The 41,815-nt window shown below is 67.6% G+C and carries 24 protein-coding genes and 1 pseudogene; 16 read left to right on the forward strand and 9 right to left on the reverse strand.

Going from position 1 to position 41,815, the window contains the following annotated elements:
* Positions 1-342 precede the first annotated feature (342 nt).
* Both BST40_RS15255 and BST40_RS15260 read right to left on the reverse strand, forming a co-directional pair.
* Entirely contained in the window at positions 343-1,146 is an 804-nt protein-coding gene (locus tag BST40_RS15255; RefSeq protein ID WP_075547416.1) for a thioesterase family protein, read from the reverse strand.
* Positions 1,143-2,012 carry a RecB family exonuclease gene (locus tag BST40_RS15260; RefSeq protein ID WP_083154626.1) on the reverse strand — a complete coding sequence of 290 codons (870 nt, stop codon included), beginning with the start codon at positions 2,010-2,012 and terminating at the stop codon, positions 1,143-1,145. The genes BST40_RS15255 and BST40_RS15260 overlap by 4 nt, the downstream gene beginning before the upstream one ends.
* A gap of 73 nt (positions 2,013-2,085) precedes the next feature.
* On the opposite strand from BST40_RS15260, the gene trmI reads away from it, so the two are divergent.
* Positions 2,086-2,928, forward strand: a complete 843-nt coding sequence (gene trmI, locus BST40_RS15265; protein WP_075547418.1) for a tRNA (adenine(58)-N(1))-methyltransferase TrmI — start codon at positions 2,086-2,088, stop codon at positions 2,926-2,928.
* Positions 2,929-2,933: 5 nt separating this feature from the next.
* Here the strand turns inward: trmI and BST40_RS15270 are convergent, their stop codons facing one another.
* Positions 2,934-3,227 (reverse strand): DUF503 domain-containing protein, encoded by a 294-nt coding sequence (locus BST40_RS15270; RefSeq protein ID WP_083154627.1) that lies wholly within the window; start codon positions 3,225-3,227, stop codon positions 2,934-2,936.
* A gap of 8 nt (positions 3,228-3,235) precedes the next feature.
* The gene (gene lppK, locus BST40_RS15275; RefSeq protein WP_083154628.1) at positions 3,236-3,841 is read right to left on the reverse strand and encodes a lipoprotein LppK; all 606 of its coding nucleotides are present in this window, start codon (positions 3,839-3,841) and stop codon (positions 3,236-3,238) included.
* A 294-nt stretch (positions 3,842-4,135) separates the two neighbouring features.
* Here lppK and arc point away from each other — a divergent pair, with 294 nt between their 5' ends.
* Entirely contained in the window at positions 4,136-5,974 is a 1,839-nt protein-coding gene (gene arc, locus BST40_RS15280) for a proteasome ATPase (protein WP_083154629.1), read from the forward strand.
* 4 nt (positions 5,975-5,978) lie between these two features.
* On the opposite strand, the gene BST40_RS15285 is transcribed toward arc, so the two are convergent.
* The 3 genes from BST40_RS15285 to BST40_RS15295 form a co-directional block, all read right to left on the reverse strand.
* Entirely contained in the window at positions 5,979-6,623 is a 645-nt protein-coding gene (locus tag BST40_RS15285; RefSeq protein ID WP_075547422.1) for a hypothetical protein, read from the reverse strand.
* A gap of 9 nt (positions 6,624-6,632) precedes the next feature.
* Complete coding sequence (locus BST40_RS15290) at positions 6,633-7,823, reverse strand: hypothetical protein (RefSeq protein ID WP_208618906.1); 1,191 nt, start codon at positions 7,821-7,823, stop codon at positions 6,633-6,635.
* An 81-nt stretch (positions 7,824-7,904) separates the two neighbouring features.
* Positions 7,905-9,179, reverse strand: a complete 1,275-nt coding sequence (locus BST40_RS15295) for a DUF2314 domain-containing protein (RefSeq protein WP_083154644.1) — start codon at positions 9,177-9,179, stop codon at positions 7,905-7,907.
* A gap of 199 nt (positions 9,180-9,378) precedes the next feature.
* On the opposite strand from BST40_RS15295, the gene BST40_RS15300 reads away from it, so the two are divergent.
* From BST40_RS15300 to prcA, 5 genes are all read left to right on the forward strand, one after another.
* Positions 9,379-9,666 carry a hypothetical protein gene (locus tag BST40_RS15300; protein WP_158084016.1) on the forward strand — a complete coding sequence of 96 codons (288 nt, stop codon included), beginning with the start codon at positions 9,379-9,381 and terminating at the stop codon, positions 9,664-9,666.
* Positions 9,667-9,669: 3 nt separating this feature from the next.
* The gene (gene dop, locus BST40_RS15305) at positions 9,670-11,166 is read left to right on the forward strand and encodes a pup deamidase/depupylase (protein WP_083154632.1); all 1,497 of its coding nucleotides are present in this window, start codon (positions 9,670-9,672) and stop codon (positions 11,164-11,166) included.
* Positions 11,167-11,299: 133 nt separating this feature from the next.
* Positions 11,300-11,494 (forward strand): ubiquitin-like protein Pup, encoded by a 195-nt coding sequence (locus tag BST40_RS15310; protein WP_023364687.1) that lies wholly within the window; start codon positions 11,300-11,302, stop codon positions 11,492-11,494.
* A complete protein-coding gene (gene prcB / locus BST40_RS15315; RefSeq protein ID WP_075547424.1) occupies positions 11,491-12,366 on the forward strand; it encodes a proteasome subunit beta in 876 nt (291 codons plus the stop codon). Before BST40_RS15310 ends, prcB begins: the two co-directional genes overlap by 4 nt.
* Complete coding sequence (gene prcA / locus BST40_RS15320; protein ID WP_075547425.1) at positions 12,363-13,178, forward strand: proteasome subunit alpha; 816 nt, start codon at positions 12,363-12,365, stop codon at positions 13,176-13,178. The genes prcB and prcA overlap by 4 nt, the downstream gene beginning before the upstream one ends.
* A 10-nt stretch (positions 13,179-13,188) precedes the next feature.
* Here the strand turns inward: prcA and BST40_RS15325 are convergent, their stop codons facing one another.
* Positions 13,189-14,472 (reverse strand): cation:proton antiporter domain-containing protein, encoded by a 1,284-nt coding sequence (locus tag BST40_RS15325; RefSeq protein WP_075547426.1) that lies wholly within the window; start codon positions 14,470-14,472, stop codon positions 13,189-13,191.
* Positions 14,473-14,837: 365 nt separating this feature from the next.
* On the opposite strand from BST40_RS15325, the gene BST40_RS15330 reads away from it, so the two are divergent.
* The 8 genes from BST40_RS15330 to BST40_RS15365 are packed head-to-tail and all read left to right on the forward strand — an operon-like array spanning position 14,838 to position 37,670.
* On the forward strand, positions 14,838-23,147 hold the full coding sequence (locus BST40_RS15330) for a MupA/Atu3671 family FMN-dependent luciferase-like monooxygenase (protein WP_083154634.1): 8,310 nt from the start codon (positions 14,838-14,840) through the stop codon (positions 23,145-23,147).
* Between the two features lie 21 nt (positions 23,148-23,168).
* Positions 23,169-24,227, forward strand: a complete 1,059-nt coding sequence (locus BST40_RS15335) for a phytanoyl-CoA dioxygenase family protein (RefSeq protein ID WP_075547428.1) — start codon at positions 23,169-23,171, stop codon at positions 24,225-24,227.
* Positions 24,220-25,503, forward strand: a complete 1,284-nt coding sequence (locus tag BST40_RS15340; RefSeq protein ID WP_131808301.1) for a hypothetical protein — start codon at positions 24,220-24,222, stop codon at positions 25,501-25,503. Before BST40_RS15335 ends, BST40_RS15340 begins: the two co-directional genes overlap by 8 nt.
* Positions 25,500-29,333 (forward strand): SDR family NAD(P)-dependent oxidoreductase, encoded by a 3,834-nt coding sequence (locus BST40_RS15345; RefSeq protein ID WP_083154635.1) that lies wholly within the window; start codon positions 25,500-25,502, stop codon positions 29,331-29,333. Before BST40_RS15340 ends, BST40_RS15345 begins: the two co-directional genes overlap by 4 nt.
* On the forward strand, positions 29,333-33,715 hold the full coding sequence (locus BST40_RS15350) for a type I polyketide synthase (protein ID WP_083154637.1): 4,383 nt from the start codon (positions 29,333-29,335) through the stop codon (positions 33,713-33,715). The genes BST40_RS15345 and BST40_RS15350 overlap by 1 nt, the downstream gene beginning before the upstream one ends.
* 20 nt (positions 33,716-33,735) lie before the next feature.
* Positions 33,736-34,668 (forward strand): chlorinating enzyme, encoded by a 933-nt coding sequence (locus BST40_RS15355; RefSeq protein WP_082275437.1) that lies wholly within the window; start codon positions 33,736-33,738, stop codon positions 34,666-34,668.
* 3 nt (positions 34,669-34,671) lie between these two features.
* Positions 34,672-36,456, forward strand: a complete 1,785-nt coding sequence (locus BST40_RS15360) for an alpha/beta fold hydrolase (protein ID WP_083154638.1) — start codon at positions 34,672-34,674, stop codon at positions 36,454-36,456.
* Positions 36,453-37,670 carry a condensation domain-containing protein gene (locus tag BST40_RS15365; protein ID WP_142276737.1) on the forward strand — a complete coding sequence of 406 codons (1,218 nt, stop codon included), beginning with the start codon at positions 36,453-36,455 and terminating at the stop codon, positions 37,668-37,670. Before BST40_RS15360 ends, BST40_RS15365 begins: the two co-directional genes overlap by 4 nt.
* Positions 37,671-37,680: 10 nt before the next feature.
* On the opposite strand, the gene BST40_RS15370 is transcribed toward BST40_RS15365, so the two are convergent.
* Positions 37,681-39,045: an MFS transporter gene (locus tag BST40_RS15370; protein ID WP_082275435.1), complete on the reverse strand. Its 1,365-nt coding sequence runs from the start codon at positions 39,043-39,045 to the stop codon at positions 37,681-37,683.
* Positions 39,046-39,305: 260 nt separating this feature from the next.
* Here BST40_RS15370 and BST40_RS15375 point away from each other — a divergent pair.
* A pseudogene (locus tag BST40_RS15375) lies at positions 39,306-41,815 on the forward strand (non-ribosomal peptide synthetase); the annotation flags it as partial.

Raw genomic sequence — 41,815 nt, forward strand, 5'->3', positions numbered from 1 at the left:
GCGCCGACTACGCCCACTGGCTCCAACCCGAGCATTCACCAAACATCACCATCCACCGTCTTAACTGAACGGTATTGCGCTTAAACCAGCTTGTGCTGGAAGGTGTTCGGGGGATTTCTCCGGTGTTCACCGAGTCGGATGTCCTGCCGCCGTATCGAGTGTGCAGTGACGGCTCTGAGAGTGTATGGAGGGCGGTGACCGCCGCGATGGGCCGCCCTGACGGCACACTCGGCGCCATCAGCGCACACTCGGCGCCGATCGCCTTGAGCACCAATTCCGTTGCGCCTCTTGCTTGATGCTGAAAGTACTCCGCCGAAAACAGCGTGGACTGCCACCATCGGACTAGCTGGGCGCCCGGCGCTGGACGAGGAGCGTCTGGGCTGAGGTGCCGATGAAGCCGGTCTTGTCGTAGACCTCCGCGGTGGTGACTCCCACGCCGTCCGGCCCGACCGATGCCCGCGCGCGCAGCGCGAAATCGTCGCCGGTCGGCAGCCGATGCAGGTGGACCACGGTGTCGGTGTTCATGAAAACGAACTGGTTGGGGTCCAGGACTGCACCGACACCGTTGGCGCAGTCCACCACGACCGCCAGCCGTTGCAGCGCCGTGGTGGGGTCGTTGTCGACGATGTGGGCGATCGGGGTGAACCAGGACACGGCGCCCGATTGGCCGTCGGATTGTTGTGGGCGCCAGTTGATCGCATCGAAATAGCCACCGGCGTCCGCGAAGACGGCCGGAAGGGGCTCGGCGGGTCCTTCCACCACCGCCGGGTACCGCGCCGATTCGACGTCGGCGGTGTCACTGACCGCCAACAGCCAGGCCGTCACCCGGGCCACCACCCGCGCGGGTCCGCCCTCGCGATCGGCGTGCAGTTCGGCGACCATCAAGCAGACCCGCGAGCCCGGGCGTTCCACCCAGGCTCTGGCCCGCACCGGGGCCACCGGGATCGCCCCGAGGATGTCGAGGTTGAGCCTGCCGATCCGCAGCCCCGAGCCCGCCGACAGCTCTTCGATCAGCCTGGTCAGCAGGGCCAACGGCGGTGAGCCATGCTGGATTTCGGGATTCCAGTTGCTTCGCGTGTAATCGGTGGAGTCAAAGGCCTGGTAGTCACCGTCGTCGCCGAGTCGACGGTAGAAGCAACCGTTCATGCCGCCGGTTCGGTTGGCCGCGAAACCGTATCGGCGCCGGCGTAATTGGGCCACCCGGGGTACGGCGGCGGCGTCCCGCCAAATGCCGGGCAATGCGCTTGGTGCGGGCACCAATCGCACAGCCGCGACGGGTTCGGACGGAAATCTCCTGAGCGGCCCGCGGCTTGGATCGCACGCCAGATCGCCATCAACGTCTTTTCGAAACGTAGCAGTTCGTCACGGTCCGGCGAGTAATCCAGCACCTGGCCGTCGGCCAGGTAGATGAGTCGCAACCGGGCGGGCAGCACGCCACGCGACCGAAACAGCGCCACCCCGTAGAACTTCATTTGGAACAAGGCTTTGAACTCGGCCAGGGCCCGCGCCGCCGGCGGCGCCTTACCCGTCTTGTAGTCGACCACCCGCAACTCGCCGGTCGCGGCGACGTCGATCCGGTCGATGTAGCCGCGCAACAGCGTGCCGTCGGCCAGCTCCACCTCCACCCGGTGCTCGCAGCACTGCGGGTCGAACCGCGTCGGGTCTTCCAGCCGGTAATACCCCGACAGCAAGGCGCGCGCCTCGTCGAGCAGTTCTTGTGGTTGCAGTTCATCGGCCAGCCCGGGCTCACCGGCGATCACCTGCTGCCAGGCGGACTCCACGAGCGACCTCGCGGTCTCCGGGCCGCGCTCTAGCGCGGGCAGGGCATAGAGCTGCTCGAGTGCGGCGTGCACCACGGATCCGCGCAACTGCGGCGCCGATGGTGCCTCGGGCAACCGGTCGATCGCCCGGAACCGGTACAGCAGCGGGCACTGCTTGAAATCGGCGGCCCGCGACGGTGACAGCGCCGGCCGGACCCGCGGATCCGCCCCCGGTGTCAGCTGGTCCGTCATGCCCGCAGCCTAAGACGGGGCGCCGACAACCCCGAACATCGGCTGCGGCGAGTCGGCTGGCACCCTGGACGGCGTGTCGGCAACCGGTCCCTTCGCGGCGGGCGAACGCGTGCAGCTGACCGACGCCAAGGGCCGCCACTACACGATGGTGCTCACCCCGGGCAACGAGTTCCACACCCACCGAGGTTCGATCGCCCACGATGCGGTGATCGGGCTGCAGCAGGGCAGCGTGGTCAAATCCAGTAACGGTGCGCCGTTTCTGGTGCTGCGCCCGTTGCTGGTCGACTACGTGATGTCAATGCCGCGTGGGCCACAGGTGATCTACCCGAAAGATGCCGCTCAGATCGTGCATGAGGGCGACATCTTTCCGGGCGCCCGGGTGCTTGAAGCCGGAGCCGGGTCCGGCGCGCTGACCCTGTCGCTGTTGCGGGCGGTCGGGCCCGAGGGCCGGGTGATCTCCTACGAGCAGCGCGCCGACCATGCCGAGCATGCCTGTCGCAACGTGACGAACTTCTATGGTGCGGCTCCGCAGAACTGGCGGCTGATCGTGGGCGACGTCGCCGACTCCGACCTGCCCGACGGCTCGGTCGACCGGGCCGTGCTGGACATGCTGGCTCCCTGGGAAGTTCTGGACTCGGTGTCGCGGCTGGTGTCGGCGGGCGGGGTGTTGGTGATCTACGTCGCCACCGTCACCCAACTTTCCACGGTCGTGGAGGCGCTGCGGGCCCAACAGCTTTGGACCGAGCCGCGGTCGTGGGAGACGTTGCAGCGCGGCTGGAATGTCGTCGGGCTGGCCGTGCGGCCGCAGCATTCGATGCGCGGCCACACCGCATTCCTGGTGGCCGCGCGCCGGCTGGCGCCCGGAGCCGTCGCTCCCGCGCCGCTCGGCCGCAAGCGCCCCGGGCGTGACGGTTAGTTTTGCTAATCGTCACTGCGGTGCAGACCCCGGCGCACCGACAACAACTCGAACTCGGGGTGCGCGGCGACCAGCCGTTCGGCCGCGTCGAGGACGTCGACGGCGTGACTGCGGTCACCTGAAACCGTGGCCACTCCGATGCCGGCGCGGCGGTAGAGATCTCGCGAGCCGGTCTCGGCGGCCGACACGCTGAACTTGCGCTGCAGTTCGGCGACAACGGGACGCACCACCGACCGCTTTTGTTTCAGTGACCGCACGTCGCCCAGCAGCACGTCGAATTCGAGCCAGCCGATCCACATCTGCGCGCTCAGCCAGACGGCGTCGGAGACGGCGGGTTGGGTTCCGGTGCCGGGGCGGGGCTTGGTTCCGGTGCCGGCGCGGGGCCGGGAGCCGGCGACGAGACTCGAGAATTGCTGAGGGCCAACAGCATCTCCGCGGTTCGCCGCGATAGCTGCCAACCACTCTGGGTGGGTTTGAACTCCATCGGGAAGGTGAATTCGTGATCGTCGGGTTTGGCTGTGGTGACAACGATGGTGGCCGTCACGGCGGCCGGGTCCACGCCCGACCACGTGATGTTGCTCGCCGCGAAACTCAGTGGCAGGTAGCCGCCGTCTCGGGCAGCGGTGGTGAACCGGTCCAGGGCGGCGACCGTCTCCGGGGTGGCGTCCTCGACGAGGCTGGTCTTGTCGGCTCCGGCGACCGCCGGGTCGGCCAGCCGGGACAACACCTCGACCAACGCGTCGGGGGAAGGCAGCGAGGCGGCCGGCCTCGGCGCCACCGGGGTGGACGTGGCGGGGGGTACCGATGGGACAGCAGACGTCGCGGACTCGGGCCGCGAACATCCCGAGAGCGCCGCCGCCACGATGGCGACGACGCTCACGGCGATGCAGGCTTTGCGGAGGTGGCGATGCATCCAGCGGCAGGCCCGGCTAACGGCGGTACACGGCGGGTCGCGACGAGGAGGCCGACACTGCAACCGATGTCACACTGTCGGCTCCGCCACCGATGCGGGCGCCGGCAGCACTGGCTGTGGCGAGGGATTTCACCGTCGCGGCGCTCCTTTCGATCGGGCCGAGTGGAAGCCGAGATTACCAGCGCGAAACAACTTGTTATTTCCGGCGGCATTTGGTTCCGCACATGAACTCGCGATGGCCGGTAGCGTTGAGGTATCCGCCGCACCGCTCCCGGTGCGGGAAAGGAGGGCAACATGGCTGAATCAGAGCGTTCTGAAGCATTCGGGACACCCCGCGATATGCCCCTGCCCAGCACCGATGCTGCCGAATTGGAACAGCTGCGGCGTGAAGCCGCGCTACTGCGCGAGCAACTGGAGAACGCGCTGGCACACCAGAGCCCGTCGCGCCCCGCGCGCGATGTGCATCAGCTCGAAGCCCGTATCGACTCTCTTGCCGCGCGCAATTCGAAATTAATGGAAACTCTTAAAGAAGCCCGTCAGCAATTGCTGGCGCTGCGTGAAGAGGTCGATCGGCTGGGGCAGCCGCCCAGCGGCTATGGCGTGCTGCTGGCCACCCACGACGACGACACCGTCGACGTCTTCACCTCGGGTCGCAAGATGCGCCTGACATGCTCTCCGAACATCGACGCCAAGTCCCTCAAGAAGGGCCAAACGGTCCGGCTCAACGAGGCGTTGACCGTCGTCGAGGCCGGCAGGTTCGAATCGGTGGGCGAGATCTCCACGTTGCGTGAGATTCTCGCCGATGGTCACCGCGCTCTGGTGGTCGGCCACGCCGACGAGGAACGCATCGTGTGGCTGGCCGAACCGTTGGTCGCCGAGGACCTGCCCGACGGCATTCCCCCTAACGATGGGGCCCTCAACGACGACACCCGGCCGCGCAAGCTGCGCCCCGGCGACTCGCTGCTGGTCGACACCAAAGCCGGGTATGCCTTCGAGCGCATCCCCAAGGCCGAGGTCGAGGACCTGGTGCTGGAAGAGGTGCCCGACGTCAGTTACGAGGACATCGGTGGCCTGACTCGCCAGATCGAGCAGATCCGCGATGCGGTGGAGCTGCCGTTCTTGCACAAGGAGTTGTACCGCGAGTACGCGCTGCGCCCGCCCAAGGGTGTGTTGCTCTACGGCCCGCCCGGCTGCGGTAAGACCTTGATCGCCAAGGCGGTGGCCAACTCGCTGGCAAAGAAGATGGCCGAGGTCCGCGGCGACGACGCCCGTGAGGCCAAGTCCTACTTCCTCAACATCAAGGGCCCGGAGCTGCTGAACAAGTTCGTCGGCGAGACCGAACGCCACATCCGGCTGATCTTCCAGCGGGCCCGGGAGAAGGCCTCCGAAGGCACGCCGGTGATCGTGTTCTTCGACGAGATGGACTCGATCTTCCGCACCCGCGGCACCGGGGTTTCCTCCGATGTCGAGACGACGGTGGTCCCGCAGCTGCTCAGCGAGATCGACGGGGTGGAGGGGCTGGAGAACGTCATCGTGATCGGCGCCTCCAACCGGGAGGACATGATCGACCCGGCGATCCTGCGGCCCGGACGCCTGGACGTGAAGATCAAGATCGAACGCCCGGATGCCGAAGCGGCGCAAGACATCTTCTCGAAGTACCTGACCGAGGCGCTGCCGCTGCACGCCGACGACCTCGCCGAGTTCGGCGACGACCGCACCGTCTGCATCAAGGCGATGATCGAGAAAGTCGTCGAGCGGATGTACGCCGAGATCGACGACAACCGGTTCCTGGAGGTCACCTACGCCAACGGTGACAAGGAAGTCATGTACTTCAAGGACTTCAACTCCGGGGCGATGATCCAAAACGTCGTCGACCGGGCCAAGAAGAACGCGATCAAGTCGGTGCTCGAGACGGGCCAACCGGGGCTGCGGATCCAGCATCTGCTCGATTCGATCGTCGACGAGTTCGCCGAGAACGAGGACCTGCCCAACACCACCAACCCCGATGACTGGGCGCGGATTTCGGGCAAGAAGGGCGAGCGGATCGTCTACATCCGCACCCTGGTCACCGGCAAGTCGTCGAGCGCCAGCCGGGCTATCGACACCGAGTCGAACCTGGGCCAGTACCTGTAGGGGCTCAGGCCATCACCAGGGAATAGCTGTTGGCGAGGTCGTCCTGCAGAACGCGGGCGGCGCGGGCGGTGGTGTCGATCCGCAGCTCGTTGCTGAGCCTGCGTGGCTGATAGGCCCACCCGCTGGGCAGGTTCAGCCGGTCCGCCAGCTTGGCCAGGTCGGCTCGGGACAGGTTGGGGTCGACCACCTGGCTCCAGGTCTGCATGACCCAGCGCTGTCCTTCGGGGTCGCGCAGTTCGTAGATCTCTTCGCCGGCGTTGAAGATGAAGACGGTATTGCGTCTGACCTGGTTGACGGTGTATGGCGCGGGATTCATCGACGACAACAGGACCGTGGCTTGCTGGAGCATCTCGATTCCGCCGAAGTTCTTGATCACCGGCGGGCCCTGGGGCGTCTTTTCGATGGCGTTCATCAGCCAATAACGGGGGCCGTTGAGCAAGGCGCCCGCGGCACCATGTTCGGTGGCAATGGCCTTGGGATCCAGTGCCGACCACAGCTCGGCGGGACAGTCGTTGAGCGGGAAGCTGTTGTAGACGGTCGCCTGCGGACCCGCCTCGCCGGGGGTTACCAGAAGTACTTCGCCATAACGCTTCCCGGACAAGTCGCCTGGTGGTTCCAAAACGACTGCTCCGTCTTCGGTGGTGGACATCAGGCGAAATTAATCAGTGTGGTCAGCGGCGTCAACACGGGGGGAGTAGCCGGTGATGCTGGCGTGATACCGGTTGCGGGCGATCAGGGTGGCATGCAGATCGTCGATCAGTGGGTCGACGAACGTGGTGCGGTATTCGGCGTCGTCGACCGCGCGAGCGCTGATGTACATGAAGGTCAGCGCGCCCAGGAACAGGCACATGTGGATCAGCGAATCCGGCACCGGAAACGTCAGGCCCAACACGGTCGAGCTGCTGGGCGCGCCGCGGGTCCATTCGTCGAGCAGTGCCGAACTGAGCACGATCAGCCCGAGCATCACGTAGATCACCGCGGTCAGCAGTGCCACCACCATGATCTGCACCAGCTGCGAGACGGCCAGCACGAAGACCATGTTGACGCGTTCAGCCCTGGTCAGCGGGGGGCTGCCGGCAGAATCGGGAAGCTCCGCAAACGGTGTGTGGATCAGCCGTTCACAATCTCTGGGCAGCGCCGCGGCTGACTGCAGCATGGGCCGGACCCGCTCCCTGGTGGCGGAGACGACGAAGGCGGCGGCGATGCTGAGCAGAAACGCAATCGCGAGCCCCAGTCGCTCGGCGCCGATCGTCGCGGCCATCAGCCAGACGTTGCCGTTGAAGAACACCAACGTCGTCAGCAGGACGACCGGCAGCGCCCGTACCGCCAGTGCGCCGATCGTCGCAAATTGCGAGACGGTGATGCGCAGCGCCCATCCGACCACCGACCCGATACCGCTGGCGGTCAGGAGCAGCACCAGCGCCGTGAAGATGGCTGCGCCGGGTAGATGGGACGGGTCGGTTTCGACGACGATCACGACGCCCACCATGCTGACCGCTGCGGTGGCTGCCATCGCACGTTTGCGCCTGTCCGACATTCGCGACACCAGCCAGCCGACCCCCACAATCAGAACTGGGGCCAGCGCGACGATCGTCAGAACGACCCAATCTCTCGGGGTGGGGTCCTCGCCGATGTTGACATCTTCGCCCTTGGTGATCAGGAACAACGGGAAGGTCCAGCAGTGAAACGCGGCATAGGCGGCCAGCGCGGGCGCTGACCTGGACCACAGTCGCCGCCATCGGGACCGCTTGGTCAGCACAGACGGCAAGCCATGCTGCAAGAACCAGCTTTCAGCCGCGACAGTCGCAGGTGCCAGGCGTGACGGCATGCGGCGCGGGGAGAGCTTCATGCCGGCTCACCCTAGTCCCCGAATAAGCGAGCCGGACCCGTCATACCGGGCGTGGTGGCGATGAAGCATCGCCCGGAGGCCTTAATTGAGCTGGCTGCGGATCAGTCTCTCGGTCTCGTTGCCGTCGATGACGCCGTCGCGCCGCTTGTGCATGTAGTCAAAGACCGTGGATTCGGCGATTTGGACGGTCTGGCCCGCATGCAGGCCCAGGCTGCTGGCCGGCTCGTTGACCAGGAACCCGGTGATCGCGTCATCGGTCCAGCTCGCGACCTCCACCCAGATCCACTCCCGGATACCACCCGCACCTTCGAACGGGGCCTTCAGTTGCAGGGATTCACCTGGTTCCAGCCCCTCGTTGAACAGGCCGCGCAGCGCCGGCAGCTTGCTTCTGGCCTGTTCGCTGGCGGCGTTGAGCGCATCGTCATGCATTGTCGGGACGACCGGTGACCCGGAGCCGAACACCGGCGCCAACACCGCGTGTCGCCGAGCGTGAACATCCTCGCCGGCCCCGCGGTCAAAGGTGAGTTCGAGGATCCGGTTGTCGGGATCACCGGCTTCGGGCGTCCCCACTTTCAGGGTGAGTGGCGCCGTCTCGGTGCCCGCGGAACCAATGCGGCGGACGTCGAGATCGAACTCTCCGCGACGATCGACGACGGATCCGTCGGTGATCGCCTGACAGAACGCACTGACTAGATCCCCGACCTGATGGCTGACCGACCGCGGCAGTTGGTTCACCACGACGTCGGGCAGCCCGAACTTCGCCATGCCAAGCGTGATCAGCCGCATATGGCCGTCGGTCTGGTAGACGTGAATGACCGTGTGGTCGCTGATATCCGGCGTCGGACCCGTCCATTGGTCGATGCGCATTTCGGTCCATGCGGCCGGGGTGAAGACTTCCCGCGTCTCGTCGTCCCAAATCAGGCCGCCGGTGCACGAGGCCAGTTCACTGGTCAACCGCAGCGCCGTACGCATGCGGCTCAGACCCTGGCCCTTCGGGTAGACGAAGTTGAGGACCAGCGCCGCCTCGGTGGCTGGTAGCGCCGCCGTCTGCTGCGGGCTGACTCCGCGACCGAACAACTGGACAAACTCGGGGCTCGGGGGCGGACAGTCGTGGTGCGGATCGACGGTGATCCAGGCGTTCACGGTGGGCTCTGTTTCATCTCCGCTGAGATAGTCGGCGTGGTGGAATTCCCTGAATTCGCTGGCCAGCAGCGCATCCAAGGTGGCGAACGGGTCCGCCGACGGCATGGGTAGGTAGTAGATCGCGAACGCATAGCTGATCTGTTCGGCTTGGAGCGGTCCCGCGGGAACCAGGTCAGCGCCGGACTGTGCGTGCTGAAATGGGTCGGGGTTCACCGCCGGTCCCCGCACGTCTTGCGGCGACGGCGGCTCAGCGCTGCGGAAATGAGCAAAGGCCACAGCCCTTTTGGCGTCAACGCGGAAACTCCGAAGTCTGGGGTGCAAATGGTCGGGGCGAGTCGGGGGCGACCGTACCAATCGGCAGCTGAATGCGCCAGTCGATCCATGCGAGCGCTCCCGATCCTGGCCGGCCCGATTGCCCGCCTTCTCAGCGGCCCGCTACGCGGGCCGCATCGTCGCCGGGCCGGCCCGATTGCCCGCCTTCTCAGCGGCCCGCTACGCGGGCCGCATCGTCGCCGGGCCGGCCCGATTGCCCGCCTTCTCCGCGGCCCGCTACGCGGGCCGCATCGGCGCCGGGCCGGCCCGATTGCCCGCCTTCGCAGCGGCCCGCTACGCGGGCCGCATCGTCGCCGGGCCGGCCCGATTGCCCGCCTTCTCAGCGGCCCGCTACGCGGGCCGCATCGTCGCCGGGCCTAGGCTCTAAAGCATGCAACGGATTATCGGCACGGAGGTCGAGTACGGCATCTCATCGCCGTCGGACCCGACCGCCAACCCGATCCTCACCTCGACGCAGGCGGTGCTGGCCTATGCCGCTGCCGCGGGTATTCAGCGCGCCAAACGGACCCGTTGGGACTACGAGGTGGAATCGCCGCTGCGGGACGCCCGGGGCTTCGACCTGAGCCGCTCGGCCGGGCCGCCGCCCGTGGTCGACGCGGACGAGGTGGGGGCGGCCAACATGATCTTGACCAATGGCGCGCGGCTCTACGTCGACCACGCGCACCCCGAATACTCCGCGCCCGAGTGCACCGACCCGCTCGACGCGGTGATCTGGGACAAAGCTGGTGAACGGGTGATGGAGGCGGCGGCGCGGCACGTCGCGAGCGTCCCCGGCGCCGCGAAACTGCAGCTCTACAAGAACAACGTCGACGGCAAAGGCGCGTCCTACGGGGCGCACGAGAACTATCTGATGTCTCGCCAGACACCGTTCTCGGCCATTATCGCCGGGCTCACCCCGTTTCTGGTGTCGCGCCAGGTGGTAACCGGCTCGGGGCGGGTTGGTATCGGGCCCTCCGGCGACGAGCCGGGATTCCAGCTGTCGCAGCGCGCCGACTATATCGAGGTCGAGGTCGGCCTGGAGACCACGCTGAAACGCGGCATCATCAACACCCGCGACGAACCGCATGCCGACGCCGACCGGTACCGCCGGCTGCACGTCATCATCGGCGACGCCAATCTTGCCGAAACGTCGAGCTACCTCAAGCTCGGTACCACGGCGCTGGTGCTCGACCTGATCGAAGAGGGAATCGATCTGGCTGATCTGGCGTTGGCCCGCCCGGTGCACGCGGTCCATGCGATCAGCCGTGATCCCACCCTGCGGGCCACGGTGGCCCTGGCAGATGGCCGCGAAATGACCGGTCTGGCGCTGCAACGGGCGTATCTGGACCGGGTGGCCAAGCTGGTCGACAGCCGCGACCCGGACCCGCGGGCGTCCGACATCGTGGAAACCTGGACCCACGTGCTCGACCTGCTCGAGCGCGACCCGATGGAATGCGCCGAATTGCTGGACTGGCCGGCCAAGCTGCGGCTGCTCGACGGTTTCCGGCACCGGGAGAATCTGAGCTGGTCGGCGCCCCGATTGCATCTGGTCGACCTGCAGTATTCCGATGTCCGGCTGGACAAAGGCCTGTACAACCGCTTGGTGGCCCGGGGTTCGATGAAACGGCTGGTCAGCGAACACCAGGTGCTCGAGGCTGTGGACAACCCGCCCACCGACACGCGGGCGTACTTCCGCGGCGAATGTCTGCGCAGGTTCGGCGCCGATATCGCCGCCGCCAGCTGGGACTCGGTCATTTTCGACCTGGGCGGTGACTCGCTGGTACGAATACCGACGCTCGAGCCGCTGCGGGGCAGCAAAGCCCACGTCGGCGCCCTGCTGGAGTCCGTGGACAGCGCCGCCGAACTAGTGGAACAACTCACCAGCTGAGATCCGTGAGCGCGGCAGGGAGCGTAAGCCCGGAAACGTCGGCGCTGACCGGTACTGTTAGGGAAAGACCAGCGGGCGTGCGGTACGGCGCCCGCGGCCTGTAAGCAGGCCATGACGAGAGCAGGAGGCGGCGATGGCTCAGGAGCAGACCAAACGCGGCGGTGGCGGCGGAGACGACGACGACTTCGCCGGCAGCACTGCCGCAGGCCAGGAGCGTCGCGAAAAGCTGGCCGAGGAGACCGACGATCTGCTCGATGAGATTGACGACGTGCTCGAGGAGAACGCCGAAGACTTCGTCCGCGCATACGTCCAAAAGGGCGGACAGTGACCTGGCCGTTGCCTGATCGCTTGTCCCCTAAATCGGCACTTTCCGGATCCGCTGCAGACCTCTCCTCATTCGCCGACTTCCTGCGCCGCCAGGCGCCGGAATTGTTGCCGGCAAGCGTCAACGGCGGTGCGCATCCTGGCACCGTCGGCGGGCAGCTGCCGCACGGCACCACCATCGTCGCGTTGAAGTACCCCGGCGGCGTCATCATCGCCGGAGACCGACGCTCGACCCAGGGCAACATGATCGCCGGGCGCGACGTCAAAAAGGTGTACATCACCGACGACTACACCGCCACCGGAATCGCCGGCACCGCGGCCGTCGCCGTGGAGTTCGCCCGCCTGTACGCCGTCGAACTCGAGCACTACGAGAAGCTCGAAGGGGTGCCGCTGACGTTCGCCGGCAAGGTCAACCGGCTCGCGATCATGGTGCGCGGCAACCTCGCGGCGGCGATGCAGGGCCTGGTGGCGCTGCCGTTGCTGGCGGGCTACGACATTCATGCCTCCGACCCGCAGACCGCGGGGCGCATCGTCTCGTTCGACGCCGCTGGAGGCTGGAACATCGAGGAAGAGGGTTACCAGTCGGTGGGCTCGGGATCGATCTTCGCCAAGTCGTCGATGAAGAAGCTGTACTCTCAAGTCACCGATGCCGATTCCGCGTTGCGGGTGGCCGTGGAGGCGCTCTACGACGCCGCCGACGACGACTCGGCCACCGGCGGCCCGGATCTGGTTCGCGGAATTTATCCCACCGCGGTCACCATCGGCGCCGACGGGGCGGTCGACGTCCCGGAGAGCCGGATTGCCGAGCTGGCCCGCGAAGTCATCGGAAGTCGTTCGCGTGCTGACACTTTCGGGCCAGACGGCGGTGAGAAGTGAGCTTTCCGTACTTCATCTCGCCCGAGCAGGCGATGCGCGAGCGCAGCGAGCTCGCCCGCAAAGGCATTGCTCGGGGCCGCAGCGTGGTGGCGCTGGCCTACTCCGGCGGCGTGTTGTTCGTCGCGGAAAACCCGTCGCGCTCACTGCAGAAAATCAGCGAACTCTACGATCGCGTGGGTTTTGCCGCCGCGGGCAAGTTCAACGAATTCGACAATCTGCGCCGCGGCGGGATCCAGTTCGCCGACACCCGTGGCTACGCCTATGACCGTCGCGACGTCACCGGACGCCAGCTAGCCAATGTTTACGCCCAGACGCTCGGCACCATCTTCACCGAGCAGGCCAAGCCGTATGAGGTCGAGCTGTGTGTGGCGGAGGTCGCCCATTACGGCGAGACCAAACCACCTGAGCTGTACCGGATCACTTACGACGGTTCGATCGCCGACGAGCCGCATTTCGTGGTGATGGGCGGCACCACCGAGCCGATCGCCAACGCCCTCAAGGAGTCCTACGCCGAGAACGCCGATCTGCCCGACGCGCTGCGGATTGCGGTGGAGGCGCTGCGGGCGAGCAGCGCTGATACCTCGGGAAACGGTCAGCCCGCCCTGGGGGTGGCCAACTTGGAAGTCGCCATTCTGGACGTCAATCGGCCACGGCGGGCGTTTCGGCGGATCACCGGCGCCCAGCTGGAAACATTGCTGCAGAAGGCGACATCCAAGAAGGCCGAAGAGTCCAGCAAGCCCAAAGACTCCGAGGAATCCGAAGGCTCCGACGAGTCCAAGGACTCGAACGCCGACGGCGAATCGTCAGACTAAGCACGTCTGTTCAGGAGTCTGGCTCGGCTGTCGCGGCGGCATCAATGTCTTCTTGGACCGCCTTGTCGGGGTACACGATCCGCAGCGCCGGTTGACAGAAAACCGTGGTCGCCAGGGCCATGACCACCATGATGGTGAACATGTCGGTGTCGAAAATGCCGACCTCTTTGCCGACCGACAGGACCACTAACTCGGTCAGTCCGCGGGTGTTCATGAGCACGGCGATTGCGGCGCTGTGCTGGGCGGAAATTCGCTGCAGGCGGGCACCGGCGAAGGTGCCGCCAAGTTTTCCGGTGCCGGCAGCTGTCAGAACCAACAGCAATTGCAATGCCAGATCGAGTCGCGAGAGGGTACGCAGATTGACGCTGAAACCCGCGATGACGAAGAATACGGGTAACAGCAACAGCGAATTGATTTCCCCAAGTCGGTCGAGGATCACCCGTCTGAGAGGTTGCGCGCCCTGCCTGGGCATGATCGCGCCAAAAAGGAATGCACCGCAGATCTCGTGGATGCCAATTCTGGCCGTGATGAAGGCCGACAGCAGTGCACCGCCGGCAACGACAGCCAGCATGACGACGGCGGAGCCGCTTACCTTCTGGTGCCACTTGACCATTCGCGCAAGAAGTGGTCGCGCCACGCCCAGCATCAGCGCCGCAAACAGGGCGGACAGCATGAGGATTCGGAGCACCGTCATGACACCGTTGCCCTTGACGATGGCGCACACGTATGCCAGCAGTGTCCATGCGAGAACATCGTCAACCGCGGCCGCCGAAAGTGCCAGAACTCCGACTCTGGTCCGATATACCTTGCGTTCAGCGATAATCCGAGCGAGGACCGGAAATGCGGTGATCGACATCGCGATACCCATCAACAGCATCAAGGTTGACAAGGGCACCTGCTTGCCGTCGACCATGTGGTGCCGCGGATGCAGGACCAACGTCACCAGCAGACCGAGGACAAAGGGCGCTGCGAAAGACAGAAGCGAGATGCTGGCGACAGCACGCCGACGTCCACGGATCAGCGTGAAGTCCAATTCCAGGCCGACCATGAAAACGAACAAGACCAGTCCGAGTTCGGCCAACATCTTGAGGTAGGGCATCACCTCGCCGGGGAAGAGGCGAGTGTCCAGGTGACCCGGTAACAGCCCGAGCAGACTGGGTCCCAGCGCAATCCCCGCAAGCACTTCGCCGATCACGGCCGGCTGGCCGAGCCTCGGTGCGACTTTTCCGAACAGTCGGGCAGTGACGACGATGACGACCACATCGAGAAGCACAAGCGCAAACGTGCGATCCATGGCACCCACCTGCTCGTGTGTGTGGCGGCCGCATCGGGCCTGGATGAATACGGCCGCCCGGCATCTTCGTCGCATTCCCGACGACAATGTCTCACGGCGAGAGCTTCGATTCACCTGCAATGCGTGTCATCGCGTCGGACCGACCGCCGGGCGCCTCGGGCCCCTGGCTAGTGCGCCTAGCCGATGTCGCTTCGTCTACCTGCGGTTCCGGATAAATTTGGCCTCTCGCGGAACAGGATGTTAGCGACTAACGTGACGGGGGGTCGGAACGTTGTCTCCGATCAGCGCTTGGGCAGGCCGACCAGCCGGCCAGTGACCGCGGTTTGAACACCGTCCGTCGTCGATGCTTCGGTGAGGGGTATCGGATGCAGGGACCCGGGTTCGGTTCGCCAAGCGATTCGCTCGGGGAGCCGATCAACGTCCATGAACTGCTGGCGACGGCCCGAGAAACCCTGGCACGACAGCGCGAGACGATCGAAAGACTCAGGGCCGGTCGCCGCGAACCCATAGCCGTGCTCGGCATGGGATTACGATTGCCCGCCGGCATCGAAACGGCCTCACAACTGTGGACTTTTCTGCGGGCCGGCGGCGACGCGATCACAGCGATCGGTGACGACGGCTGGAATGTCACGCTTGATTGCGACGGCGATGGTCGCCGCGACGGCGGCGTAGCACCGCAGAGCGCCGCGCTAATAGCCGATCACGATGCATTCGACCCGGGATACTTTTCCATCTCGCCCAAGGAAGCCGCGGGAATGGACCCGCAGCAACGCATGATCCTCGAAGTCACCGACCGGGCGTTCGCTGACGCCGGGGTGTCGATCCGGTGCGCGGCGAGCGAGCGAACCGGGGCGTTCGTCAGCACCAGCAGTGACGACTATCTGCTGCAAAGCGCCGATCTGTGTCGGCGTGAGCTTTTCGACGCGTACACCGGGACCGGCACGGCTCGCGCCGTCGCGGCCGGCCGGCTGGGCCACGTCTTCGGACTTACCGGGCCGATAATGCACGTCGACACCGCATGTTCGTCGTCGCTGGTGGCCCTGCACTTGGCATGCCGCAGCCTCCATGACCGGGAGTGCACGCTGGCGGTGGTCGCCGCCGCCAACCTCATTGCCACACCGCAAAACCTGTTGTTGCGCAAGGCGTTAGACGCGGTGGCCGCTGGCGGCCGGAGCAGGCCATTTGCCGACGACGCCGAGGGCTTCGGGCAGGGTGAGGGAGCGTTGGCATTCGTGCTGCAGCCGCTGTCGGCCGCTTTGGCGGCCGGGCGACGGCCACGCGCGATTATCCGGGGTTCGGCGGTCAACCACAACGGCCGGGGTGCCGGCCTGACGGTGCCACGCAGCACCGCGCAACGCGACGTCATGCGCGAGGCGTTGAGCTGCGCGGGCATCGATCCGGACGGCGTCGATGTGGTGGAGGCCCACGGCACCGGCACCCGGCTCGGAGATCCCATCGAGCTTGCCGGCCTGGCCGACGTTTACGGGTCGACCGGCACCGTTCAGCTCGGCTCGGTCAAGTCGAACTTCGGGCACCTGGAGGCCGCCGCGGGCCTGCTCTCGCTGGCAAAAGTCGTGCTGTGCATGGATAACGACGAAATTCCGCCCACCCTGCACGCGGCCAGGTTAAACCCGGAAGTGCCCTGGGACAGCCTGCGGTTCGCGGTTACCACCCGGCCCACCGCCTGGCCTCGCCGGAAACGCGGACGGCTGGCTGCGATCAGCTCGTTCGGGATGGCCGGCACCAATGCCCACGTGATTCTCGCGGATTCGCCTGAAATTGCTCCACCGCAACATGTTTCACGTCCGGTGCAGATATTGCTGATTTCGGGCCGCAGCGACGCGGCGCTGCATGACCTGGTTACCGCCTATGCTGAGCTACTCGATCGTGGTGCGGCCGAAGCGTTTCCCGACGTCTGCGCCAGCTCCGCGCTCGGTCGCGACCATCATCGATTCCGGCTCGTCGTCGTCGCACCGGATTCCCAGACCGCGCTGGGCGCACTCAGGTCCTGGCAGTCCGCACAGCCGTCGGAGCTGGTGGCCACCAACGACGCCGACGCGCCGAATCGGATCGTCGTCATTCGAGACGAAGCCGATGCCGCCACGGTCGACGCGGCGCTGGCGGATCTGCTGCCGTGCCAGCATTGGGTGGCGTGCACCGCATCTGCCGCTGCCCGGCAGGACGGGGTCCGTGTCGAAGTCCGGCCGGCGGCGCGCTGGCCAGCCGAACGCGACTCGACCGGCGCCGCACTCGATGACGACCAGCGGTTGGCGATCGCGCTGCACCTCGCCGGTGCCCACGTTAACTGGTCGCGGGTCTATCCACCCGCGACCTTCACGCCGGTGCCGCTTCCGGCGCATCCTTTCCGCCGCAGACCACTCTGGATCACGCGGCCGCCGAAACCGTTTGAACGCAATGGCGCAATCGACGAAGGGACAGCCACGATGGCGGATATCTCGCCTGCCGGTGTACGCCCGCCACAACGCAGCGCACCACAACGCAGCGCAGCGGTAACCGCGGTGGCAGCTGTCATCACAGGCTGGATCGCCGAGCTACTCGGCATGCAGCCAGATGAGGTGGAGCCGCGGCGCCCACTGCTGGAGCAGGGCGCGGACTCGATGGTGCTGGTGGAAGTGGTGAGCCGGGTCGATACCACCTTCGGGGTGATGTTGGTGCTGCGCCAGCTTTTCGAAGAATTGCTCACCGTCGCGGCGATCACCGATTACGTCACGCAACACGGTGGAAAAGCGCCGTCCCCGGCTGACGATCGCGGCGACTACCTCAGCACGCTGACCGACACCTACACCCGCATGACCGCGCGTTCTATCGCCGAATACCGCTCCTACCTACCGGTGATGTGCAATAACCGGCGCAGCGCCTCCGACGTACGGCCCGAGACGGCGGCTTTCGCAGCGCCGCTTCGGGTGGTCTCCTCTTGGGGGGCGCACCTCACCGATGTGGACGGCAACGACTTCGTCGACATCGCAATGGGCTTCGGCGTCAACCTATTCGGTCATCAAGCGCCCTTCATCGTCGATGCGGTGCGCGAACAACTCGCCACCGGGATGCAGCTGGGCCCCGAATCGGCCGTCGCCGGCGAAGTCGCCGCAATGCTGGCCGAACTCACCGGTCAGGACCGAATATTGTTCTGCAACAGCGGAACCGAAGCGGTGATGACCATGATGCGGCTGGCCCGGGCGCACAACGGCCGCAACACGATCGCGGTGTTCCGCAACGCTTATCACGGTCACTTCGATTCGACTCTGGTCAACCCGATCGGAATCAACGACGTCTCGGCCACCCCGATGGCCATCGGCACACCGCCCGGCCTGGTTCACGACGTGATCGTGCTGCCCTACGCCGACAAGCGCGCGCTCGCCGAGATCCGCTGCCGCGGCTCGAATCTGGCCGCGGTCCTGGTCGAACCCGTGCAGAACCGCCGGCCCGACCTGCATCCCGGCGACTTCCTTCGCGAGCTCCGCGACATCACCAAGTCACACGATGTGCTGCTGGCCTTCGACGAGGTGCTCACCGGGTTCCGCATCCACCCCGGCGGCGCCGCAGCCCATTTCGGCGTCGCGCCGGATATCGTCAGCTACGCCAAGGTGATCGGCGGCGGCATGCCGATCGGGGTGGTGGCCGGCCGGGCCGACGTGATGAACCGCGTCGACGGCGGAGCCACCCGCCCGGGACCACCGGTCACCTACACCGCCGGCACCTTCTGCCGCCACCCGCTGGCGATGGCCGCAGCGCGTGCCGTGCTGCGCAAGCTCGGCGACGATGGACTACGGCTCACCAGCCGGCTCAATCAGCGCACCGACGAGATGCGTGCCGAACTGAACGCACGATTCGCCGATCTGGGCGTGCCGTTCGCGATGCACAACTTCGGCTCCTTTTTCCGTTTCTCCATCAACGGCAACCTGAGCTTTGCCTATCAACCGGTGGAGATGGACTACTTCAACGCCGCGATGCTGACCAAAGGCGTCTACATCGCCGAAGGAGGCACCTGCTTCCTGTCCACCGCACACAGCGATGCCGATATCGAACGGGTAATCGACGCGGCCGGCGGCGCGGCCCGGGAGTTGCGCGACGCCGGCCTGCTCAACCGGGCGGCGGCAGACACTTCGGCGGCTCACCGAGCCGAACGGTTGGTCGACGCCAAGGCGACGGTCGCGGCCCGCGGTGTGGCTGAGACCCGGGCGGTCCCAAGAGAATCCGAACCCCAAGCGCCGCAGGTTCGGATCTCCGGCGGGTCGCCGGCGCCGGTGCTCAGCCTCTCCTTCTTCGGCGACTACCCACGCAACACACCCGGCATCTTCGACGTGATCCGCAGCGCGGCCGCGGCCGCCGATGGGCGCCTGGCCACCCTGTGGATTCCGGAACGCCACTTCCACTCCTTCGGCGGCCTGTCACCCAACCCGTCGGTGCTGGGGGCGTTCCTTGCCGGGATCACCACAAAGATCCGGATCCACGCCGGCAGCGTCGTGCTTCCGCTGCACGACCCGATCCGGGTCGCCGAGGAGTGGGCGATGATCGACAACCTGTCCGACGGGCGGATAGGGGTTGCGTTCGCCTCCGGTTGGCAGCGCAACGACTTCATCCTCGCCCGCGAACCGTTCGACCGACGCCGCGAAGTGATGTGGCGGGACATCGACACCGTGCAGCGGCTGTGGCGCGGCGATCCAATCACGTTCCAGCGCAATGGTATTGAGGCCGAGGTCAGTCTGTATCCGCAGCCCCGGCAAGCTGAGCTGCCGACCTGGATCGCGGCACTGGGCTCCCCGGAAACCTTCCGCACGGCAGGAGAACGAGGCCTGTCGATTCTGACCAACCTGGTCGGCCAGAGCACCGAGCAGCTCGCGTCGAACATCGCGCTCTACCGGAACGCCCGCCGCGGCGCCGGCATCACCGGGCCCGGACATGTCACCGCCCTGGTCCACACGCTGGTCACCTCGGACGACTCCGCGGCCCGGCTGGCCCGCACCCCGCTGCACCGCTACCTCGGGTCGTCGGTCGACCTGTTCAGCGCGGTCACCGGGAGCCGCGAACAACACGCATTCGAACGGCTCACCGACAGTGAACGAACCTACCTGCTCGATCGGGCGGTCGATCGTTTCCTGCAGGACAACGCGATCATCGGCGATCTCGACCATGCGCTTGACGTCGCCCGCCGGATCGCCGGTCTGGGGGTTGACGAGATCGCGTGTTTCGTCGACTTCGGCGTCGCCGCAGACGATCTGCTGGGCGGTGTGGACCAACTGGTGCGGCTACGCGAGCGGTTGCAGACCGTCCAGCGACCCCCGGCGCCACGGCCCGCGACGGTGTCGGCTGGCACCGGCCGGGCGCGGGCGACCGCAGACCTGACCGGCACCTTTGATCCCGACGAGGTCACGCTGGCGGTGAAAGCGGCCGTCGCCGCCGAGCCGCGCCTGCAGAAGCTCGTCGAACCGGCCGGGCCGCCCAACGTGCACCTGGTCGACCTGTCCCTGCTGGATGACACCGAGCAGGACCGGCAACTTGCCGAATTCTGGGAAATAGACGAGGACTTCGCCGCGCACCAGTGCTGCGACGTGCTCATGATTCGCCGCTCCGGCGGACGGATCCGGCTCATGGCAAGGCTGCCCGAGCCCGCGTCGTCCCGGGACGCCGAGGAGCTGCTGGACGCGGTGGTTTCGGCCCTGCACTCGTCCCGGCGCGACGATGTGGGCGGTGTCGAAGCCGAACTCGCGGCCACGCCCAACGAGCAACTGATGTGGTGGGCCTGCGAGGCCGACTCCGATACGGCCCGAGCATGCCATGTCCGAACCTCGCTAGAGGTCTCGGAACGGCTTGACATCGACGCCCTGCAGGACGCCGTGACCGCCGTCGCGGGGCGCCACCAAGCGCTGCGCTCGACGTTCGGCGCCGAGGGCGAGACGCTGCTGGTGCACCGAGAACTGGTGCCCGTGGTACACGTGGTCGATTTCACTGCCCTGTCCACCGCTGATCGAGACGAGGAGCTGGCGCGCTGGTACGCCGAAGACGCCGAGCAGCTGATCGACGTGGCCGCGGGGCCGTTGTGGCGGATCGCGGTGCTGCGCCTCGCCGAGCGGCAATGCCGAATTGTCGTGACCGCCCACCACATCGTCTTCGACGGGGTCTCGGAGCGGATAGTGCTCGACGAGCTGGCCGCGGCGTATCGCGGTGCCGCCGCGGAGTTACCGGCGCCCGTCGACTTCGCCGCCTGGCGGCGCGAACACGCCGGGCGGGCAACGGAAGCCGATCGCCACTTCTGGCGCACCAGCCTCGCTGGCGCCGAGGCCACCCGCACCGCGCAGCTGGCCGCAGGCCCGGGCGGCCGGCTGCGGACCACGCTGCCGGCCGACACCGTGGCCGCGGTGCAGCGCGTCGCCGCCGACATGGGCTGCACCCGCTACGTCGCCCTACTGGCCTGTTACGCCATGCACCAGGCACGGTCCCGGGGCGGCGCGGACGCGGTGGTCGTCGGCGTCTCGGCCGACCCGCGCGACGCCGCGGCCCGCCACGGACTGATCGGCTACCTGTCGAACCTGTTGCCACTGCGGCTGCCCCTGGATCCCCAGGCCCATGTCGCCACGGCGTTGCCGGTTGTTCGTGCCGCGTTGTTGGATGCCTACGAGCACCAGCGGCTGCCGTTCGCCGAGATCCTCTCGGAATCGCCGGGGACACATGTGTCCACCTGCTTCAACTGGGACCACGTGGGCCAACCGCGGTTCGGATCGGCTGGCGTGCGTGCCCTGCCGGACCCGGCGAGCTACGTGCGCTTCGGATTGAGCCTCAACGTGGTGGAAACCGATGACCCCCAACTGATCTTGGAATGGGACTACACCAGCGACTCCTATGACGCTGACGCAATTGCCCGGGTGGCACAGAGTTTCGCCGACATCGTCGCCGAGCTGGTCAGCGGCGACGAGCTCGTCACCGGGTCGACCGTCCACGGGCGGTTCGCGGCGCGGGCCGCCGAGTCTCCCGCGACGGTGGCCGTCTACGACGGAACGTCGAGCGTCACCTTCGCCGAACTGGATGCGTTCTCGGACCGGATCGCCGCCGGCCTGCTATCCGCCGACCTGCCGACCGAGTCTGTCGTCACCATCGTCGGATCGCTCTGCGTGCCAATGGTCGCGGCGATGCTCGGCGTCCTCAAGGCCGGCGCGGCCTTCAGCGTCGCCGCGGCCTCGACGTCTGACGCCGCGCTTGCGACACACCTGCGGGCGTGCGGATCCCAGGTGGTCATCCATACCGCGGCGGCGCGCGGCACGCAGCGGCTGGATCGACACCACGACGTGGCGACCCTTGCCGAATCACCGTCAGCCGCGCGGTTGCCGGTAATCCCGGCCGCGCACGCCGCCTACGTCATCATGACCTCCGGATCCACCGGCGAGCCCAAACCGGTCGTGGTCACCCATGCCAACTTGTTGAGCTATCTCGACGCTTTGGCGCAGCGGGTGGATATGACCGGGCAACGCTGCCTGGTTGTGGGTTCACCGGCATACGACCTCTGTTACAGCACGCTGTGGTCCGCGCTGACGCGTGGCGGCACCCTGCTGCTGGCCGATGAAGACGCCAGCGCCGACGCGGAGGCCCTGGTGGAATTGACGTCACGACATCCGGCCGACGTACTCAAAATCGCCCCGGCCCATCTGGACGCGTTGTTGAGCACGGGTTTCGATGCGTTCCTTCCGCGGGCGCATCTGATCTTCGGTGGCGAGCCGCTGCGTTGGCCGGCGGTGCGGCGGGTGCGTGCGGTCCGCGGCCAGGTGACCATCTGGAACCATTACGGCCCAACGGAAACCACGGTGGGTGCCACCATGTACCGGATCGGCGACCCGGATCCGTTCGAGTCGCGTGCCACCGTGCCGATCGGCGCTGCGCTCCACGGACCGGTGCGGGTCGACGGCGATGAATTGCTGGTCGGTGGCCCCGGGGTGGCCACGGGTTATCTTGGCTTGCCCGCGGAAACCGCCGCGCGCTTCGTGTGGCGTTCCGAGCCGGACGGGGCCCGAACCCGCTGGTATCGCACCGGGGATGTGGTCGCCGAGGTTGCCGACGGATGTTTCGAGTTCGTCGGACGCCTCGACGACCAAGTCAAGGTGCGCGGTCACCGGGTCGAACTGGGCGCGGTGGACACGGCCCTACGGGCGGTGCCCGGGGTGCGGGCGGCCGCGGCCTGTGTGCTCGGTGACGGCGAAAACGCGTGTCTGGCCGCAGGTTTGGTGCTGGACGAAGCCACCTCGCCGCAACGCGTTCGGACCGAGCTGGCAACCACCCTGCCCAGCCACGTGATACCCACCACGCTGGTGGCGATGCAACGGCTGCCGCGTGCGGGATCGGGCAAGCTCGACCGGACCGCGCTGGCCGCCGCGATCAGCGCTGCCTCACCACAGCGGCCGGCGGGTCACCAAACCGGTGCTTATCCGGCCGATCCGCTCGAGGCGATGACCAAGATCTGGCGAGATGTGCTGGAAAGGGACGTGGTCAGCCCCACCGACGACTTGTTCGACCTCGGTGGTCATTCTCTGCACGCGATCAAGATCGCGGCCCGGATACGCAAAGTGTTCGGCCGGCGGGTGCGGATCCGGGACGTGTTCGATTCCCAAACCCCGCAGGCATTGCTTACGCATATCACCGAGCTACCGGAAGCCGCTCAGTTGTCCTAAAGGTCCTAAGGAGAGACGGTTATGAGCACCTCAGCAACCGCAGTCCCGGCCACAGTGCTGCGCGCGTTTCCCGCGCTGGCCCGCCAACTCGACGCCAGCCCGGCGCCGGCGAAGGTGTTGTTCGTCCACGACGACTTTGTTGTGCGAGCCGGACCCACCCGGTACAGCCCAGAGATCTTCAGCGACCCCACCGCGGCTTGGCGCACGTTCTGCGCCAACAATTTCCGCGCCGACGACACGTCGCCACCGGAAGCGACCAGCCTGCCGTTGCACGAATGGAACACCGACTTCGCGTGGCGACCGATCGAAGGACCTTCACGGCTGCTCGATGACGCCCAGCGCCGGCAATACAACGACGACGGTTACTGCGTGCTGCCCGACGTGGTGCCGCCGGACGTCGTTGAGACGCTGATCGCCGAGGTGGACCGGTTGGAACGCATCGGCGAGCAACGGTTGCGGGGAATGCAGGAGGGGCGAGCCTTCATCGCACGCGCCGACGAGATCACCTTTACCACCCACATCGTTCGCAATTCACCGTTCACGCGACGCTTCTATACCTCAAAACTGTTCTGCGACATGGTCTTCGATATCATCGGGCCCGACGTGCGGTTGTATTGGGACCAGGCGGTGTACAAGAAGCCGTTCTCGCCCCAACCGTTCCCCTGGCATCAGGACAACGGGTACACCTTCGTCGAGCCGCAGCAGTACCTGACGTGCTGGGTGGCACTCAGCGACAGCGACGAGTCCAATGGTGGCCTGCAGATGGTGCCCGGCGTGCACACCCTCGGCACCATCGCCCACCGGCGTACGCCGCTCGGATATGTCTGTTATGACCGGACACCGGCCACCGCACAGTCATTGACGACGAAAGCCGGAACGATCGTGTGCATGAGCGGCACCACGCCGCATCAGACCGGACCCAACTCCACCGGGGATATCCGCCGCGCGCTGGTGGCGCAGTTCGTTCCCGAAGGTGCCGTCGCGATCACCAGGGAAGCCGACGGCAACATCGTGCGACTGCCGACCAACGACCCGATCCGCCAGTTCCCGATCATCGCCGCAGGTGCCAGTGTTGGCTGACGGGGACACCGCGACGGTGTTGTCCCCGTATCGATTCGGAGAATCGGCAGCCGGCATCGAGGCGGCAACACTGGTCGAACTGGCCGACACCGCGCGACGGGTCATCGCGCTGTCGTTGGCTTTGCCGTCGCGGCTCGCCGACGCGGGAACGCTGGCCGAGGTCCTGCCCGACGTCGACGAAGACTGGCTGAGCTTCGTGCTCGAGCCGCCCGACGGGCTGGACGGATGCCTGTCCAGACCCGATCTCGTCTACTCCGACGGCCGGTTTCGCTGCATCGACGTCAATGCGGCCCACGCGGGCGGCTGGCTGGTCCATGGGTGCTGGACCCAGCAGCGCGGCTGGTCACCGGCGGTTGCCGACCCGCTTGTCGCCGTGTGCGATATGGCGCACGCGTGCGCCCGGGAATCGGGTGTGGCGACAGCGGGGGAATCCGTTGGCCTGGTGGTGATCCGGGCGCCGGGCTCGGCGGAGTTCACCGAATCCGTGCGCCACGCCTGTCTTCCGGCGTGGCGCGCGGCGGCGGCCCGGGCAGGCGTCACACCCGGCGGGTTCCATTTCGCCGACTACGCAGACCTCGAGGTTGGCCCGGATGGCATTTACTGTGCGGGGGAGCGGGTGCATGCCCTGCTGGAGGGTGACGTGCTCGACGGAGCCCCCCGGATGCGATGTGTCGCCGCTGCCAAGCGGGGGCTCGTCTCGTTGCATAGCGGCCCGATCGCCGCGGTGGTCAACGACCGCAGGGTGCTCGCCGAACTGAGTCGGCAAGCCGACGAGGAGCGACCGCTGTTGACGCCCGCGGAGCGCCGGCTGGTCTGCGGCACCGTCGCATGGACCCGAAGCATCCGGCCGGGCACTACCCGCTGGCATGGGCAGTGGGTGGATCTTCCCGGCCTGGCCGTCTCGCGGCAGCCCGAGATGGTGCTCAAGCACGCCACGTCCGACGGCGGCACGCAGGTGTATCTGGGTCACCACACGTCACCCGCGGCCTGGCGCGGCCTCGTCGAAAATGCCTGCGACACCGGGGATTGGGTGGTTCAGGAGTATCTGGCGCCACAGTGGCCGCCGGGTGCGTCCCAGACCGGTCCCGCTCTCGACCCGATCTGGAGCGCCTTTGTTCTGCGCGGACGTTATGCCGGCGGGTTGGTCCGGCTGCTGGGCGTCGACGACTATCCAGACATCAGCACCGCCACCAGCATGGCCGAAAGCCGCAACAGCGACAACAACGTTCGGCTGGCGCCCATCGCCACGAATTTCGAGTTGAAGGAGGCTAAGTGAGCATCGGCAGCGTGGGATCGGACCTGCGGGCCGATATCGCCCGCTTACTCGCTGACTCGCCAGATGCGTTGGACTGCACTGTTATCGAGCGCGGCACCGCGGCGGGTGAACGACGCCTGGTCGCCTACGTGGTGCCGGCCCGACCGGTGACCAGCCGCCGGATTCGGGACACGATCACCGCCGCCGCGGCGCCGATGCCGGTCGACGTGGTGCTGGTTTCGAGCCTGCCCCGCACCGCCGACGGTGAGGCAGACATCGCGAGCCTGGCGATGCTACCGGTGCTGGACGAAACGACGCTCGCCCGAACCGAAGCCGCGATGACCGCCCGCGGCGCAGCTCCCGCGGCCAGCGTGGCGTTCGCGCCCGCGGCCGCGGATGGGTATGCCGGCACAATCGGCACGGCACGGCAGCCGGTGCGACAACCGATCGGCGACCAACGAGCGCCGGCTTCCATCCTGAGTGGTGGGGACGCCCGCCCCGGCGGCCCGGCGACGCTGGGCGAACTGCTCGTTTCGGCGGCCGCCGAGTGCCCGTATCGCGACGCGCTGCGCCTGCACCGCCGTGACGGGCGAGTCACCATGGCCGGTTATGACGAGCTTCTCGGCGATGCCCAACGGGTGTGCGGCGGCCTGCGACAACGCGGGCTGCGCCCCGGCGACCGGGTCGTGCTGGCATGCGGCGAACCCGCCGGCTTCGTGCCCGGATTCTGGGGTGCGGTGCTGGCCGGGCTGATCGTTGTCCCGTCGCCGCTGCCGGACACCGTTGAGCCGCACGCCGCACTGGGTGCGTTGCAGGCCACCATGTCGTCGGCCGCGGCGGCGGTGGTGGTGACCGATCTGACGGCGGCGCAAAACACGCCGGGCTTTGCCGACATCGGTGAGTTGCGCGCGGCCCCGCCCGGCTCGGTGGTCAGCCGATCGCCCGACGACCTGGTGCTCGGATTGCCCACCAGCGGCAGTACCGGTACGCCCAAGATCGTCGGTCAGACGCACCGCGCGGTCCTTTCCAATGCCGCATCGGCCAGCGCCCACAACGGATTTAGCGCCGAGGAAATCTCACTGAACTGGTTCCCGCTCGACCATGTCGGTGGGCTGGTCATGTTCCACATCCGCGACGTCTGGTTGCGTTGCCGGCAAGTGCAGGTGCCCACCGAGCTGGTCCTGCGTGAGCCGCTGACCTGGCTGGAACTGGTTGACCGGTATCGGGTCACGGTCACCTGGGCACCCAACTTCGCCTGCCAGCTGGTGACGGCGAGGCTACGGGAGTTGCCGCCCGACGAGCGGCCCCCATGGGATTTGTCGTGTCTGACCTTCATTCTCAACGGCGGCGAGCCCGTCGTCGCCGATCAATGCCTGGACTTCCTGACCGCCCTTGCCCCCTACGGCCTGCCGCCGGAGGCCATGCACCCGGCCTGGGGGATGTCTGAAACGTGTTCGGGGGTGGTGTATTCGGCTGGCTTCGCCCCCGGGCTGGTCGAGCGGTCGAGCCCGCACGTGCCGGTGGGGCAACCGATTCCGGGCTGCACGGTACGAGTGGTTGACGACAGCGGTGCGGTGCAGCCGCACGGCGAACCAGGGCAACTGCAGGTGCGGGGGCCGATGATCACCGCCGGCTACCTCGACGACGACGCGGCCACCGCGTCGGCGGTGGACCCCGACGGGTGGTTGCACACCGGAGATCGCGCCGTGATCGGACCCGCGGGCCTGACCATCATCGGCAGGGACAAAGACGTCATCATCGTCGGCGGCCGCAACATCACCGCGAGCGAGGTCGAGGCCGTCGTCGACAAGGTTTCCGGGGTCGACCCGACATGGAGCGTCGCCTTCGGCGTCCGTGCCACCGATGCCGCCACCGAACAGATCGCTGTCGTTTTCGTGCCGCTGCCCGGACACCCCGCCGCCGAGGTGGCCGAACGGGTACGCCGCGCGATGCTGCGGGAATTCCACGTCTGCCCCGCCCCCATCCGCGCCGTCACCCGAAACGACGTGGCCAAGACGTCGATCGGCAAACCGAAACGGGCACTGATCCGCGAGCGGCTGTTCGGTTGTGCGCCGGACCCGCGCGATCGCCCTCCCGTGGTGGAGGTGCTGTGCACACCCACCCTCGAATCGGCACCCCGCGGCGCGGACTTGTCGGTGTTGTTGCTGGGCGACCGCGGGCAGTTCGCCGACGCGCTGGCCCGGGCGTTGCGGAATCGGGGAGATGCATTGAGCGCCGGCATGTTTGGGCCCGCGGATACGCTCGGCGGCGCGCAGCATGTGGTCTATGTGCTGCCGGCGGGGCCACCGACACCCGACGACGTTGTCGCTCGATGCGCCGACCTGGCAACCCTGCTGCGCGTCATCGAGCCGGCCGGCGGGTCGCGGCCGTCGCGGCTGACGGTGGTAGCCCCGGCGGGCTGTGACTATGGCCAGGCGCTGGCGGCATTTGCGCACAGCGCGGGTCGGGACCTGCCCTGGCTGTCGGTCCGGGTCATCGGCTCCGCGGCCTCACCCGAAGCGGTCGCCGAGGAGTTGTCCCGATCGGAACCGGCCGAGGTGGACCTTGGCCTGCCGGTCCGGCGGATCTTCACCACCGCGCCGGCGCCGATCCGGGCAACCGGGCAATCCGCACTCCAGGCCGCAGGGCGCTACCTGGTCACCGGCGGACTGGGCGGTGTCGGCCGGCACGTCTGCGAGTACCTGCTCCGGAAATTCGGCGCACGCCTGCTCATCGTGGGGACATCGGAGCTGGACTCCGCCGCGCCCGCGGGGCCGCGCGGGGAGAACCTGCGCGCGCTGCGCGAGATGGGTCGCCAGAGGGGAGAGGTGACCTATCTCGCGGTGGATGCCGTCGACGAGGTGGCCCTGTGCGGTGCGGTCCAGGCGTTCGAGCAGCGCTGCGGCGGGCCCATCGACGGAGTGTTCGCGCTGGCCGGTGAGCTGGTGCGACGGTCCGCGGTGCACCTGTCGGCGGCCGACATCGACGATGCGCTCTACGCCAAGGGTCGGGGCGCGATCGCTATCGAGCGGCTCCTGGCCGCACGCCACCACGCGATCGAGGTGTATTTCAGCTCGGTGCACACCCTGGTCGGCGCGCCGGAACTGGCCGCATATGCGGCCGCCAACCGGTTCCAGGATGCGCTGGCGGCCCGTCACCGGGATCGGGGCAGACGTGCCTGGTCGATCTCATGGAGCCGGTGGGCGGGTCCGGGTATGAGCCAGGACGTCGCCGGCGGTGACCTGGCGGCCGAGATGGGGCTGGCCACCGCCGACCCCGCGGCGGCCATCGATGCGCTGGACGCCGTCCTGCGTTGCCGGCCGGGGTGGTATGCGGTGGGGCTGGATACCAGCAATCGGCGCCTGGCACACCTCGGCGGAGGCTTGCGGCCACTGGAACGGATCGTGGTCCGGATGGCCGGGCCCGCAACGGATCTCACGCCGGCGATCACCGATGCGTTCGGGGTCCCGGTCGCGGTGCACGTGCTGGGGCAGCACCCGCAGGCACCGGCCGCGGCGGCCGATCGGGGCTCGACCATGGCGGTGCTCGCCGGTATCTGGGCCGAGATGCTCAAGCTGACCGACGTCTCGGCGGAGGATGACTTTTTCGAGTTGGGCGGGCATTCGTTACTGGTGCCGCGGTTGCAGGAGCGGGTGCAGCAGTTGTTGGGTGTGCCATTGCCCGCGGTCGCGGTGTTCGAGTACCCGACATTGCGGGAGCTGGCCGAGGTGATCGAGGACCGCGGCGCCTCCGGGGCCGGTCGCGCGGACAAGGGCCAGCCGCCAGTCGAGGATCCGCGGGCAAACCTGCTCCGGCGCGCGTCATTACGTGAGGCGTCCGGGACCAGCTGATGAGCGAGTTCGACGTCGCCGTGATCGGGCTGAGCTGCCGGTTCCCCGGGGCAGCCGACCCGGACTCGTTCTGGCGCAACATGGTTGCCGGCGTCTGCTCGATTCGCCGGCACTCGCGCGCCGAGCTGCTACGGCACGGTGTTTCGCCGAAATTGGTCGACGCACCGGAATACGTGCCCGTCGACGGGTTCCTCGAGGACGCCGACGCCTTCGACGCGACGTTTTTCGGTATCAGCGAGCGGGAGGCGACGCTGACCGATCCGCAACACCGGTTGTTTCTCGAATGCGCTTGGGCGGCACTGGAAGACGCCGGGCATTCACCGCAATCACCGGCGGCCGTTGTCGGCTGCTTCGCCGCCGCCGGGATGAGTCTTTATGCGGGCGCCAGGATGTCGTCCTACCTCACCGAGGCGGTGCTCGCCGACACCGACCTCGTGGAAGGCAGCGCCGTGCCGTTGATTTCGGTGGCGAACCGGGGCGACTACCTGGCCACCCGGGTCGCTTTTCAGCTGGGCCTGCGGGGGCCGGCAATCAACGTGCAGACCGCGTGTTCGAGCGCGCTTGTCGCGACCCACCTGGCGATCCAGAGTTTGTTGTCGGGCGAATGCGATATGGCGCTCGCCGGCGCCGCCGCGGTGCATGTCCCGGTTGCCTGCGGCTACCTGCATCAGAACGGCGGGATTCTTTCGCCGAGCGGCCGCTGCCTGCCCTTTGACGCTGACGCCGACGGCACCGTCGGTGGCAATGGTGTCGGGGTGGTGGTGCTCAAGCGATACGCCGATGCCGTCGCCGCGGGCGACCCCATCCGGGCGGTCATCACCGGATCCGCCATCAACAACGACGGCCGGGACAAGTCGAGCTTTGCCGCGCCCGGCATGCGGGGCCAACGCGAGGTGATCGCCGCGGCGCACACGCTGTCTGGGCGCAGTCCGCAGACCATCGGCCTGGCAGAGACCCACGGAACGGGTACCCGGCTCGGCGATCCCATTGAAATCCGTTCCCTGCGTGCGGTATTGGACGGTGACGATCGCAACCGTTGTGCCATCGGGGCGGTCAAGGCCAACATCGGGCACCTGGATACCGCGGCCGGCGTGGCCGGTCTGATCAAGGTGGTGCTGGCCGTGCAGCGCGGCGTCATCCCTCCGGTTGCGGGCTTTCGCAGGCTCAACCCGGAGATCGATCTCGCCGACAGCCGGCTCTATGTGCCGACCGTGGCCACACCGTGGCCCGGACCCGACGGCAGCCATCGACGGGCGGCCGTCAGCTCATTCGGCGCCGGCGGAACCAATGCGCACCTCGTGGTCGAACAGGCACCCTCGCGTCAGCCACGCCAATCCCGCGGGGGCGGGCGGTACCTGATCGCCGTCTCGGCCCGCGACGGCGAGGCCCTGCGTGACTCCGCCCTGAGGTTGGCCGACCGGCTGCGCGGCACCGAACCGGTCGAGCTCGCCGACGTCTCGTTGACCAGCCTGGCCGGTCGTGCGCCGCTGCGCGCGAACCTGTCGGTGGTAGCGGCCACCACCGCGGAGGCCGCCGACCGCCTGGCCACCGCAGCCGAATCGGTCGACACCACAACACAGTTGACGCCGGCGGCAGCGGGCCCGGTGACATTGCTGTTCCCGGGACAGGGGGGCGAGGGCTGGTCTGTACTACATCGATGGCTAGCCGTCGACGAGGACTTCCAGGGCGCGTTCGGAGCGCTCCATCAGCAGGCGCGGCCGCGCCTTGACGCCGACCTCACCGAGCTCATCGGCTGCGCCGACGACCCTCGCAGAGGACAGGCAGCCAACCTACAGCCGGCGTTGGTGGCCGCCGCGATCGCGCTGGCCCAAACGCTGACCGCGGCCGGCGTGCGTCCGGCCCTGGTGATCGGGCACAGCCTCGGTGAGCTGGCTGCCGCCGCGATCGCCGGGGTGTTCAGTCCGGTCGAGGCGGTGGTGTTGGCCGGTACGCGGGGCCGATTGATGGACCAGCGGTGCGCGGGCGGCGCGATGGCGGTCGCCGTCATCGACGCCGGGGGCGCCGCAGCCGCCATCGACGCGGCCGGCGCCACCGATGTTGCGGTGGCGGTGATCAATTCGGAGCACAGCGTGGTCTTGTCCGGGCCGCACGCGCAGCTGACCGCGGTCTGCGCGGCACTGCGCGCACGCGACGTCAGGACCACACCGTTGGGCACGACGCACGCTTTCCATAGCCCGATGATGGAGGCGATCGTCGACGATGTCGCCGCCGCGGCCGCGGCGGCCAAACCGGGTGCGCCCGCCATCCCGATGCTGTCGACCGTGACCGGGCGCATCGGTAGCGAGGTCGCCGACCCGGTGTACTGGGGCCGCCAAGTGCGCGACCCAGTTTTCTTCGGCGACGCCGTGGGCGCCTCGATCATCCCCACCGGCACCGTGTTCGTGGACCTTTCGCCCTCGGGAGTTCTTGCCGAGATCGTCGCGGTCAACCGCCCGGCACTGGCAGATCGTCTGGTCCGGTTGGACCGTCACGACCAGGCTCCACCCAGCGCGCGCCTACTGCTCGGGCTCCGTGACCGAGGCGTCCCCGTGGACTGGTCGGGCACCGCACTGCATCGGCGCGCGCACCGAATCGCCTTGCCCGCCTACCCCTTCCGGCGAACCACCTACTGGCCGCGCCGCGACGCGGCCGGCTCCGCCGCGGCGCTCCGCCCGGTCCGGCTTGCCAGCGTGGTATGGACGCCACTGGACGCCGACACGTCAGCCGTCGACGGTAGACGTCCGGTGGTGCTGGCACCCCGTGCTGGCGCCGCGGCGGTCGACGCGGTACGGAACCAGGTGCCCGGCTGCCGCACAGTGCCGGACTGGGATGAGCTGCTGCGGACAGACTTGGCGCGGGCAACCCGGGTGCTGGAGAAGGCGCTGCAGTCGGCCGACGGGATCGTCGACCTCACCGCGCTCGGCGGCGCCGACACGGCGGACGCGACAGACCCGGCCCGGGACTGGATCTCGCTGCGCTCTACGATGGCCGTGGCCGCAGCCAGCCCTCAGGTGCCGGTCGTGACCCTCACCGTCGGGGGTGCCGACGTACCGGGATCGACCTCGGGCCGCCCCGATCAAGCTGCGGTCTGGGGTTTCGTCCGGTCTGCGCGTGCCGAATCACCCGGCCCCGGCTGGCGATTGGTGGACTGCGACAGCACCGTCGACGCGGCGACGCTGAGCGCGGAGATCGTCCGCACCGATCATTCGGAGATCGCGCTGCGCAACACGCTGCGACTCGCCCCGCTCCTGATCGATGCGCCGGACACCTCCGGCGAGGCGTCGCCGACGGGACTGACCGGCCCGCTGGATACCGTCGTGATCGGGGGCGGCACCGGCGGCATCGCAGCCCGGATGATCCAGCGGTGCGCCCGCAACGGCGCGCGACGGGTGGTGCTCGTCGCGCGCAACCCGCCCGGGCAACCCCCGGCCGGCCCGCCCGGCTGCGTCGTCGAATTCGCCCGGGCGGATTTGGCGGTCCCTGCAGACGTGGAACGCCTGGCCCGGTCGCTACCCCGGGGATCGGTATCGCTGGTGATCGCGGCCGCCGGGGTGCTGCGCGACGCGATCGCCTCGCGCGTAACCGAATCCGACCTGCGCGCGGTGCTGGCACCCAAGGTGCTCGGCACCGCAGCGCTGGCGCGGCTGGCCGCTGAGCATGGGTGCCCGATGTTGGTGATGTCGTCGCTGGCGTCGCTGTTGGGTTCGCCGGGACAGGCCGCGTACGCCGCCGCGAACGCGGCGCTCGAGTCGCTGAGCCGGGCGGCCGGACCGGCGGTAACCACCGTGGCCTGGGGGCCGTGGCAGCAGGTGGGGATGAGCCGTGAGCTCGATCCCCGCTCCGGGCCGCGGGCCCTGCCGGCAGACCAGTGGCTCGACGCGCTGGATCGGGTGCCTATGGGCGGGGCCACTTATTACGCCTTGCCCGATCCCGTTGTGGCAGAAGGTGATTCTGGGTTGATGCCGAGGCCGGAAGCGTTAGCCGCGCAGGTCTGGGCCGAGCCAGGGGTTCATGACGCGGCTGCTCGCACCGACCAGTGGCGGGAGGCCGTAGCGGGCGGAGAAATCACCGGGTTCGTCTGCCGCGCGGTCGCGGCACTGCTGCGCCGCGACTCGGTGGCCGTTGACGCTCCTTTGGTAGATCTCGGCTTGGACTCGCTGGCCGGCCTTCGGCTGCGGCGAGACCTGATGGCCGCGACGGGAATCGACCTGCCGCCGACGCTGATCTACGACTATCCCCATTGCGCTGCCCTGGCCGCTCATCTGGCCGCCGTGACGGCGCCCGGCGACGGCCAGGCGCCGCATAACGACTCCAACGGCTCGATCGCCGAGCTGGGCGCCGAATTGAAGCGGGAGCTCGCACGATCGCTGGAAGCTCTTTAGTGAATCGGAAAGGATTCTCAATGAGTGGTGTAGCCAACCTGATCGAGGACCCGGACCTGCGCGGGTTCGAGGAGAACGGCGTCATCGGGCCGTTCACGCTCTACTCGCCCGACGAGGCGAAAGCGATGTTGCGGCGCATCCGTATCGGCAACCAGGACCGCAGCCACATCCTGTTCGACAACGAGGTCAACTACGACCGTCATTTCGACATCCCCGAGCTGGCACAACATATCGGGCATCCGACGATCATCGAGAAGGTCGGCAAGATTCTCGGGCCGGATCTGCTCGCCTGGCGCACCGAGTTCTTTCCGAAGTTCCCCGGCACCCCGGGCACCGAGTGGCATCAGGTCCGCAACTATCAATACGCCACCGGAACCGCGATGCTGCAGCACAGCACCCAATCCGACGACCTGCCGCTCGATATCACCGTGTGGACCACCTTCACCGAAGCCACCAAGGAAAACGGCTGCATGAAATTTTTGCCCGGGTCACACCGCACCCTCTACTACGACGAAAGCAAGTCGGTCACTATTGGCCGCGACGGCGAGTACAGCTCCGTCACTGCCATGGAGGACAGCGGATCGTTCTTCGGCTACGACTTCAAAGAATTTCGCATCGACCCGCAGTGGGTACCACCCGAGGATGAAGCGCTGGCCGTGGAAATGGAAGCCGGGCAGTGCGTGATCTTCACGGCCAGGTGTGTGCACGCCTCCTATCCGAACACCACCCAAAGGTCTACCCGGTTTGCGATCGCATCGCGATACGTGCCGACGGAAGTCAAGGTCTATCCCGGGTGGCCCTCGTTCGAAGCCCACGGCGGGCACTTCGATCTCACGCACTACGGTGCCGTCCTGGTAGCCGGCCAGGACACCTACGGCCACAACAAGATTCGTAGCACCGACAACAGAGGCCGGCCGTTTCCGCACCACGCCGTGGCCGTGGCGGCGAGGTGACCGGTGGCCGGCTACCAGCGACAGGCCGCCGGCTTCGGCCTGCTCTGCTATGGACCTGCGGACACCGCGGATCCGCACCGCTCAGTGCTGGCCTTCCCGCACGGCGGAGGAAGCCCGCACTCGTTTGCCAGGCTCAGTGCGGAGCTCGGTCAACACGGCTACTGCGTCACCGCGGTTGATCCGCCCGGACGACCACGCTCGGGTGGCCCCGTCCTGCACGAGCTTGGCGAGCTGGTCCAGTTCTACCTCGATCAGCTGCCGGAGCAGCTGCTGGGCGGGGTGCTGATCGGCCACAGCGTCGGCGCTTACGTGGCGTCGGCGCTGGCTGCTCGCCTGGAGCGCGAAGGCCGGCCCGCACGGGCCGTGGTCATGTCGGCCGTGGTGCCGCCGGCCTACCTCGACCCATCCCGGCCGCTATCGAAAATGACTGACGCGCAACGACTTGACTGGTGCCGTCACCTGGGCACCTTCCCGGCGGCCGATAAGTACAGCGGTGCCTTGTTCACCCTGTTCGCCGGCGCCATCCGGGCCGATTGCGAGGTGTTCGAGTCGGCGATGGGCGTGTCGCTGGACCATACGACGCCGTTGCTGGTGCTCGCCGGCGATGCGGACCCGGCGTGTCCGGTCCAGCAGGTGGCCCACTGGCCCGACACCCACCCGCAGGCGGTGATCCGGACGCTGCCCGGCGGCGGACACATGCTCCCGCAGGATGCCGCGCCCAGGTACGCGGCGGAAGTGGCCGACTTCCTGCGCCCCGGCCGCAACGGCTCCATCCCGACACCGCGAATTACCGGGCACCGGCGGTCCTGGCGCCGGGAGGATATGTGGTTGCGCGGCCGAGAAGGCCGCCGATGCCTACCGGTCGTGCTTCCCCGAGGTCGTGACACGCCGTCGGCGCTGGCCGAGGTTATCTCCGAAAACGATTGCGTGGCAACATTATTGGCCGAACATGGGGCGCTACTGGCCCGCGGGTGGAACGTGGGCGACGCGGGCGGGCTGCAGGCGATCACGGGGCGGGCCGGCATCGAGCCGACGCGCTATGTCGGCGGGAACTCGCCCCGGACCGCGTTGGGCAACGGGATCTATACGTCCACCGAGTATCCGCCCGAGGCGCCGATCAGCCCGCACAACGAAATGTCGTACTCGGACCGCTGGCCCAAGCGGCTGTACTTCTGCTGTGCACGGCCCGCGGCCCAGGGCGGTGAAACGCTGCTCGCCGACGGCCGCGCCCTGGTTGCGCACCCCCGGCTGCAGGAAGTTGTCGATTGCATGCGGCGCAAGGGGATTCGATACCTGCGCACCATGCGCAGCGGGTCCGGGCCGGGCAAATCATGGCAGCAGACCTTCGAGACCGCCGACCGGGACAAGGTGGCCGGTCTGTTGCGAGATTCGGGCGCGACCGCGACGTGGCTGCCCGGCGGGGCGCTGCGTATCGTCGAATGCCGGCCGGCCTTCATCCATGATTCGGACTCGGGCCGGCAGGTGTGGTTCAACCAGGCCGAACAGTGGCATTCTTCGGCCCTTCCGGTCGAGATCCGCGACGTGTTGCTCGATGAGTTCGGCGAAGAGGGGCTGCCCCACCATGCGTCCTACGGCGACGGCGAGCCCATACCGGAACGCGATCTCGACGCCATTCGCCATGTCCTGGAAGCTGTTTCAGTGGCCCACTCGTGGCGCCGCGGTGATGTTCTGGTGGTGGACAACGTGACGACGCTGCACGGCCGGGCCGCCTACCGTGGCGAGCGGCGCGTTCTGGTCGCGATGACTGACCCGGTGGCGCGCGAGTGAGCGTGCCGGGTTGGCTCATCGGGCTACGTGACGCCAGCAGTCCGCTGGGAGCCGATTTTGCTCCGCTGGTTTTCCAGGCTGTCGATATTGATCCGGACATGCTGGTTGCCCGGCTGCCCGTGCTGGTGTCGCGGCACGAAGCGTTGCGACTGGTGTGGCCGGACCTGTCGGTGGGTTCGCCCGAAGCGGTTCTCGACGCCGTTCTCGGGGTCGATACCCATGGCGGGGACATCGGCAGCTTCGCCGCGGCGCTGGCGCTGGCTGGGTACCGGTGCGCGGGAAAACCGTTGTGGCGGGTGCGATTGGTCGCAACGGTCCAGCCGCCCCAGCAGTATGTGGTTGTGGGCCTGGACCGATTGATCACCGACCCGTGGTCGTTGCATGTGCTCGCCCAGGAGCTGTGTTTGTTGTGCCATGCCGGTCCGCCGCCGGACTTGGGCCCGCCACCGGCGCAATTCGGTGCGGTGCTGGCTGATCGGGCCGCCGGGTCGGACGATTCCGACGCGAGGGCCGAACGGCTGCACTGGCGGCGACAACTTGCGGATGCGAATTTTGGTGCCGATCCGCGGGTGCCGCGCTCCGCGGTGACGGCGGCGCGAATACGGCGGGTGCCGCTGACGGCCGACGACGAACAAGCCATGGTTGCGCTTGCTTCGGCGTGCCGGACCACGCTGCTGGCGCCGGTCGTTGCCGCGGTACACCTGGTCTGGCGGCGGCAGGTCGGCGCGGCCGAAACCGTGCTGTTGACCGAGGTCGGCCACCGCGACACCCAGGAGCTGGACGGTGCGGTGGCGCCCCTGATGGAGCCGCGTCCGATGCGAATTACGTCGGATGTACGTGCGGGGCCACTTATTTCGCAGGCCCGCGACGCACTTCTCGACGTCTTGGACAACAGCTGCGTGCCGCTGGCCACCGATCCCACGCCGATGCAGCCGTTTTTCGATCACCCCGACCGGATGACGGTGCTGGCCGAGTTTGATACCCCCAACCAGCCCACGGTGCCCGATTCCACGCTCAATCTGCTTGACCAGCCGAGCATCTGGGCGCTCGGCCCACCGCGCGCCGATGTGCACGTGATGGTCCGCGGCGAGCATCGGGCGCCGTCGGTATATCTGGCCGATAACCCGCTTGCGGTGACCGATCAAGTCGCCGAAGAGTTCGCCCACGGACTGGTTTCGGCGCTGCGCGCGATGACGTCCGACGTCGATGCCTGAGCTTTCGCCGCTATGCCGCGCACGCCGCGGGCAGCGAAACGCAGAACAGCCGATGTGCCCCCACGGCGCGACGGCGCGTCACTCCGGCACGCTCGGCCAGGCAGCGGCCGGCAGCACCTCGCGAGACCACAATGGCGGCGCCGAAGGCGCTCGCCAGCACCGGCCACCCGATCAGTCCCACCGGCATCAACACCGCCATCACGGCAGGGCCGATGACCTGTTGGCCGGTGTAGGCGAGGCTGAAGGCGCCGAGATAGCGGCTCAACTCTGTCTCGGGTGACAGCTCTGCGGACAGCTCGTAGGCGGCCACGTTGTGGAGGTTCTCGGCGACCGAGAGCAGCACGACGGCCGTCAGCACCGCCAAGACCGCAATGGTGGTGGTCGCCGCCTGGCCGAGGGCCAGGAAGCCGCAGCAGGCCATCAGCAGCAGACCCGCCAGTCCCAGTACCCGATTCGCGGCCGCAGCCCCGTCAGCGAACCGCGCGACGTAAACCTGAAGCACCGCCGTCAGCACGGTGTTGACCGCCATGAATACGGGCACCCATCCCGCGGGCACCGCGGTGTGCTTGATGACCCAAATCGGCAGCAGCACGATCAGCACGCTGTCGTGCAGCCACAACACGCCGTTGCCGATCGTGAATACCACGAACCACCGGTCGCGGAACGGGGACCGCTGGCCGGCCGCGGCTCCGGCCGCCGGACTGGGTGTCGGAGTCTCGGCCGCCACCACGGCTTGCGTCCGCGAAACCGTCGGCCACACCATGGCGGCCGCCACCAGGAAAGAGATCCCGTTGGCAACAAAGAGCGCGGTGAACACCGACGTCGCGGCGGCGGCGAACGCCCCCGCGGCGAGCAGGAAGCCCGCGGTCAGGCCCAGGTTCCGCACGCCGCGGATTGAGGCCATCGTCCGAGTGCAGTCCTGGTTGCCGATCACCGCCCGGACGACCGACTGCTGCAGCGGTGTGCTCGCGCGGTCTGCGGCGGTGAGGACCACCGTGAGAACCAGAAAGCCCTTGAAGTCGGAAACGCCTGCAAAGCAGCAGTAGCCGAGACCACGCAGCACCAGCAGTCCGATGTAGAGCCTTCCGGGCCCCAGTCGGTCCGCCAGCCGGCCCAATGGCACCGGGACGAACAGAGCGAGGATTCCGGCCGCGGTGCTGGCAAAGGCGACTTGCGGCGCACCGATTTTGACGATCCCGACGAAGTACAGCGTGAAGGAGGCGAAAAACAGCCCGGTGCCCAGCGAATCGATACCCCCACTGATCGCCAGTGTGCGACCTGCCGGGCTGGCGGGCAGCAGCATCGCACCCAGCCGGCGAATTCCTCCCTGCGTCGCCGGGCGACTCGGGGATTGCCTGCGGTTGGTGCCAGCCATTGGTGTTGCTGCTCTCTTCCAAGGCCGCCATCGCGGCGCGAGTACCTCGACCAGCACAGCTTCGCCGCAGCCGCTACCTGAATCCTTGGCGAATTCTGGAAACGCGACAGGCGTTAGGACCGATGGTGCGGGCGACACACCGTCGGGCTCGGGTGTAGGTTGGATGTCTCGCAAAAGCCGAGTGCAGGGATATATCGCGATGCGTGTCCGCCGGTACGTCAGCGTGGAAATCGCTTGTGGCCCTGGATCGGTCAGGGGTGGTGGGCACCCTCGTCGACGCACCCTCGGTGCCGGGCCTGGTCATTCCCATGGGCTCGGCCGCTGACGGCGTCCAACCGTTGGTGGCCGCGGCGCCGCCGAAGCCGGTGCCGTTGTCCTACGGGCAACGTCGGTTGTGGTTCATTGATCAACTAGAAGGGCCGTCCCCCCTTTACAACATGGCGGTGGGGCTGCGGTTATCTGGACGGCTGGACACCGAGGCGCTGTGCACGGCGGTCACCGATGTGGCGAGCCGCCACCGCTCGTTGCGCACCGTCTTTCCGGTCACCGACGGTATCCCCGAGCAGCGCGTGGTCGATGCCACCGCCGCCGACACGGGCTGGCAGATCACCGACGCCGCCACGTGGTCGGCAGCCCGGCTGCAGCAGGCCATTGCCGCGCGGGTCGGCTACCGGTTCCATCTGGCCAACCAAATCCCGCTGCGGACAGAGCTTTTCAGCGTCGGCGCCGACGAACACGTGCTGGTCATCGTGATGCACCACATCGCCGCCGACCGGTGGTCACTCGGTCCGCTGCTGCGCGACCTGGCCACCGCCTACACCGCCCGCCGAGCAGGGGCGGCCCCCGGCTGGGAAGAGTTGGCACTGCACTACGCCGATTACAGCCGGTGGCAGCGTGCCCAGCTGGGTGACGCGGACGACCCCGCCAGCACCATCTCCGCCGGGCTGGTGTATTGGCAGCAAACCCTGGCCGGACTGCCGGAACGGCTGGAGCTGCCCACCGACCGCCCCTACCCGCAAGTGGCCGGGCACGCCGGCGCCAGCATCGCCGTCGACTGGCCGGTGGCATTGCACCGCAGGATTGCGTGGTTGGCCCGCGAGCATCGCGCCACGAGTTTCATGGTCATTGCGGCGGGCGCGGCTGCGTTGCTTGCCGGTCTGACCGGCAGCACCGATATCGCGGTGGGCATTCCCGTTGCCGGGCGCACCGACCCCGCGTTCGAGGAGATGGTCGGGCTGTTCGTCAATACGGTGGTGTTGCGAGTCAGCCTGGCCGGTGACCCTAACCTCACCGAGCTGATCACCCGGGTCCGGGAAGCCAGCCTGGACGCCTACGAGCACCAGGACGTGCCCTTTGAGGTGATCGTTGAACGGCTCAACCCCACCCGCAGCCTCACCCATCACCCGCTGATCCAAGTCATGTTGGCCTGGCAAAGCGCCGCCCCGGCCGACGAATTGATCCTGCCCGGACTGCGTGTCGGCTCCGTCCCCGCCGATACCCAAGCCGCCCACCTTGACCTGACCCTCACCTTCGGCGACCGCTTCGCACCCAGCGGGGCGCCCGCTGGCATCAACGGTGAAATCACTTACCGCACAGATGTATTCGATGCCTCCAGCATCGAGAGGCTTCGCGACCGCCTGCAACGGCTGCTGACCGCGATGACCGACGATCCGAGTGCGCCGCTGTCGTCGATCGATGCGCTCGACGCCGACGAACACGCCCATCTCGATGAAATCGGGAACCGCGCAGCCCTGGCCAAAACCACGGCGCCGGTGTCCATACCGGCGTTGTTCGACGCCCAGGTCGCTCGCACACCGCGGGCGGTGGCGCTGGTCGGTGTGGACCGAACGCTGACCTACGCCCAACTGGAGCGGGCCGCGAACCGGCTGGCCCACGCGTTGATCGATGCCGGGGTGGGCCCCGGCGCCGTGGTGGCGCTGCTGCTGGCGCGCTCCATCCCGGCCACCATCGCCATCCTCGCGGTGCTCAAGACCGGGGCGGCCTACCTACCCATCGATACCCAACACCCAAGCGCGCGCATCGCTTTCATGCTCAACGACGCGACCCCCAAGGCCGCGATTACCACCACCGACCTCGCCCCGTTACTCGTTGCCGCCGGAGTCGGCACCGATCTGGCAGTCATCGACGTCGACGATCCCCGAATCGATACTTATCCGGGCACCGCGCCACCGCCCCCCGACGCCGACCACATCGCCTACATCATGTACACCTCCGGTACCACCGGTACTCCCAAAGGTGTTGCGATCAGCCACCGCAACGTCACCCAACTCTTCGAGGTAGTGCCGCCATTCACCGCCACCGCCGGAAAGGCCGGCGCCCAATGCCATTCGTATTCGTTCGACTTCTCGGTATGGGAGATGTGGGGAGCACTCCTGCACGGCGGGCGGCTGGTGGTGGTGCCGGATGCGGTGGCGCGCTCGTCCCCGGATTTGCATGCGCTGCTGGTACGGGAACACGTCGACGTGCTGACGCAAACTCCCTCCGCTATCGCGATGTTGCCCCGGCGTGGGCTGGAGTCCGCGGCTGTGGTGCTGCTCGGCGAGGTGTGTCCTGTCGAATTGGTGGATCGGTGGGCGTCCGGGCCGATGATGATCAATACCTACGGCCCGACAGAGGCGACGGTCTGGGTGTCGACGAGCGCGCCACTGGTTGCCGATGCGGCGCCGCCGCCGATCGGCTCGCCGGTGCCGGGTGCGGCGTTGTTCGTGTTGGACGCCTGGCTGCGCCCGGTGCCCGTGGGGGTGGTGGG

The organism is Mycobacterium persicum, assembly GCF_002086675.1.
In the GTDB taxonomy this organism is placed as follows: Bacteria; Actinomycetota; Actinomycetes; order Mycobacteriales; family Mycobacteriaceae; genus Mycobacterium; species Mycobacterium persicum.

What these genes read in the sequence shown, in the direction of transcription:
- BST40_RS15255 (WP_075547416.1), bottom strand. Translation starts at nt 1,146, where the DNA reads ATGAACGGTTGCTTCTACCGTCGACTCGGCGACGACGGTGACTACCAG.
- BST40_RS15260 (WP_083154626.1), bottom strand. Translation starts at nt 2,012, where the DNA reads ATGACGGACCAGCTGACACCGGGGGCGGATCCGCGGGTCCGGCCGGCG.
- BST40_RS15270 (WP_083154627.1), bottom strand. Translation starts at nt 3,227, where the DNA reads ATGTGGATCGGCTGGCTCGAATTCGACGTGCTGCTGGGCGACGTGCGG.
- lppK (WP_083154628.1), bottom strand. Translation starts at nt 3,841, where the DNA reads ATGCATCGCCACCTCCGCAAAGCCTGCATCGCCGTGAGCGTCGTCGCC.
- arc (WP_083154629.1), top strand. Translation starts at nt 4,136, where the DNA reads ATGGCTGAATCAGAGCGTTCTGAAGCATTCGGGACACCCCGCGATATG.
- BST40_RS15285 (WP_075547422.1), bottom strand. Translation starts at nt 6,623, where the DNA reads ATGTCCACCACCGAAGACGGAGCAGTCGTTTTGGAACCACCAGGCGAC.
- BST40_RS15290 (WP_208618906.1), bottom strand. Translation starts at nt 7,823, where the DNA reads ATGAAGCTCTCCCCGCGCCGCATGCCGTCACGCCTGGCACCTGCGACT.
- dop (WP_083154632.1), top strand. Translation starts at nt 9,670, where the DNA reads ATGCAACGGATTATCGGCACGGAGGTCGAGTACGGCATCTCATCGCCG.
- BST40_RS15310 (WP_023364687.1), top strand. Translation starts at nt 11,300, where the DNA reads ATGGCTCAGGAGCAGACCAAACGCGGCGGTGGCGGCGGAGACGACGAC.
- BST40_RS15325 (WP_075547426.1), bottom strand. Translation starts at nt 14,472, where the DNA reads ATGGATCGCACGTTTGCGCTTGTGCTTCTCGATGTGGTCGTCATCGTC.
- BST40_RS15330 (WP_083154634.1), top strand. Translation starts at nt 14,838, where the DNA reads ATGCAGGGACCCGGGTTCGGTTCGCCAAGCGATTCGCTCGGGGAGCCG.
- BST40_RS15335 (WP_075547428.1), top strand. Translation starts at nt 23,169, where the DNA reads ATGAGCACCTCAGCAACCGCAGTCCCGGCCACAGTGCTGCGCGCGTTT.
- BST40_RS15350 (WP_083154637.1), top strand. Translation starts at nt 29,333, where the DNA reads ATGAGCGAGTTCGACGTCGCCGTGATCGGGCTGAGCTGCCGGTTCCCC.
- BST40_RS15355 (WP_082275437.1), top strand. Translation starts at nt 33,736, where the DNA reads ATGAGTGGTGTAGCCAACCTGATCGAGGACCCGGACCTGCGCGGGTTC.
- BST40_RS15370 (WP_082275435.1), bottom strand. Translation starts at nt 39,045, where the DNA reads ATGGCTGGCACCAACCGCAGGCAATCCCCGAGTCGCCCGGCGACGCAG.